The sequence below is a fragment of the Mangrovicoccus algicola genome, assembly GCF_014903745.1.
Taxonomy (GTDB): domain Bacteria; phylum Pseudomonadota; class Alphaproteobacteria; order Rhodobacterales; family Rhodobacteraceae; genus Mangrovicoccus; species Mangrovicoccus algicola.
In genome coordinates this window covers 1-56722 of the sequence record NZ_JACVXA010000014.1, presented here as the reverse complement: position 1 = coordinate 56722, position 56722 = coordinate 1, and the positions used below count along the sequence as shown (strand labels likewise).

Annotated in this window: 49 protein-coding genes (1 of these 49 cut by a window edge); 29 read left to right on the top strand and 20 right to left on the bottom strand. The window is 68.4% G+C overall.

What is annotated here, in order from left to right:
- The 5 genes from ICN82_RS07200 to ICN82_RS07180 form a co-directional block, all read left to right on the top strand.
- Positions 1 to 834: the 3' portion of a LacI family DNA-binding transcriptional regulator gene (locus ICN82_RS07200; RefSeq protein ID WP_193181225.1), read on the top strand. The gene continues 210 nt to the left of window position 1, outside the view; the window shows 834 of its 1044 coding nt (coding positions 211-1044); its start codon lies off the left edge, out of view; the stop codon is at positions 832 to 834.
- 189 nt (positions 835 to 1023) lie between these two features.
- Complete coding sequence (gene katG, locus ICN82_RS07195) at positions 1024 to 3201, top strand: catalase/peroxidase HPI (protein ID WP_193181222.1); 2178 nt, start codon at positions 1024 to 1026, stop codon at positions 3199 to 3201.
- 91 nt (positions 3202 to 3292) lie between these two features.
- The gene (locus tag ICN82_RS07190) at positions 3293 to 4018 is read left to right on the top strand and encodes an energy-coupling factor ABC transporter ATP-binding protein (RefSeq protein WP_193181211.1); all 726 of its coding nucleotides are present in this window, start codon (positions 3293 to 3295) and stop codon (positions 4016 to 4018) included.
- Positions 3999 to 4604, top strand: a complete 606-nt coding sequence (locus ICN82_RS07185; protein WP_193181209.1) for an energy-coupling factor transporter transmembrane component T family protein — start codon at positions 3999 to 4001, stop codon at positions 4602 to 4604. Before ICN82_RS07190 ends, ICN82_RS07185 begins: the two co-directional genes overlap by 20 nt.
- Before the next feature lie 18 nt (positions 4605 to 4622).
- Positions 4623 to 5168: a biotin transporter BioY gene (locus ICN82_RS07180; RefSeq protein ID WP_193181207.1), complete on the top strand. Its 546-nt coding sequence runs from the start codon at positions 4623 to 4625 to the stop codon at positions 5166 to 5168.
- A 38-nt stretch (positions 5169 to 5206) separates the two neighbouring features.
- On the opposite strand, the gene ICN82_RS07175 is transcribed toward ICN82_RS07180, so the two are convergent.
- Positions 5207 to 6466: a replication initiation protein gene (locus tag ICN82_RS07175; protein ID WP_193181197.1), complete on the bottom strand. Its 1260-nt coding sequence runs from the start codon at positions 6464 to 6466 to the stop codon at positions 5207 to 5209.
- A 599-nt stretch (positions 6467 to 7065) separates the two neighbouring features.
- On the opposite strand from ICN82_RS07175, the gene ICN82_RS07170 reads away from it, so the two are divergent.
- The 4 genes from ICN82_RS07170 (at position 7066) to ICN82_RS07155 (ending at position 13115) form a co-directional block, all read left to right on the top strand.
- Positions 7066 to 8436: an AAA family ATPase gene (locus tag ICN82_RS07170; RefSeq protein ID WP_193181195.1), complete on the top strand. Its 1371-nt coding sequence runs from the start codon at positions 7066 to 7068 to the stop codon at positions 8434 to 8436.
- Positions 8433 to 9512 carry a ParB/RepB/Spo0J family partition protein gene (locus tag ICN82_RS07165; protein WP_193181194.1) on the top strand — a complete coding sequence of 360 codons (1080 nt, stop codon included), beginning with the start codon at positions 8433 to 8435 and terminating at the stop codon, positions 9510 to 9512. Before ICN82_RS07170 ends, ICN82_RS07165 begins: the two co-directional genes overlap by 4 nt.
- 167 nt (positions 9513 to 9679) lie before the next feature.
- Positions 9680 to 12256 (top strand): phosphoenolpyruvate carboxylase, encoded by a 2577-nt coding sequence (locus ICN82_RS07160; protein WP_193181193.1) that lies wholly within the window; start codon positions 9680 to 9682, stop codon positions 12254 to 12256.
- Between the two features lie 79 nt (positions 12257 to 12335).
- Positions 12336 to 13115, top strand: a complete 780-nt coding sequence (locus ICN82_RS07155) for a DeoR/GlpR family DNA-binding transcription regulator (RefSeq protein ID WP_193181192.1) — start codon at positions 12336 to 12338, stop codon at positions 13113 to 13115.
- Positions 13116 to 13131: 16 nt separating this feature from the next.
- Here ICN82_RS07155 and ICN82_RS07150 read toward each other — a convergent pair whose 3' ends face one another.
- Complete coding sequence (locus ICN82_RS07150; protein ID WP_193181191.1) at positions 13132 to 14457, bottom strand: aspartate aminotransferase family protein; 1326 nt, start codon at positions 14455 to 14457, stop codon at positions 13132 to 13134.
- Positions 14454 to 15494 carry a phosphotransferase enzyme family protein gene (locus tag ICN82_RS07145; protein ID WP_193181190.1) on the bottom strand — a complete coding sequence of 347 codons (1041 nt, stop codon included), beginning with the start codon at positions 15492 to 15494 and terminating at the stop codon, positions 14454 to 14456. Before ICN82_RS07145 ends, ICN82_RS07150 begins: the two co-directional genes overlap by 4 nt.
- A gap of 158 nt (positions 15495 to 15652) precedes the next feature.
- On the opposite strand from ICN82_RS07145, the gene ICN82_RS07140 reads away from it, so the two are divergent.
- The 6 genes from ICN82_RS07140 to ICN82_RS07115 are packed head-to-tail and all read left to right on the top strand — an operon-like array spanning position 15653 to position 21009.
- Positions 15653 to 16786: an ABC transporter substrate-binding protein gene (locus ICN82_RS07140; RefSeq protein WP_193181187.1), complete on the top strand. Its 1134-nt coding sequence runs from the start codon at positions 15653 to 15655 to the stop codon at positions 16784 to 16786.
- A 47-nt stretch (positions 16787 to 16833) separates the two neighbouring features.
- A complete protein-coding gene (locus ICN82_RS21490; RefSeq protein WP_193181186.1) occupies positions 16834 to 17895 on the top strand; it encodes an ABC transporter ATP-binding protein in 1062 nt (353 codons plus the stop codon).
- A complete protein-coding gene (locus ICN82_RS07130; RefSeq protein ID WP_193181185.1) occupies positions 17882 to 18736 on the top strand; it encodes an ABC transporter permease in 855 nt (284 codons plus the stop codon). The genes ICN82_RS21490 and ICN82_RS07130 overlap by 14 nt, the downstream gene beginning before the upstream one ends.
- Positions 18733 to 19533, top strand: coding sequence for an ABC transporter permease (locus ICN82_RS07125; protein ID WP_193181183.1), 801 nt, complete (start codon positions 18733 to 18735; stop codon positions 19531 to 19533). Before ICN82_RS07130 ends, ICN82_RS07125 begins: the two co-directional genes overlap by 4 nt.
- A 19-nt stretch (positions 19534 to 19552) precedes the next feature.
- Positions 19553 to 20332 carry a 3-oxoacyl-ACP reductase FabG gene (gene fabG, locus ICN82_RS07120; protein WP_193181181.1) on the top strand — a complete coding sequence of 260 codons (780 nt, stop codon included), beginning with the start codon at positions 19553 to 19555 and terminating at the stop codon, positions 20330 to 20332.
- On the top strand, positions 20332 to 21009 hold the full coding sequence (locus ICN82_RS07115; protein ID WP_193181179.1) for a cysteine hydrolase family protein: 678 nt from the start codon (positions 20332 to 20334) through the stop codon (positions 21007 to 21009). The genes fabG and ICN82_RS07115 overlap by 1 nt, the downstream gene beginning before the upstream one ends.
- Before the next feature lie 8 nt (positions 21010 to 21017).
- On the opposite strand, the gene ICN82_RS07110 is transcribed toward ICN82_RS07115, so the two are convergent.
- A complete protein-coding gene (locus ICN82_RS07110) occupies positions 21018 to 22043 on the bottom strand; it encodes a YeiH family protein (RefSeq protein ID WP_193181177.1) in 1026 nt (341 codons plus the stop codon).
- A gap of 104 nt (positions 22044 to 22147) precedes the next feature.
- Here ICN82_RS07110 and ICN82_RS07105 point away from each other — a divergent pair, with 104 nt between their 5' ends.
- From ICN82_RS07105 to ICN82_RS07095, 3 genes are all read left to right on the top strand, one after another.
- On the top strand, positions 22148 to 23041 hold the full coding sequence (locus tag ICN82_RS07105) for a LysR substrate-binding domain-containing protein (protein WP_193181175.1): 894 nt from the start codon (positions 22148 to 22150) through the stop codon (positions 23039 to 23041).
- Positions 23042 to 23216: 175 nt separating this feature from the next.
- Positions 23217 to 24269: a quinolinate synthase NadA gene (gene nadA, locus ICN82_RS07100; RefSeq protein ID WP_193181173.1), complete on the top strand. Its 1053-nt coding sequence runs from the start codon at positions 23217 to 23219 to the stop codon at positions 24267 to 24269.
- Between the two features lie 7 nt (positions 24270 to 24276).
- Entirely contained in the window at positions 24277 to 25875 is a 1599-nt protein-coding gene (locus tag ICN82_RS07095) for an L-aspartate oxidase (protein ID WP_193181171.1), read from the top strand.
- Here the strand turns inward: ICN82_RS07095 and ICN82_RS07090 are convergent.
- From ICN82_RS07090 to ICN82_RS07065, 6 genes are all read right to left on the bottom strand, one after another.
- Entirely contained in the window at positions 25839 to 26579 is a 741-nt protein-coding gene (locus ICN82_RS07090; protein ID WP_193181169.1) for a sulfite exporter TauE/SafE family protein, read from the bottom strand. The genes ICN82_RS07095 and ICN82_RS07090 overlap by 37 nt on opposite strands.
- A gap of 82 nt (positions 26580 to 26661) precedes the next feature.
- Entirely contained in the window at positions 26662 to 27357 is a 696-nt protein-coding gene (locus tag ICN82_RS07085; RefSeq protein WP_193181167.1) for an ABC transporter ATP-binding protein, read from the bottom strand.
- A complete protein-coding gene (locus ICN82_RS07080) occupies positions 27351 to 28097 on the bottom strand; it encodes an ABC transporter ATP-binding protein (RefSeq protein ID WP_193181165.1) in 747 nt (248 codons plus the stop codon). Before ICN82_RS07080 ends, ICN82_RS07085 begins: the two co-directional genes overlap by 7 nt.
- Positions 28094 to 29038, bottom strand: coding sequence for a branched-chain amino acid ABC transporter permease (locus ICN82_RS07075; protein ID WP_193181163.1), 945 nt, complete (start codon positions 29036 to 29038; stop codon positions 28094 to 28096). The genes ICN82_RS07080 and ICN82_RS07075 overlap by 4 nt, the downstream gene beginning before the upstream one ends.
- Positions 29035 to 29952: a branched-chain amino acid ABC transporter permease gene (locus tag ICN82_RS07070; RefSeq protein WP_193181162.1), complete on the bottom strand. Its 918-nt coding sequence runs from the start codon at positions 29950 to 29952 to the stop codon at positions 29035 to 29037. The genes ICN82_RS07075 and ICN82_RS07070 overlap by 4 nt, the downstream gene beginning before the upstream one ends.
- Positions 29953 to 29989: 37 nt before the next feature.
- Positions 29990 to 31147 (bottom strand): ABC transporter substrate-binding protein, encoded by a 1158-nt coding sequence (locus ICN82_RS07065; RefSeq protein ID WP_193181160.1) that lies wholly within the window; start codon positions 31145 to 31147, stop codon positions 29990 to 29992.
- 142 nt (positions 31148 to 31289) lie between these two features.
- Here ICN82_RS07065 and ICN82_RS07060 point away from each other — a divergent pair, with 142 nt between their 5' ends.
- Positions 31290 to 32069 carry a carbon-nitrogen hydrolase family protein gene (locus ICN82_RS07060; RefSeq protein ID WP_193181158.1) on the top strand — a complete coding sequence of 260 codons (780 nt, stop codon included), beginning with the start codon at positions 31290 to 31292 and terminating at the stop codon, positions 32067 to 32069.
- Positions 32070 to 32071: 2 nt separating this feature from the next.
- On the opposite strand, the gene ICN82_RS07055 is transcribed toward ICN82_RS07060, so the two are convergent.
- The 7 genes from ICN82_RS07055 to ICN82_RS07025 all read right to left on the bottom strand — a co-directional run bounded on the left by ICN82_RS07055 (position 32072) and on the right by ICN82_RS07025 (position 40976).
- Positions 32072 to 33208 (bottom strand): M20/M25/M40 family metallo-hydrolase, encoded by a 1137-nt coding sequence (locus ICN82_RS07055; RefSeq protein ID WP_193181156.1) that lies wholly within the window; start codon positions 33206 to 33208, stop codon positions 32072 to 32074.
- Positions 33205 to 34365, bottom strand: a complete 1161-nt coding sequence (locus tag ICN82_RS07050) for a M20 aminoacylase family protein (RefSeq protein ID WP_193181154.1) — start codon at positions 34363 to 34365, stop codon at positions 33205 to 33207. The genes ICN82_RS07055 and ICN82_RS07050 overlap by 4 nt, the downstream gene beginning before the upstream one ends.
- Positions 34352 to 35872 carry a M81 family metallopeptidase gene (locus tag ICN82_RS21605; RefSeq protein ID WP_193181152.1) on the bottom strand — a complete coding sequence of 507 codons (1521 nt, stop codon included), beginning with the start codon at positions 35870 to 35872 and terminating at the stop codon, positions 34352 to 34354. Before ICN82_RS21605 ends, ICN82_RS07050 begins: the two co-directional genes overlap by 14 nt.
- Before the next feature lie 18 nt (positions 35873 to 35890).
- A complete protein-coding gene (locus tag ICN82_RS07040) occupies positions 35891 to 37513 on the bottom strand; it encodes an ABC transporter ATP-binding protein (RefSeq protein ID WP_193181150.1) in 1623 nt (540 codons plus the stop codon).
- 1 nt (position 37514) lies between these two features.
- Complete coding sequence (locus tag ICN82_RS07035) at positions 37515 to 38384, bottom strand: ABC transporter permease (RefSeq protein ID WP_193181148.1); 870 nt, start codon at positions 38382 to 38384, stop codon at positions 37515 to 37517.
- Complete coding sequence (locus tag ICN82_RS07030; protein ID WP_193181146.1) at positions 38384 to 39325, bottom strand: ABC transporter permease; 942 nt, start codon at positions 39323 to 39325, stop codon at positions 38384 to 38386. The genes ICN82_RS07035 and ICN82_RS07030 overlap by 1 nt, the downstream gene beginning before the upstream one ends.
- A 64-nt stretch (positions 39326 to 39389) precedes the next feature.
- Positions 39390 to 40976: an ABC transporter substrate-binding protein gene (locus ICN82_RS07025; RefSeq protein ID WP_193181144.1), complete on the bottom strand. Its 1587-nt coding sequence runs from the start codon at positions 40974 to 40976 to the stop codon at positions 39390 to 39392.
- A gap of 302 nt (positions 40977 to 41278) precedes the next feature.
- On the opposite strand from ICN82_RS07025, the gene ICN82_RS07020 reads away from it, so the two are divergent.
- On the top strand, positions 41279 to 42592 hold the full coding sequence (locus tag ICN82_RS07020) for an ArgE/DapE family deacylase (protein WP_193181142.1): 1314 nt from the start codon (positions 41279 to 41281) through the stop codon (positions 42590 to 42592).
- Here the strand turns inward: ICN82_RS07020 and ICN82_RS07015 are convergent.
- Positions 42579 to 43379 (bottom strand): IclR family transcriptional regulator, encoded by an 801-nt coding sequence (locus ICN82_RS07015; protein ID WP_193181140.1) that lies wholly within the window; start codon positions 43377 to 43379, stop codon positions 42579 to 42581. The genes ICN82_RS07020 and ICN82_RS07015 overlap by 14 nt on opposite strands.
- 232 nt (positions 43380 to 43611) lie before the next feature.
- Between ICN82_RS07015 and ICN82_RS07010 the strand changes: the two genes are divergently transcribed.
- From ICN82_RS07010 to ICN82_RS06995, 4 genes are all read left to right on the top strand, one after another.
- A complete protein-coding gene (locus ICN82_RS07010) occupies positions 43612 to 45036 on the top strand; it encodes an amidase (RefSeq protein WP_193181138.1) in 1425 nt (474 codons plus the stop codon).
- 4 nt (positions 45037 to 45040) lie between these two features.
- Positions 45041 to 46621 (top strand): gamma-glutamyltransferase, encoded by a 1581-nt coding sequence (locus ICN82_RS07005; RefSeq protein WP_193181137.1) that lies wholly within the window; start codon positions 45041 to 45043, stop codon positions 46619 to 46621.
- On the top strand, positions 46618 to 48132 hold the full coding sequence (locus tag ICN82_RS07000) for an amidase (RefSeq protein WP_193181136.1): 1515 nt from the start codon (positions 46618 to 46620) through the stop codon (positions 48130 to 48132). Before ICN82_RS07005 ends, ICN82_RS07000 begins: the two co-directional genes overlap by 4 nt.
- A gap of 137 nt (positions 48133 to 48269) precedes the next feature.
- A complete protein-coding gene (locus tag ICN82_RS06995; protein ID WP_193181135.1) occupies positions 48270 to 49682 on the top strand; it encodes a hypothetical protein in 1413 nt (470 codons plus the stop codon).
- Positions 49683 to 49712: 30 nt separating this feature from the next.
- Here the strand turns inward: ICN82_RS06995 and ICN82_RS06990 are convergent, their stop codons facing one another.
- Together ICN82_RS06990 and ICN82_RS06985 are read right to left on the bottom strand one after the other, a co-directional pair.
- Positions 49713 to 51041: an oligogalacturonate lyase family protein gene (locus ICN82_RS06990; RefSeq protein WP_193181134.1), complete on the bottom strand. Its 1329-nt coding sequence runs from the start codon at positions 51039 to 51041 to the stop codon at positions 49713 to 49715.
- Between the two features lie 89 nt (positions 51042 to 51130).
- Positions 51131 to 51940 (bottom strand): IclR family transcriptional regulator domain-containing protein, encoded by an 810-nt coding sequence (locus ICN82_RS06985; RefSeq protein WP_193181133.1) that lies wholly within the window; start codon positions 51938 to 51940, stop codon positions 51131 to 51133.
- Positions 51941 to 52145: 205 nt separating this feature from the next.
- Here ICN82_RS06985 and bglB point away from each other — a divergent pair, with 205 nt between their 5' ends.
- The 5 genes from bglB to ICN82_RS06960 all read left to right on the top strand — a co-directional run bounded on the left by bglB (position 52146) and on the right by ICN82_RS06960 (position 56598).
- Positions 52146 to 53270, top strand: a complete 1125-nt coding sequence (bglB, locus tag ICN82_RS06980; protein WP_226898337.1) for a beta-galactosidase BglB — start codon at positions 52146 to 52148, stop codon at positions 53268 to 53270.
- Positions 53271 to 53306: 36 nt separating this feature from the next.
- Positions 53307 to 54275: a TRAP transporter substrate-binding protein gene (locus tag ICN82_RS06975; RefSeq protein WP_193181132.1), complete on the top strand. Its 969-nt coding sequence runs from the start codon at positions 53307 to 53309 to the stop codon at positions 54273 to 54275.
- Complete coding sequence (locus ICN82_RS06970; RefSeq protein ID WP_193181131.1) at positions 54275 to 54787, top strand: TRAP transporter small permease; 513 nt, start codon at positions 54275 to 54277, stop codon at positions 54785 to 54787. The genes ICN82_RS06975 and ICN82_RS06970 overlap by 1 nt, the downstream gene beginning before the upstream one ends.
- 3 nt (positions 54788 to 54790) lie before the next feature.
- Complete coding sequence (locus tag ICN82_RS06965) at positions 54791 to 56089, top strand: TRAP transporter large permease (protein WP_193181129.1); 1299 nt, start codon at positions 54791 to 54793, stop codon at positions 56087 to 56089.
- 188 nt (positions 56090 to 56277) lie between these two features.
- On the top strand, positions 56278 to 56598 hold the full coding sequence (locus ICN82_RS06960) for a DMT family transporter (protein WP_193181127.1): 321 nt from the start codon (positions 56278 to 56280) through the stop codon (positions 56596 to 56598).
- The last annotated feature ends 124 nt before the right edge of the window (positions 56599 to 56722 follow it).

The window sequence follows — 56722 nt, the reverse complement described above, 5'->3', positions numbered from 1 at the left end:
GTGCCCGATCTGGGCAACCCGTTCTTCTCGCAGGTTCTGGCCGGGATCAGCGCCGGCTTCGCCGAAAGCGACCACGCCGTGCTGATCGCCGATACCGCCGGGCAGGATGCCGGGGCCATCGTGGACCATTATTTCCGCGACGGGCGGATCGACGGGCTGATCTGCCTTGATGCCGGGATCCGCGCGGAGGATCTCGCCCGGCTGGCGGCGCAGGGGATCGGCGACCGCATCGTCTTTGCCTGCGAATGGATCGAGGGCACGGGCTTCGCCTCGGTGCGCTGCGACAATGAAGGCGGCGCGAGGCTGGCCATGGAGTACCTTCACGGACTGGGCCATCGCGCCATCGCCCATCTGACCGGACCCGCGGGCAATGTCCTGACCCATGTGCGGCGCGCGGCGATGCAGGCCGAACGCCGCCGGCTGGACCTGCCCGCCCGGCCGGAATGGATTATCCGCGGCGATTTCTCCCTGGCCTCGGGCGAGGCGGCCGCACGGCAGATCCTGGCGATGGACCATCGCCCCACGGCGGTGTTCTGCGCCTCGGACATGGGCGCCTTCGGGCTGATCGCCGGGCTGATCGAGGGCGGGCTGCGCGTGCCGCAGGACATTTCCGTCATCGGCTTCGACGATATCGAGCTGGCCGGACATTTCCTGCCCTCGCTGACCACGATCCGCCAGGACCGCCGCCGCATCGGCGAGACCGCGGCGGAATTGCTGCGCGCCCGGCTGGACCGCGCCGACAGCCGCCCGCTGCCCGAGAACCGGCTGCGCCGCATCGGAGTGGAGTTGATGCTGCGCGGCAGCACCGGTCCCGCGCCCCGGTCTATATCATGATTTCCTGATGACAGTTTCATGTCGTGATCAGTCAAGCTGATCGATGACCCAAGAAATTACGATGTGATTCCGCGGCCGGGCTTGGCTAGGGTGATCTCAACGGGAGGCAAGGGCGCCGCCGCAGCGTGACGCCACGCCGCGCGGCAGCCTCCGCGTGACGAGATACCAGCATACCGCCAGGAGGACACCATGGACGGAAACGACATCAAGATGACCGGGAAATGCCCGGTCATGCATGGCTCCAACACGGCCAGCGGCACATCGGTCATGGACTGGTGGCCGAATGCGCTGAACCTGGACATCCTGCATCAGCATGACACCAAGACCAACCCGATGGGCGAGGCCTTCGACTATCGCGAGGCGCTGAAGGATCTGGATGTCGAGGCGCTGAAGGCCGATCTGCGCGCGCTGATCACCACCAGCCAGGACTGGTGGCCCGCCGACTGGGGCAGCTATGTCGGCATGTTCGCCCGCGTTGCCTGGCACGCGGCCGGGTCCTACCGCCTGGCCGATGGCCGCGGCGGCGGCGGCACCGGCAACCAGCGCTTCGCGCCGCTCAACAGCTGGCCGGACAACGTCAATACCGACAAGGGCCGCCGCCTGCTGTGGCCGATCAAGAAGAAATACGGCAACAAGATCAGCTGGGCCGACCTGATGATCCTGTCGGGCACCATCGCCTACGAGGTCGCCGGGCTGAAGACCTTCGGCTTCGCCTTCGGCCGCGAGGATATCTGGCACCCCGAGAAGGACATCTACTGGGGCGCGGAAAAGGAATGGCTGGCCCCGTCGGATGGGCGCTATGACGATGTCTCGAAGCCCGAGACGATGGAAAACCCGCTGGCTGCCGTCCAGATGGGCCTGATCTACGTCAATCCCGAGGGCGTGAACGGCAAGTCCGATCCGCTGGCCACCGCCGCGCAGATGCGCGAGACCTTCGCGCGGATGGCGATGAATGACGAGGAAACCGTCGCGCTGACCGCCGGCGGGCACACGATCGGCAAGTGCCACGGCAATGGCGACCCCGCCGACCTGAGCCCCGATCCCGAGGCCGCGGGCCCCGAATACCAGGGCATCGGCTGGATGAACACCAAGGGCCGCGGCATCGGCCGGGACACGGTCGTCTCGGGGATCGAGGGCGCCTGGACCAGCAACCCGACCCAGTGGGACATGGGCTATTTCGACATGCTCTTCGGGCATGAATGGGAGCTGCGCAAATCGCCCGCCGGTGCCACCCAGTGGATGCCCGTGGAGATCGACGAGGCCGACATGCCCGCCGATGTCGAAGACCCGGCCATCCGGACGCTGCCGATCATGACCGATGCGGACATGGCGCTGCGCCTGGACCCGACCTATAACGCGATCTGCCAGAAATTCATCGCCGATCCGGCCTATTTCTCGGAAACCTTCGCCCGCGCCTGGTTCAAGCTGACCCATCGCGACATGGGACCGAAGGCGCGCTATGTCGGACCCGACGTGCCGCAGGAAGACCTCATCTGGCAGGATCCCATTCCGGCAGGCCCCACCGGATACGACGTCGCGGCCCTGAAGGCGGCGATTGCCGGGTCCGGCCTGACCATGCAGGACATGGTCGCCACGGCCTGGGACAGCGCGCGGACCTATCGCGGCTCGGACATGCGCGGCGGCGCCAATGGCGCGCGCATCCGGCTGGCGCCCCAGAAGGACTGGGCGGCCAACGAGCCCGAGCGCCTGGCCCGCGTCCTGTCGGTTCTGGAACCTCTGGCCGCCACGCATGGCGCCTCCGTCGCGGACACGATCGTCCTGGCGGGGAACCTCGCGGTGGAACAGGCGGCAGAAGCGGCCGGCGTTCCGCTGGAGCTGCCCTTCGCACCGGGGCGCGGCGATGCAACGGACGAGATGACCGATGCGCCGAGCTTCGACGCGCTGGAGCCGCTGGCCGACGGGTTCCGCAACTTCCTTAAGACCGACTACGTGGTCAGCCCCGAGGAGATGATGCTGGACCGGGCGCAGCTGATGGGCCTGACCGCCCGCGACATGGTCGTGCTGACCGGCGGGCTGCGGATGATGGGGGCCAATCACGGCGGCACGGCGCATGGCGTCTTCACCGACCGGCCCGGCGCGCTGAGCCAAGACTTCTTCGTCACCCTCACCGACATGGCCTATTCCTGGGTCCCGGTCGGGGACGGGCTGTATGAAATCCGCGACCGGGCGACCGGGGCGGCGAAGTTCACCGCCACCCGCGCCGACCTGGTCTTCGGCTCGAACTCGATCCTGCGCGGCTATGCCGAGCTTTATGCCCAGGATGACACCGGCGCGAAATTCGTCGCCGATTTCGCCGATGCCTGGACGCGGGTCATGATGGCCGACCGCTTCGACCTGAAGGCCTGAGCCCCTGCCCTCCCCGCGCGGATGCCGCGCGGGGAGGATCCCCCAAGCGCAAGCTTGACATTCACGCGGTTTTGCGGCCCTTCCGGCTGCCGTGAGGACAAGCGGACCATCATCCATCGCGATCGACGCGCTGCGCTGCCGGCTGGGCGAGCGGGAGGTCATCTGCGGCATCGACCTGCTGCTGCAGGACCGCCGGATCGGCATCCTGGGCCGCAACGGTTCGGGCAAGTCCACCCTGGCCCGCGCGATGGCCGGGCTGATCGATCCGGCCTCGGGCAGGGTTACGATCGATGGCGCGGACATCGCCCGCGACCGGCGCGCCGCCCTGGCGAAGGTCGGCATCCTGTTCCAGAATCCCGAACATCAGATCATCTTTCCCACCGTGCTGGAGGAAGTCCGCTTCGGCCTGGAGCAGATGGGCCATCCGAAACCCGAAGCCGCGCGCCGCGCCCGGGCGGCGCTGAAACGGTTCGGGCGCGGCGACTGGGGCGGGCGCAGCACCGCCGCGCTGAGCCAGGGACAGAAACACCTTCTGTGCCTGATCAGCCTCCTGGCGATGGAACCTGCCGTTCTGATCCTCGACGAACCCTTTTCCGGGCTCGACATTCCGACGGAACGCGCATTGCGCCGGGTGCTGGCGTCCTATCCCGGCACACTGGTGCAGATCACCCACGATCCGCAGGTCGTCGCCGGCTATGAACGCGTCCTTTGGATCGAGGCGGGCGGGCTGCGGGCCGACGGGCCCCCCGGGCAGGTCATCCCGGACTACCTGGCCGAGATGACGGCGGAGGGTGCCGATGCTTTCGCTGACCTCTGAGATCCGCACGCCCTTCCACGCGGTTCCCGCCGGGGCGAAGCTGGCGGCGCTGGCCGTCCTGTCGGTCGCGACCTTCTCCATTTCCGCGCCCGCGCTGATGCTGCTGCCGCTGACCGGGACGGCGCTGCTCTACCTGTGCGGCGGACTGCGCTTTGCCCGCGCCGGGCTGAGGGCGCTGCGCCCGCTCTGGCCGTTCCTGGCCCTCCTGGCGATCTGGCACGGCCTCAGCCGGGACCTGGGCAACGGGGCGCTGCTTGGGGGGCGGCTCCTGTCGACGGTCGCGCTGGCGAATCTCGTCACCATGACCACCCGGCTGGAAGACATGATCGCAATGATGAGCCGGATCCTGGCGCCCCTCGCCTGGCTGGGGGTCCGGCCCGGGCGCATCGCCTTCGCCATCGGCCTGGTGCTGCGGCTGACCCCCGTTCTGCTGGACCGGGGGCGACAGCTGTCGATGTCCTGGCGGGCGCGGGCCCGGCGGCGGCGCCCCGGATGGCAGATCGTCCTGCCGCTCTGCCTGAGCGCGCTGGACGATGCCGACCACATCGCCGAGGCCGTGCGGGCCCGCGGCGGCATTCCCGACTGACCTGACACGAGGATCACAATGGATCGCGACCTGATCATGACCGCCCTTTTCGCCGCGCTGATCGCGGCGCTCGGGCTCATCCCTTCCGTTACCCTGATCTCGGGGGTGCCGATTTCCGCCCAGAGCCTCGGCGTCATGCTGGCCGGTGTCGTGCTTGGTGCGCGGCGCGGCGCGATGGCGGCGGCACTGGTGGTGCTGATGGTGGCGCTCGGCCTGCCCCTCCTGGCGGGCGGTCGCGGCGGGATCGGCGTCTTTGCCGGGCCGACCGTCGGGTTCCTGCTGGGGTGGATCCCGGCCGCCTTCGTCGCAGGATGGGTGATGGAACGTGCCCGCCGCCTGCCGGTGCTTGCCGCGGGCACGTTCGCCGCCGTGCTGGGCGGAGTGGTCGTGCTCTATGTGCCCGGCATCCTGGGCATGGCGCTGGTGCTGAGGAAATCGCTGCCCGAGGCCGCCGGGTTCGCCCTGCCCTTCATTCCCGGCGACCTGCTGAAAGCCGTGGTCGCAGGCGCGCTTGCCTCGGCGCTGAACAAGGCACGGGCCGGGGCGCTTCTGTCGCGCGCGTGACGGCCTGCCGGGGCGTCACGCGCGCGAGACGCCCGGGATCAGAATGCATCCCGGTCGGGAAGTCCCTCGGGGATGAGCCCGGACCAGAACCCGTGAATCCGAGCGAAGATGCCCCGCGCCTGCCAGCCGTAGCGGCGGAACTGACCGCGTTCGAATTCATCCTCAAGTCCCGTCTCGAACCTGTCCCGGATGGCCTTGCGGCTGACGCTGCTGCGCTTTTCCAGGTTGGCCTCGATCGCCTCCAGGCAGGCCCGCCGCCATCGCGCCTCGGCCGCCTGGTCCCGGTCGCGCTGCGACTCCTCCATCTCGGGAGCCCCTGACAGGCGGGGCCCCGGCTCTGCGGCCGGGGCGGGACCGGGCCCGGGATCCGAACGGCGGTAATCGCCGTTGATCGCGGCGGTCAGGTAGCCGGCCGGGGTCTTGCGCACCCTGCCCCGGCGCCGTTCCTCCTCGACGAAATCGAGTTTCCCGGCGACATAGGCTTCGCCATGTTCCGCGATCCAGCGTTGCGCCAGCCGTCCGGAAATGCCGTTCTCGATCAGCCGGCCATAGGCCCCGGACTTGCGCAGCGCATCGTCATCGCCGAGATCGAACAAGGTCTCCTGCCCGTTGCGCGAGATCAGGAAGCGGATGAACTTCACCTTGCGGCTTTCCCGCCGCGTCTCGGCGACAAGAGAAATGTCCGAGACGGCATTGACCTCCTTCACGGCGGGCTTGACGATCTTGGCATTCAGCTTGGAGAAATCCTCGTAATAGGCGCTGTCATCCACCCCCATGAGCCGCCGGAAGACGTCGATTTCCCACCAGCCGGTGGAGCCCGTGCGCACGAAGCGGAAGCAATTCTCGTAGAGCGCCAGCGCATGGCCGGAGGTGAAATTCCTCTGGATGCGCATGTTGATCATCGAGAAGACGGACGGGTCGTAGAGTTTGGCCGCCAGCGGCGCGGCATAGGCATATTCGCAGACTCCGCCCGCAAGCTTGGCATAGGAAATCAGCGAGGAGACCCCCCATTCCTCCTGCCCGTCATCGCCCAGCATGTTCCATTCGGCCGTGGTTTCGGCCAGGGCCCGCAACGCCGCCTTCAGCGTGTCCCGGTCGCGCGAAGCATAGCCCGACATGGCGCAGAGGGTCTCCGCGTCGATGCGATGGGAGGATTTGGTCGTCAGGTCATCATAGGCATGCAGCAGCAGGCAATTGGACAACTTGCGCTGGAGCAGGGTCAGCTTGCCGCCGATATGAATGGCGGCGACATGCTTGCGCAGGCTTTCGCGTTCGGTGATCTGGCGGAATTCGGTCATCAGGCGACTCGGCAGGATGGCGGTGACAGGACGGATGCCCTTCACTGGTCCGAAACCGACCCGCCTGTCAAGGAAGACGGGTTTGTCTGGAGTCGACACCCGGCACGCAGACGGGTTGTTTACGTCGATTCCCTTCACGCAAACGGGTCGGTTTGGCGGAAAAGAAGCAGTCATGCGGACAGGAAGCACGCCGTATATCGGGCAAAAGCGCCCGATGCGAGTCGAAAATGCCCGGTTTGGGAAGATAATCCGCGCTGCACGTGAAGGGGTGGGTTTCATCACGGAGACGGGTAGGTTCAGTCACGCAAACGGGTTGGTATAAGACCGAAGATGGGTAGGGTTCGACATGCATCCGGGTTCCGGATTGCCGCCATCCCTCTGATATTAATAGATTTACGCGATCACAAAGTTCCTAAATAACTGAAAGGGATTCATAGTTTGGTGACTGCTTTTTCCTTTCTCGGGTTTCATGAAATCCACCACCGACCGTCTCGCACGCGTGACAGGGTCGAAATTTCGGGGTATGACTCGCTGCAGGCAGGGTGTTCGCGGAAGATGCGGATAGTTGCCTGAAACAGGAACATCGAGACGGATCGAAAATGAGCAGTCAAGCGCCGTCCACCAGTCTGCAGCCCATCGATCCGGCGCAGGCCCTGGCTGACCTTCCTCCCCGCGTGACCACAGACCGCTTCACCGTTGCAGCGGAAATCTGCATGCGGGCCCGCGATGACCTGGCCCGCCGCGGCTACAAGCCGGATGGCGAAAAGCAGCTGCGGCTGTTCGGGATCTGGGAGATCACGACCTACATGATCCCCGTCTCTGCGCAACATTTCCGCCGTGTCCTCAAGGCCCATCCCGACCTGCCGCAGGGCGTCTCCGAAAAACCGGGCGGAACGAAGATGTTCACGCTTGAAGAGGTCAACACGATCCGGGATTTCCTGGAGCAGGAAGGTCAGCAGGGCAAGGGATATCGTCCCTATCGCCCCGGCAACAGCCCGGCCAAGATCGTTTCCGTATGCAATTTCAAGGGCGGCGTCGCCAAGACGACCACGGGCGCCCATCTGGCCATGGCGGCGGCGCTGGACGGGTATCGCGTGCTGGTGATCGACCTGGACAGCCAGGCCAGCATGTCGACCATGTTCGGCACCCTGGCCCGCGACGAAGCCCAGACAGCCTATGCAGTCATGGCCCGCCATCGGGCCCGTCACGTCGCTGCCGCCATGGGAATCGACGACTATGACAGCCCGGAGCTTGACGAGGATATCCGCGACGCCGCGAAGGTGACGGCAGATGACGTGATCTTCGGCACGCATTGGCCGACCATCGATATCCTGCCTGCGCAGCTGAACCTCTACTGGGCGGAATTCCAGGTGCCGGTCTGGATGCAGACCCATCGCAGCTGGCAGTTCTGGGACGCGCTCGAAGGGTTCCTGCGCGACGAGGGGCTGCTGTCGGATTACGACATCATCCTCATCGACACCCCGCCGGCGCTTGGCTACCTGACGATCAACGCGCTGTCGGCGGCGGATATCCTGCTGATTCCGGTCGGGGCGAGCTTCATCGAATTCGATTCGACGGGGCGGTTCTTCGACATGCTGTACACCACCTTCGCGTCGATCGAGGACAGCATGGCGCGGGTATCGGACTCTGCGCCGAAATTCTCCTGGGATGCGGTGCAGGTGCTGCTGACCCGCTATGACGAGGCGCAGCAGGCCGAGCTGGCCAATGTGATCCAGGTCTATCTGGACGATTTCGTCGCCCAGCACCGGCAGGAATTCACGGCACTCGTGGGGCAGGCCGGCGAGCGCGTCTCGGGCATCTACGAGGCCAGCCACGGGGATTTCAACCGCGACACCTACCGGCGCGGGCGCGAGACCTTCGATCGCTGTTACCATGAGGTCAAGAAGCTGCTGATCGGCTGCTGGGAACGCGACCGCATCGAGGCCGAGGCACGGGAGGCCGCAGAATGAGCCGCAAGCGTCTGGGATCCATTGATCGCGACACCATCCGCGAGATGCGCGAGGGGGCCGAGAAATCCGCCGCCGAGCGGCGCGACATGGCGGCGGGCATGGCGCCGCCCATCGGCAAGGTGGCCGGCTCTGCCGCCGCGCAGGTGGAAGAGGAAATCCGCAAGCTGCGGCGCGAGAATTCGGGGCTGCGTGCCGATAGCGAAACCCTGGCCGGCGCGCGCGATGACGGCCGGGTGGTGGAGCTGGTGCCGCTGGAACGGATCGACCTGCATGCCCTGGCACGGGACAGGCGGATGCTGGATCGCGACGGAGAGGCCTGGGCCGAACTGAAGGGCTCCATCGCTGCGCGCGGACAGCAGGTGCCGGTGGAACTGGGGCCGGAGGCCGACGGGTCCTGGCGGCTGATCAGCGGCTATCGCCGGGTCAGCGTGCTGCGCGAGCTCTACGAGGAAACCGGCGATCCGAAATTCTCGCAGGTGCGGGCGCTGATCCGCAGCCGCCGCGAGACCCTGGGCGACATGCTGGCGATGATCGAGGAGAACGAGATCCGCCAGGATGTCAGCTTCTATGAACGGGGGCGGATCTGCTGCCTGGCGGCAGAACAGGGGATCTGCGACGGCATCGAGGAGGCGATCCAGGCGCTGTTCCCGAATTCCAGCCGCAACCGGCGCTACAAGATCCGCAACTTCACCGTGATCCACGCGGTGTTCGGGCCCTACCTGGATTACCCCGAGGCGATCGGCGAGAGGCTGGGCGCAAGGCTGGCCCAGGCGGTGAAGGACGGACGGGAGGCCGAGCTGATCGCTGTCCTGTCGGACCGGGACGCGAAGTTCCCCGGGCCGGCGGAAGAGCTGGCGGTGCTGGAGGCCTTCGTGGCGGGCAGGGGGGCCTTCGGCGCGGCCCGTCCCGACAGGCCCGCGCCGCTTGTGGCCGACTGGCAGGGGCAGGGCGTGTCGATCCGGGCCAGCGCGCGGGATGGCAAGCTGGTCCTGACGCTGGAAGGCTGCGCTGATCTGGATGAGGCTGGTCTGCGCGCCATGCTGGAGCGGGTCGGCAGCAGCCTGCAGGAAAGCTGAGCGTCCCTGCGTCACGCATGCGAGACGCCGCGGAATGCGACGGAACCGTGAACATGCCGCATTGCAGAACGCGGTTTGGGCGCTAACATCTCGAAATCACGAGGCTTGGCCTCGTCAGGAGCCCTGCGGGCGAGGCGCGGGGAGGTCACGGGTAACGAGGGTCCGACATGGAAAACGTCGCTGCGGCGCAGTCGCTGAACACGCTGGTCTCCGATCTGGGAGATCTGCTCGGGGAAATCATCCGCGAACAGGAAGGCGACCGGACCTTCTCGCTGGTGGAGACCCTCAGGCGCCGGTCGATCAGCCACTACCGTTCGGGCCTGGTCGAGCTGCGCGCCGAGCTTCGCAACCTGATCGGCGAGAACGATGCAGAGGAAATCGGCAAGGTCCTGCGCGCCTTCACCCTGTTCCTGCATCTGGCCAATATCGCGCAGGGCGTGGTCAATGGCGACTCCTCCGCCGCGCGGGGCGATCTCGGAAAGGCGCTGGCACGTCTCGACCCGAAGACCCGCGAGAACCTGTCCGTGGGGATCGTGCTGACCGCGCATCCGACGGAGATCCGCCGCCAGAGCGTCATCGATATCGAGGGACGCATCGCCGGGCTGATGGGCCGCGACGGCACGATCCGCGACCGCCGCGCGCTCAAGCGCGAAGTGTTGACCGTCTGGCTGACCGAACTTGCGCGGCGCGAGAAGCTGCGCGTGCAGAACGAGATCGACAATGGCGTTTCGGTCGCCTCGCGCTCCATCCTGCCCGCGATGATGGCGGTGCAGACCGAGGTGGAGCGGTTCTTCGGCGGCGATCCCGCGCTGCCCAAGCCGATGTTCTCGCTGGGCACCTGGATCGGCGGCGACCGCGACGGCAACCCCTTCGTGACGCGGGAGGTCTTCGATTACGCCGTCGCCCAGCAGCAAAGCGCGCTGTTCGGATATTACCAGCGCGAGCTTGATCTGCTGGCGCGGGAATTGCCGGTCTCGGACCGGTTCGTCCAGCTGTCGCCGGCGCTGCAGGAGCTGCTGTCGCGCGAACCCAAGCTGGCCGATCCCTATCGCGAAGGCGAACCCTTCCGCCGGGCGATCCACCATATCCGGACCCGATTGGAGGAAACGGAGACCGGCGGGCCGCAGGCCTATCCGGGGGCCGGGGATTTCACGGCCGACCTGGAAACCCTGACCGAGGCGCTGGAGACGGCGCAGGCCGCCGTCATCGCCGAGGGCCGGCTGGCCGAATTGCGCGCCACGGTGGCCATGGTGGGGTTCCACTTCTTCACCATCGACCTGCGGCAGAACTCGCGCATCCATGAACGCACCGTCGCCGAGATCCTGACGGCGACCGGCATCACAGACGGCTACGCGGAAATGGACGAGGCGGCGCGCGCCGCCTTCCTGTCGGACCTGCTGCTGAAGCCGGTGCCGGAATTCGACCCCGCCGCCCTGTCGGAGGAGGCGCAGCGCGAACTGGGCATCTTCGCCACCGTGGCAGCCGCGCGCAGCCGGTTGGGCGCGGGACTGGTGCGCTATTCGATCGTGTCGAATACCGAGAGCGTCGCCGACATCCTGGAAATCTCCTGGCTGCTGCGGCTGCATGGCTGTTTCGGCGAGGACGTGGCCGAGCCGATCCTGCCGGTGCCGCTGTTCGAGACGATCGAGGATCTGCGCGTCTCGGTGCCGATCATGCAGGCGCTCTACGCGGTGCCGGCCTATGCGGCGGCGATGAAGGCGACCCGCGCCGAGATCATGCTGGGCTATTCCGACAGCAACAAGGATGGCGGCATCGTCACCGCGCGCTGGGAGGTGTGGAAGGCCGAGGCGGCGCTGACGGAACTGTTCGAGGGGTTCGGGCAGGGCGTGGCCTTCTTCCACGGGCGCGGCGGTTCCGTGGGGCGCGGCGGCGGTGCGACCCGCGACGCGATCCTGGCGCAGCCGCGCGGCAAGCTGGCCCGCGGCTTCCGGCTGACCGAACAGGGCGAGGTCATCTCCAAGCGCTACGAGACCACCGACCAGGCGATCATGCGGTTCTGCGAACTGGGCCAGGGCCTGGCCGAGGCCGAGGCGGCCGGCGAATTCGCGCGGCCCGCGACCCATTTCGTCAATGTCATGGAGGCCATGTCCGAGGCGGCGTTCCAGCGCTACCGCTCGCTGACCACGGCTGACCGGTTCCTGACCTATTTCCGCGAGGCGACGGTGATCGACCACATCGCCTCGCTGAACATGGGATCGCGCCCGGTGTCGCGTTCGACGCTGGACAAGCTGTCGGATCTGCGGGCGATCCCCTGGGTCTTCTCCTGGGCGCAGACGCGGCACAACCTGCCCGGCTGGTTCGGCTTCGGCACGGCGATCCGTCAGGCCGGGGGCTCCATGGCGCAGCTGGAGGAGATGTATCGCAGCTGGACCACCTTCCGCAGCCTCGTGGACAGCGTGGTGATGGTTCTGGCCAAGGCGGATATCGAGATCGCCGGCGCCTATGCCGACCTGGTGGAGGACAAGGCGCTCAAGGCGTCGATCTTCGGGCTGATCCGCGAGGAATGGCAGATCACCATGGAAATGGCCGAGGCGATCACCGGCCGCCGCCCGCCCGAGACCGATCCCGACTTCCTGCTGCGCAAGGCCTATCTGGACCCGCTGCATTTCGGCCAGATCGACCTTCTGGCGCGGATCCGGAAGGAGCCGCAGAATGCCGATCTGCAGGATGCGCTGAAGATCTCGATCAACGGCATCGCCTCGGGACTGCAAAGCACCGGCTGATGCCGCCCTTTGCGCATCGTCCGCGGGCAGGGCATAAGGTTCCGGCGCATGATGCGCCGGAGCGAAGGATGGCTGCGCCTTGAAACCGACGAAACGCGATCTCCGCCAGAGCCGGATCCTCGCGACGCTGGCGGATGCCCCGATGCTGCGGGTCAAGGCGCTGGCCTCGGCGCTGGAGGTCACGACCGAGACGATCCGCCGGGACCTGGAGGAACTGGCCGAGCGCGGGCTGATCGCGCGGACCTATGGCGGGGCGATGCTGCGCGCGCCGTCCGAGCCGGTCCTGTCCAAGCGCGAAAGGCAGCTGGTCCCCGAACGCGAGGCCATCGCCCGCGCCGCGCAGCCGCGGCTGAAGCGGGCGCGCACGCTGATGATCGGCTCGGGGGCGACGACGGCGATCCTCGCGCGGCGCATCGCCTTCGAGATGACCGGCCTGACGGTCATCGCCCATAGTTTCGCGGTGGCCACCGCCCTGGCGCAGAACCCCACGATCCGCGTGCTGATGGTGCCCGGCGAATACCACCCGGAAGAGGGCGCGATGCATGGCGGCGCGGCGGTCCGGTTCCTGCAGGGCTATAGCGCCGACTGGACCATCCTGGGGGCCTCGGCGCTGTCCCCGGACGGGCCCAGCGATGCGCTGATCGAGGCGGGCGATGTCTATGCCACGATGCTGCGCCAGGGCGCGCGCAACATGATCGTGGCCGATCACACGAAATTCGACCGCATGGCCTCGGCCCGCTATGCCGGGTGGAGCGAGATCGACCTTCTGGTCAGCGACCACGCCCCCGAGGGACCGCTGGCGCGCGCGCTCGACCGCGGCGAGGTGGAGATGCTGGTGGCCCCGCCGCGGCAGGTCTGACGGCGGGGCAGGGGGCTCAGCCGCGCGCCTCGCGCAGCGCGGCCTCCAGCGCCCCGGCGAAGATCCCGGCCTCGTCCGCGCCCAGGCACAGGGGCGGGCGGATCTTGAGCGTGGCGCCATGGCGCCCCGCCGCCCCGATCAGGACCCCGCGCGCCCGCATTCCGTCGATCACCCGGACAGTCAGGTCGGGATCGGGGCGGCCGCCGCCGGGGGCGGCCAGGTCCAGGCCGATGAACAGCCCGGCACCGCGCAGCCCGGCGATGCGGTCGTCGCGCGCCGCGACCGACTGCAGCTGCTCCATCAGCCCGGCGCCGACCCGCAACGCATTTCCCTGCAGGTCTTCCTCCTCGATCACCTCCAGAACCGCGCGCCCGGCGGCGGCGGCCACGGGATTGCCTCCGAACGTGTTGAAATACCCCGTGCCCTCGCAGAAGGCGGCCAGGTCTGCGGGCCGCGCCGCCAGGGCCGCCATCGGAAAGCCGTTGCCCATGGGCTTGCCCATCGTGACCATGTCGGGCGCCAGGCCATGGCGTCCGAACCCCCAGAAGGCATCGCCGGTGCGGGCAAACCCGGGCTGGACCTCGTCGGCGATGATCCGGCCCCCGGCGGCGCGCACGGCCGCGGCCGCGGGGCGCAGGAACCCGGCCGGATCGGCGAAGATGCCGTCGGAGGAGAATATCGTGTCGACCAGCAGCGCGGCGGGCCGGATGCCGCGGCGGGCGAATTCCGCCAAGGCCGCCTCGATGCTGGCCAGGAAGCCCCCCGCGATGTCCGTGCCGTGATGCGCGCAGGAGGGCGGGGGAACGGCGATCACCCAGTCGGGCAGAGACCCGCGCCGCCGCGCCGAGGGCGAGGCTTCCGTCACCAGCGCCGTATTGCCGTGATAGGCCGTCTCGGTGACGATGATGCCGGTCCCGCCGGTGGCGGCCCGCGCCACGCGGATCGCCAGGTCGTTCGCCTCGCTGCCCGAGCAGGTCATGACGACATTTTCCAGCTCGGGCGGCAGGGTCGCCTTCAGCCGTTCCAGGTAGTCATCGACCACGTCCACGACATAGCGCGTGTGGATGTTCAGGCGCGCGATCTGTTCCGAGACGGCAGCGACCACGCGGGGATGGCAATGACCGACCGAGGGAACGTTGTTGTAGAAATCCAGGTAGCGCGTGCCGTCCTTCGCCACCATCCAGGCCCCCGCAGCCTCGGCCATCTCTATCGGCTGGCGGTAGAACAGCACGGAGGCCGCGCCGAGATTGGCCAGCCGCCGCTCGACGCTGTCGGTGCGGCTGTCGCCCGGGCGATAGGCGTTCATGTCGAGGATCGGGCGCATGGCGCCGCCGCCGGTCATGCCGAAGCTCCCAGATAGGCGCGGGCCATCTCCAGCGTGCCCTCGGTATAGGTGCCGTGACCCGCCTCGGCGGCGGTGGCCGTCTCGGCATGGCTGGCGATCCAGGCCGTCAGCAGAAGCCGGCGGAACATGATGAAATCGGGGATCATCGCCGCGTGTTCCTCCGCCAGCGGGCGGAGCTCGCGATACCCGTCCAGCCAGGCGGCCTGCAGCTCGGGCACGATCGGGTTGAGTTCATGGAAGGAAATCGCCGCGGCGAAGTCATAGACGAACCAGGAAAACCCGCAATCGTCGAAATCGATCACCCCCAGCGCCTCCTCGCGGGCCAGAAGGTTGGCAAGCCGCAGATCGGCATGGACCAGGCCGAACCGGTCCGGACCCTTGCCGTAGGCGTCCAGCCGCGTCTTCAGCCGGGCGCAGGCGCGCTCCAGCAGGTCCTGCCCCCCGGGGCCGAGCCCGATCGCTGCCCGCCAGTCCCCCCAGAGCGGCCGGGATCCGAAGGCGCTGTCGAAATCCCAGGTCTTGCGGGTGAAGGCCGGCGGCCGGGGCCAGGTTTCGGCATGGGCGTGCAGCCGCGCCGAGATCGCGCCCAGCAGGCGGAATCCCGGGACCAGCCCGGCATCGGCATCGGGTTCGGCCCCTTCCATGAATTCGAATGCCGCGACATGGCGCAGGTCGGCGCCGTCGCGGAACCGCCCCAGAAGCGCGCCGGAACGGGTCGGGACGGGGGCCGGCGTCTCCACTGCATCTGCCGCGCGCAATGCCTCGATCCAGGCCAGTTCCGACAGGATCTCGGCTTCCTGATGATAGTCCGGTCTGTGGACTCGAAGAATCAGAGGCCGGTCCCGCCGAGGATCCCGGGCGATGAATGTTGCGTTCTCGGAGACGGTCAACAGCGAAATCGTGGTCTCCGGACTCAGGTTCCATTCAGGAATCAGGGCGGAAAGCCCGTTGGTTAGGCGGTTTATGAACGCATCCTGGTAAAGCAAGGGCGGAAATCCTTCCGGTGGCGGAGCCGTAACGGTGCTTCGGGTCATTTAATCTGGAAGTTGCAACATTTTCCCTTGCGAGATCAAGAAACCTTTGGGAGCCTGACCCCAAGGCGCAGCCAGAGGCGCCATCGCGGACGGTGTGCCCGTCCGGTCCAAGATCAGCCGCAGCCCCGACTGCGCGTCCGACAGAGATGGAGACCCAGATGACGATTTCCCGACGGTCCTTCACCGCGGGGCTGGCCGCCCTCGGCGCCGCGCCCCTGATGCGTCCCGCCACCGCCCGCGCCGCGCGCGGCGACGAGCTGAACATCCTGTGCTGGGAAGGCTACAACACCGATGACGTCCTGGGCCCGTTCCGCGACCTGAACCCCGGCGCCACGGTGCGCGCGGAATCCGGGACCTCCGATCCGGACATGATCAACAAGCTGCGCGCCGGCGAGGTGAATGTCTGGGACCTGATCAACCTCAACCAGCCCTGGGCGCGCGGACAGCTCTATCCCTCGGGCCTGATCAAGCCGCTCGACAAGGAGCGGTTCATGCCGTTCTTCGAGAAGATGACGCCCGAATACGGCACGCCGCCCTATCCGCTGGCCTTTGCCGAGGATGGCGAGCTGATCGGCATGCCCCAGCGCTACGGCCCGTTCTCCTTCGTGGTGAACACCGACAAGATCAGCCGCGCCACGGCGGAGGAGCAGGGCTGGAAGCTGTTCCTCGACCCGGACATGGCCGGGCGCTACGGCATCCTGACCTATGACAACTGGAACCTGATCCACATGTGCCTGACGGCGGACCTGAACCCGTTCAAGCCGCTGGATGATGCCGGGTTCGAGACCTTCACCGATGTCGCGGCCAAGATCTTCGCGGGGTCCAAGATGATGAGCGACGATCTGGTCGCGATGAACACCGCGCTGATCAATGGCGAGATCGACGCCTATTTCACCGGTGGCACCTACACGGCCTCGCCCGCGCGGCTCGACGGGATGACCCAGATCCGGGCGATCACCCCGGCCTCGGGGCCGATCGACGGCAAGGGCGGCGTCGTCTGGGCCGAGCTGACCTCGCTGGTCAACAATCCCGACGCCTCGCCCCTGGCCTCCGATTTCCTGGAATTCGTCCAGAAGCCCGAGATCTGCAAGGCGGTGGGCTTTGCCGAGGGCACCTACAACCCGGTTGCGCAGATGGGCGATCCGGAGGTTTTCGCCCAATGGGACACGGACGAGCTGGACGCGATCCAGTGGGACAGCCTGGAGGAGGAATCCGCCAATTCGGTCGAGTACGATTCCGTCGCCGATTACGACCGGCTGATGGAAATCTACACCGCCGCGCGCCGCGGCTGACCTGTTCCGGGCCGCCTTGGCGGGCGGCCCCCTTGCAAAGTGCCGCCATGTCCGACGCATCCCCGATCCTGCGCATCAATGCGCTGACCAAGACCTTCGACGATTTCACCGCGCTGCACGGCATCGACCTCGATGTCGCCGAGGGCGAGTTCCTGGCGATTGTCGGCCCGTCCGGCTCCGGCAAGACGACGCTGATCCGGCTGCTGGTCGGCATGGACGACCCCACGGATGGCGCGATCTGGCTGCGCGACCAGCGCATCGACGTGATCCCGGCCAACAGGCGGCCGACCTGCATGGTGTTCCAGTCGCTCGCGCTCTTCCCGCATCGCACGGTCGGGCAGAATATCGAATTCCCGCTGAAGCTGCGCGGCGTCGCGGCGAAGGCGCGCAAGGATCGGGCGCTGGAGCTCTTGGACCTGCTGCGCCTGCCGCGCGACTACTACGCCAAGCGCATCCAGCAATGCTCCGGCGGCGAGAAGCAGCGCGTGGCCCTGGCCCGCGCGCTGGCCTTCGATCCCGAGATCCTGTTCTTCGACGAACCGCTCTCGGCGCTGGACTACCGGCTTCGCAAGACGCTGGAGAAGGAGCTGAAGGACCTGCACCGCCGCACCGGCAAGACCTTCATCTACATCACCCACAGCCTCGAAGAGGCGATGGTCATGTCCGACCGCATCGCCATCATGCGCGCGGGCCGGTTCGAGCAGATCGCCCCGGCCGAGGAAATCTATGCCCGCCCGGTCTCGCCCTTCGTGGCGGAGTTCATGGGCGAGGTGAATTTCCTTCCGCTTCGCGCGGGCATGGTCGCCGGCGCGGCGCTGTCGTCCGCGGCGCAGGCGGCGCTGGCGGGGCAGGGCGGCACGCTGGTCCTGCGCCCCGAAAGCCTGCGGCTGAACCCGCAGGCGGCCGACCTGACCCTGACCGGCACGGTCGCCGCGGCCTACCTTCTGGGGTCGCGGATGCAGTACCGCATCGACAGCCCGGCGGGCGAGCTGACCGTCGAGGTCCTGCGCGAGGATGCGGTGGCCGGGGGCATCGGCGCGCCGGTCACGCTGGGCTGCGACCTAGCCGCGCTGCACCTGATCGCGGAGGCGCGCGATGCGGCGGCGTGAGCGGCAGCTCGGCGCGCTCTACGCGCTGCCCCTCTCGGTCTTTCTCGGCCTCACCTTCCTGGCCCCGATCCTTCTGGTCGCGGGCTTCTCGATGATGCCCGAAAAGGTGTTCGACCTGGCGCATATGCCGGATTTCTCCGCCTACCGGACGGTTCTGGCGCAGGGCTACTGGAAATCCGTCGCCTGGTCTCTGGTCCTCGCGGCGCTGGCGACGCTGATCCTGCTGGCGGTCTGCTGGCCGCTGGCCTACGCGATGGCGAAGGTCTTCCGCCGCTTCACCCTGGTCCTGACCATCGGGGTCGTCATGACGCTGTTCGTCAGCGAGAACATCCGACTCTTCGGCTGGGTTCTGACGCTGATGAAGGGCGGGCTGATCGAGGGGTATGTCCGTCACTGGACCGGCATCGGCTTCGACGCGCCCCTCTACAACGTGCCGGTGATCGTCTTCGGGCTGGTCTATGTCTACCTGCCCTTCATGCTGTTTCCGCTGGCGCAGGGCATTTCCATGGTGCCCGACGACGCGCGGCAGGCGGCCTTCGATCTGGGCGCCACCCGCTGGCAGATCCTGCGCGAGATCGAGCTGCCGCTGGCCATGCCCGGCATCATGGTCGGCTCCCTGCTGAGCTTCGTGCTGGCCGCCGGTGCCATGGCGGAGTCCAAGCTTCTGGGCGGGCGCGCGGTCATCACCATCGCCGACGAGGTGCAGACCGCCTTCACCTACGGGCAGAACTGGCCGCTGGGATCGGCGCTGGCCATGGTGCTGATCGCGATCATCGGCACGCTGGCCATCTGGGCGATATCGAAGGCCGATCTGGATGCGATGATGGGGCGGAAATCATGAAGACCTCCCGCCTCGCCTCCGCCCTGCTCGTCGCCTATGGCATCGCCGTCCTCGCCTTCCTCTACCTGCCGCTGGTCTCGGTCGGGCTCGCCTCGGTGTCGAAGGCGCGCTACCTGAGCTTCCCGATCCGCCGCTACAACACCGAATGGTACGGCGAGGCGCTGGCCTCGGACACGGTGCAGGGGCTGCTGTGGATCTCGCTCAAGGTGGCGGGGATCGTCACGGTCTCCTCCATGGTCATCGGCTTCCTCGGTGCCCTGGCCTTCGCGCGCTACTCCTGGCGCTTCCGCAAGCCGTTCCAGAAGCTGATCCTGCTGCCGATCTTCTTTCCGCAGACCGTTCTGGGGCTGGCGCTGCTGATGTGGTTCAACGCGCTGGGGATCGTGCCCAGCTGGAAGACCGCGATCGTCGCGCATCTGGTGTGGATCGCGCCGATCGCCACGCTGATCGTGTCCATCCGGGCCTTCGGCTTCGATCCCGCGCTGGAGGAGGCCGCGCGCGACATGGGCGCGACCCAGTGGCAGGTGCTGCGCGAGGTGACCATTCCGCTGCTGATGCCGGGCGTGGTTTCGGCCGGACTCTTCGCCTTCCTGCTCAGCTGGGGCAATTTCCCGCTGTCGCTTTTCACCACCGGGGCGGACAGCACTCTGCCCGAATGGCTCTTCGCCAAGATGATCTCGGGCTATTCGCCGCTGGTGCCGACCGTGGGGATGCTGACCGTTGCGGGCTCTGCCGGAATGGTGGCGGCGGGACTGATCCTCGCCTGGGCACTGAGGCGCCTGAGGCCAACGACATGACACGACAGGGAATACCGCAATGCTGACTTCCATCGCAGGCAAATCGGTCATCGTGACCGGCGGATCGAAAGGCATCGGCAAGGGCATCGCCAAGGTCTTTGCCGCGCAGGGCGCCAAGGTGATGATCGCCGCCCGCGGCGCCGAGGCCGCCGAACTGGCCGCCGCCGAGATCCGCGACGCGGGGGGCACGGCCGAATGGCTGCCCTGCGATGTCGCCGACTGGGAAAGCGTCCAGGCCATGGTCGAGCGCACCGTCGAGCTTTTCGGCGGGGTCGACATCCTCTGCGCCAATGCCGGGATCTTTCCGCAGGTGAAGATGCTCGACATGTCGCCCGAGGACTGGGACGGCGTCATGGCGACCAATCTGAAATCCACATTCCTCTGCGTGAAGGCCTGCATCCCGGTCTTCGAGAAGGCCGGGAAGGGACGGGTCATCGTCACCTCGTCGATCACCGGCCCGGTCACCGGTTTCCCCGGCTGGGCGCATTACGGCGCGTCCAAGGCCGGACAGCTCGGTTTCCTGAAGACCGCCGCGATGGAGCTTTCCCGCTACAACACCACGATCAACGCGGTGATGCCCGGCAACATCTATACCGAGGGGCTACAGGATCTGGGGGAGGACTACCTGAAGACCATGGCCGCCTCGATCCCGCTGAAGCGGCTGGGCGCGGTCGAGGATATCGGCAATGCGGCGCTGTTCTTCGCCTCCGACGAGGCGGCCTATGTCACCGGCCAGCAGATCGTCGTCGATGGCGGCCAGATCCTGCCCGAGAGCCTGGAGGCGATCGAGGAAATCTGATGGGCTGGAAGACGGATTGGCGCAGCTTCTACTACGAGACCGCCGAGGAGCCCGCGGATATCGCGCTGGATCCCGGCAAGACCGCGCTTCTGTGCATCGACCTGCAGAACACCTACCTGGAGGTGCCGGATGATCCGGCCGAGGCCGCCCGCTGGGCGCCTTTCCATGACCGGATGCGGGACACCGTGCTTCCGAACACCCGCGGGCTTCAGGACTGGGCGCGGGCGCAGGGGATCGAGGTGATCCATGCCCGCATCGCCTGCCTGAAGAAGGACGGGCGGGACCGGTCGCTGTCCCAGAAGAAGCCCGGCTTCAACTATCTGCTGCTGCCGAAGGACCGCGCGGACAGCCGGATCGCGGATGCCGTGGGCCCGATGGCGGACGAGATCGTCGTGACCAAGACCACGGATTCGGCGCTGACCGGCACCAACCTGCGGATGGTCCTGTCCAACATGGGCATCGGGCGGGTGATCTGCGCCGGCATCTTCACCGACCAATGCGTCTCCTCGACCGTGCGCAGCCTGGCCGATGAAAGCTTCGAGGTGCTGGTGGTCGAGGATTGCTGCGCGGCTGCCACGACGGAACTGCATGAACACGAGCTTCGCGTCATCAACATGATCTATTGCCATGTGCTGTCGATGGCCGAGGTGATGGCCCTGCCGCGGGGCAGGGGCTGAGACGGTCCTCACAGGAGCAGCACAAGCCCCAGACCGGCGAGGGAGATGAAGATCCAGGCCAGCGCCCCCAGCAGCAGCGGGCGCAGCCCCTCGCGGCGCAGCTTGGCTATGTCGGTTTCCAGCCCCATCGCCGCCAGCGCCATCGCCAGAAGGAAGGTGGTCAGCGACGCGACCGGGGCCTGCAGCCCGGCGGGAAGGGGGATCAGCGAATTTGCCGCCACCACCGCGGCGAAGCCCAGGACGAACCACGGGACCGGCACTGTCGCGCCCGGCTCCGCCCCGGCGCGGCGCCGCGCCATCATGCCCAGCGACAGGATCACCGGGGCCAGCAGGATCACCCGCGACAGCTTGGCAATGGTGCCCGCATGGCCCGCCGCCTCGCCGCCGGAGAAGGCCGCCCCCACCACCTGCGCCACTTCGTGGATCGTGGCGCCGGCCCACAGCCCGTAATCCTGCGGCGACAGGCCCAGCGGCCCGGCCAGCAGCGGGAAGAGCATCATCGACAGCGACCCGAAGACCGTCACGCAGGCGATCGCATAGGCGACATCCTCGTCGCGGCCGCGGGTGACGGTATTGCAGGCGATCACCGCCGAGGCGCCGCAGATCGAGCTGCCCGCCGCGATCAGCTCGGCCAGGCGCGGCTCGACGCCCAGCACGCGGCCCATCGCCTTGGTGAAGACCAGCGTCGCGCCCAGGCTCAGCACCACCACTGCCGCGCCCCTGAGCCCGATCTCGCCGATCTGTGCCAGGGTCAGCTGGAACCCCAGCAGCACGATCGCCAGCCGCAGCAGGCGTTTCAGCGCAAAACCGATGCCCGGCGCCATGGTCCGGGGGATGCCGGTGGAGTTGCGCAGCCCCATGCCGATCACCATCGCCGCCATGAGCGGGCTGAGCGCGGCGATGCCGCTGAGGCGCTGCACCGCGATCGCGGTCAGCGCAATGGCCGCGGCAAGGCCCAGCCCGGGCAGCAGCGGCCGCAGCGCGGGGCGGGGCAGGGGGCGGGTATCGGCACGGGGAAGAGGGAGATCGGACATGCGGGCGTCGCCTTTTCGGAACATGGCGCACAGATAGGTTGCCGGAACCGTTCCGTATAACGGATTATCTTTGTTGTTTCGTTCGATTCTGGTTATGAATTGGCATGACGCTCGACCAGTTGCGCATCTTCCTGGCCGTCGCCCGCGAGGCGCATGTCACCCGCGCCGCCGGGCAGCTTCACCTGACGCAATCGGCCGTCTCCTCCGCCATTGCCGCGCTGGAGGCCCAGCACGGCCTCCGCCTGTTCGACCGGATCGGCCGCGGGATCCGCCTGACCGAGGCGGGCGCCCGCTTCGTCTCCGCGGCGGAGGCGGTGCTGGCCCAGGCGGAATCGGCCGAGCAGATGCTGAACGACCTGTCGCGCAAGACGCTGGGACGGCTGCGGATCCATGCCAGCCAGACGGTCGCCAGCTACTGGCTGCCGCCGCGCCTGGTGGCCTATCACGCCGCGCATCCGCTGGTGGAGCTGAGCCTGGAAACCGGAAATACCGCGCAGGTCGCCGAGGCGGTGATGGCCGGCCATGCCGATCTGGGACTGGTCGAGGGCGAGGTCGCGCAGCAGAGCCTGACCCGGCAGGTGGTGGCGCGCGACGAGCTGGTCCTTGTCATGGCGGCGGGCCATCCGCTGGCCGGACGCGCGATCGCCGCCAGCAGCTATCTGTCCTTTCCCTGGCTGCTGCGCGAACCCGGGTCGGGCACGCGCTCGGAATTCGAGCATCACCTCGACGAACTGGGACTGTCGGTCGGCGATCTGGGCGTGGCGCTGGAACTGCCCTCGAACGAGGCGATCCTGTCGGCGGTCGCCGCCGGGGATTGCCTGGCGATGCTGTCGCGCCGGGCGACCGGGCTGGATGGCGGGGCCGGGGGCGGCGTGACGCTGCGCGAGGTCACCTGGGCGCGCCGTCCCGAACGGGCCTTCGCCCTGCTGACCCATCCGGGCCGCTACCGCACCCGTGCGGCGGCTGCGCTGATCGCGGATCTTTCCGCCGCAGGATAACCATCAAAACGCATCTTATACGTATCTATACCAACAAAATAGGCAGGATTTTCGCAAGAAAATGTCGCGGAACGCATTTTTCCGGGGTCCCGGTGCTTGTTCCCTTCCGTCCTGCGCGTATAGGAGGCGCCGCATCCGCGGCTGCCGCCGCCGGGGCACGGGAGGAAGGACCGCCATGCAGCAGATGACCGTCGACCGCGAGGAACTGGCCCGGCATTACGACCTGGCGCCGTCGCTGGACAAGGCCGAGGCCATGGCCGATATCCATGCCCGCATGGCCCGGGTGGTCACGCCTTTCGACTGGGCGATGCACGCCCCCTATGTCGCCGCGATCAACCGCCTGAAGGCGGAACGCGGCGCCGTCATCCTGGCCCATAACTACATGACGCCGCAGATCTATCACGGCATCGCCGATGTCGTCGGCGACAGCCTGCAGCTGGCGGTCGAGGCGGCCCGGACCGAAGCCTCGGTGATCGTGCAATGCGGCGTGCATTTCATGGCCGAGACCTCGAAGATCCTCAGCCCGGACAAGACCGTGCTGATCCCCGACCCGGAGGCAGGCTGTTCGCTGGCCGAAAGCATCACCCCCGAGGGTATCGCCGAGATGCGGCGGCTCTATCCGGGCGCGCCGGTCGTCACTTATGTGAATACCAGCGCCGCGGTGAAGGCCGCCTCCGACATCTGCTGCACCTCCTCGAATGCGGCGCAGATCGTCGCCGGGCTGGACAGCGACACGGTCATCATGACCCCCGACAAGTACTTGGCGCAGAATGTCGCCCGGCAGGTGCCGCGGAAACGCGTCGTCTGGTGGGACGGATCCTGCATGGTGCATGAGCAGTACACCGCGCAGGACCTGCGCGCGTTCCGCGACTGGAACCCGGGCACGCGGATCATCGCCCATCCCGAATGCCCGCCCGATGTCGTGGCCGAGGCGGATTTCTCGGGCTCCACCGCCGGGATCATCGATTACGTGGCGCGCGAAACGCCGCAGAAGGCGATGCTGGTCACCGAATGCTCGATGGCCTCCAACATCTCGGATGCGCATCCCGGGGTGGAGTTCGTCGGCCCCTGCAACATGTGTCCGCACATGAAGAAGATCACGCTGGAAAAGGTGCTGTGGTCGCTGCACGCGATGCAGGGCGTGGTCGAAGTCGACCCCGGTATCGCCGCCGGGGCCCGTGTCGCGGTCCAGCGGATGATCGATCTTGGCCGTCGCGCGGCCGCCTGAGCCGGCGATGCGCAGGCTTGCCACCGGGCGGGTGGTCATTCTGGGTGCCGGCATCGGCGGGCTGTCCGCCGCGCTGGCCCTCGCGCCGCGGCCCGTGCTGGTGGTCTCGCCGCAGGTCCTGGGAGAGGGGGCCAGTTCCGCCTGGGCCCAGGGCGGGATCGCCGCCGCCATGGGGCCCTCCGACAGCGCCGCGGACCATGCGCGGGACACGGTCGGCGCGGGGGCCGGGCTGGTCGATGCGGCGGTGGCCGCGGCGGTGGCGGGCGAAGCTCCGCAGCGCATCCGCGACCTGACCCTTCTGGGGGCGCCCTTCGACCGCGATCCGGCCGGCGGCTACGTGCTGTCGCGCGAGGCGGCGCATTCGCGGCCGCGGGTCGTGCGCATCGGAGGCGACCGGGCCGGGGCGGGCATCATGCGGGCCCTGATCGCGGCGATCCGCGCCACGCCCTCGGTGCAGGTGCTGGAAGGCGTCGCGGCCTGCGGGCTGCATCTGCGCCACGGACGGGTCGCGGGGGCGGAGCTGATGCGCATCGGCGCGGACGGGGCGGCGGCGTCGCGGCCGGTATGCGTGACGGCGCCCGCCATCCTCCTGGCCGGGGGCGGGGCGGGCGGATTGTTCGCCGTCACCACCAATCCGCCGGGCATTGCGGGGCAGGCGGTGGGGCTTGCCGCGCGCGCGGGCGCGCTGATCGCCGATGCCGAATTCGTCCAGTTCCATCCCACCGCGCTGGATCTGGGCCGCGATCCGGCGCCCCTGGCGACCGAGGCGCTGCGCGGGGCGGGGGCGGTGCTGCGCGATGCCTCCGGCGCGCCGATCATGGCGGGGCTGCATCCGGATGCCGACCTGGCGCCGCGCGACGTGGTCGCCCGCGCGGTCTTTGCCGCGGCCCGGGCGGGGCGGCGCCCCGTGCTGGATGCGACGCAGGCGCCCGGCGCGGCCATCCTGCAGGAATTCCCCGAGGTCTCGCGCGCCTGCCTCGCGGCGGGGATCGACCCGGCGCGGCAGCCCATGCCGGTGGCGGCGGCGGCGCATTACCATATCGGCGGGGTGCAGAGCGACGCGCGCGGCCGCAGCAGCCTGCCCGGTCTGTGGGTCTGCGGCGAGGCGGCCTGCACCGGGCTGCACGGCGCCAACCGGCTGGCCTCCAACGGGTTGCTGGAGGCGCTGGTCTTCGCCCGCCGCGCCGCCGCCGACATGGCGACCTGCCTGCCTTCCGCGGCGCCCAGCCCCGAGGTCGTCCTGCCGCCCCTGCGCCCGCTGCCGCCGCCCGATGCGGCGCTGGTGCTGCGGCTGCGGCAGGCGATGACCGCGGGGGCGGGGGTGATCCGCGACGCGGCCGGGCTGTCGCGATGCCTGGCCGAGATCGCGGAGATCGAGGCGGCGGCGCGCGCCTGCCCGGTTCTGGTCAACATGACGGCCACCGCCACGCTGATCGCCGCCGCCGCGCTGCTGCGCCGGGAAAGCCGCGGCGCGCATTTCCGGTCCGATTTCCCCCGCCCGGCCGGGGGGGCCGGCTGCCGCAGCCGGCTGACCCTGCAGGCCGCGCTGGAGATCCGCGCCGCCGCGCGTCACAGCAGCGCGATGGTCGCGGTCACGCAGAGATAGGCCGAGACCAGGGCCAGCATCGCCCGGATCACCGCCGAGTAGACCCGCTGCGGCAGCCGCCCGACCAGCCAGCGCCCGGCAAAGGCCCCGGCGACGGCAACGGCGATCAGCGGCGCCAGCACCGGAAGGTCGAGCCCCCCGGTCAGGCCGATCTCGTGATAGGCCGGCAGTTTCGACAGGTTGATGATCGCGAAGGTGATGGTGGCCGTTCCCGCGAAGGCCAGGTTGGGCAGCTTCTGCGGCAGCAGGTAGGCGGTGAAGGGCGGTGCCCCGTTATGCGAGATGAAGCTGGTCACGCCGGTCACAAGCCCCCAGGCGATGCCAGGCCCCACCCGCGCATGGCGCGGCGCCGTGGCCGGGGGCAGCAGCAGCGTCTGCACCACGAAGGTCAGCCCGATCACCCCGGTCAGCAGCGTCACCGCCGCCATCGGCACATGCGGGGCCGCCAGCGTCGCCAGCGCGACGCCCGCCAGGGAGGCGGGAACGAGGATGCGCAGATTGGGCCAGGAGGGCTGTTTGCGGTAGATCGCCACCGCGACCATGTCGGAGGCGATGTAGATGGGCAGCAGCGCCGCCGCCGCCTGCAGCGGATCCATCCAGATCGACAGCATCGGCACGGCCAGCGCCCCGGCCGCGGAGAGTCCGCCCTTCGACAGGCCGACCACGAAGGCGGCGATGGTCAGAAGGATCATCTCGGGTGTCATGGCTCGCTCCTCGGGCAGCGCCTCTGCCGCGGTCTAGACCCGCCGGTCGCACGGGGGCAATCCGCGCCGCGGTCGCAGCGGATCAGGCATGAAGGTAGCGCTGCGCGATCTCCGGCGCGCGGGCCAGCGCGGCGGGGCTGCCGGTCCAGACGGTGCGGCCCTTCTCGATCACGACGTGCCGGTCGGCAAAGCGCGACAGCTGGGCAAGGCTCTTGTCGATCACCAGGATCGCCTCGCCCTCGGCCTTCAGCCGGATCAGGCAGGACCAGATTTCCTCGCGGATCAGCGGCGCCAGACCCTCGGTCGCCTCGTCCAGCACCAGAAGGCGCGGATTGGTCATCAGCGCGCGCCCCACGGCCAGCATCTGCTGTTCGCCGCCCGACAGCTGGTCGCCCATGTTCCGCCGCCGTTTCGCCAGCCGCGGGAACAGCTCCCAGATGCGCGGCAGGCTCCAGCGCGGGCGCCCGTCGCTGCGGGCGGTGGCGACCAGGTTCTCCTCCACCGTCAGCGTCGGGAAGATCTGCCGCCCTTCGGGCACCAGGCCGAGGCCGGCCCGGGCGATGCGGTGCGGGGCGGCGCCGGTCAGGTCGCGCCCGGCAACCGCGATGCGTCCGGCCCTGGCCGGGATCAGTCCGAACAGCGCGCGCACGGTCGTGGTCTTGCCCATGCCGTTGCGCCCCAGCAGCGCCACCGCCTCGCCTTCGGCCACGGCCAGGTCGATGCCGAACAGCACCTGCGCGGTGCCATAGCCCGCCTCCAGCCCCTCGATGCTCAGCACGCCTCTTCCCCCAGATAGGCGGCGCGCACGGCCGGATCCTGCCGGATCTCCTCCGGGCCGCCCGAGGCGACGATCTGCCCGTAGACCAGCACCGAGATGCGGTCGGCCAGCGCGAAGACCGCCGCCATGTCGTGTTCGATCAGCACCATCGTCACCTGCCCCTTCAGCGCCTCCAGCAAGGCGACCAGCCGCTCCGCCTCCTGCGGTCCGGTCCCGGCCAGCGGCTCGTCCAGCAGCAGCAGGCGGGGGCGGCAGGCCAGCGCGACGGCCAGTTCCAGCTGCCGCTTCTCGCCATGGCTCATCGCGGCGGCGGGGCGGTCGGCGCGGTCGGCCAGCCCGACCTGTGCGAGGCAGGTCATGGCCTGGTCGTTCAGCGCCGCTTCCGCCGCGACCGGGCGCCAGAAGCGGAAGGAGCTGCCCGAGCGGCCCTGCACCGCCAGTGCCACGTTTTCCAGCGCGGTCATGGCGGGCATCAGCGTGGTGATCTGGAAACTGCGCGCCAGCCCGGCACGCACCCGCGATGCCATGTCCGTCCGGGTGATGTCGGTGCCGTCGAAGGTCACGCTGCCGCTGTCGGGGGCCAGCTGGCCCGAGAGCTGGGCGATCAGAGTGGTCTTGCCCGCGCCGTTCGGCCCGATGATGGCGTGCAGCTCCCCCTCTGCCACATCCAGCGACAGCCCGTCGGTGACGGCAAGCGCGCCGTAGGATTTGCGCAGGTCCCGCACGGCCAGAAGCGTCATCTCCGCCCTCCTGCCAGAAGGCGGCGCAGCAGCCCCGTGAGCCCGGCGGGCGACCACAGCACGACCGCCAGAAGGATCAGCCCGAAGCACAGCCGCCAGTGTTCGGACCAGCCGGCCAGCAGCTCCTCCAGCCCGACCGTGACCAGCGCCCCGGCCATCGCCCCCGCCAGCGTGCCGACCCCGCCGAGGAGCAGCATCACGATCAATTCGCCCGAGCGCGTCCAGGCCATGTAGGCGGGCGAGACATATTCCGTCTGGTTCGCCAGAAGCACCCCCGCCACCGCGCAGATCATCCCCGAGAGCACATAGGCGGCCAGCCGGTAGCGGAAGGGGCGATAGCCGATGGCGCGCATCCGCAGCTCGCTTTCGCGCGTGCCGGTCAGCACCCGGCCGAACCGGGCATGGACCAGCCGGTCGAGCCCGCCATAGGCAAGGGCGAGGCATGCCAGGACCATGTAGAAGAAGGCGGTGTCATTCTCCAGCCAGGCGCGCCCGAACAGGGTGGAGCGCGCCGCCAGCGCCGTGCCGTCGTCGCCGCCATAGGCGGAGAGCGAGACGAAGAAGAAATAGGCCATCTGTCCGAAGGCCAGGGTGATCATGATGAAGTAGATGCCGCGGGTGCGCAGCGATACCGCCCCCGAAACGGCGGCGAAGAGCGCGGCGGCAAGGGCCGCGGCCCCCATCTGGAGGAAGAGGTCGGTGATGCCGTGGCGCGCGCAGACCGCCACCGCATAGGCGCCGAGCCCCAGATACGCGGCATGGCCGAAGCTGACCAGCGCGCCATAGCCCAGGATCAGGTCCAAGGACAGCGCGGCGATGGCGAAGACCGCCATGCGCGTGGCGATCACCGTCAGGAAGGGATCGCCGATGGCGGCGGCCGCCGGCGGGACCAGCGCCAGCAGGATCAGCAGCGCGATCGCGGCCTTGGGCGCGGCGCTCATGACGGCCGCCCGAACAGGCCGTTGGGCCGCCAGGACAGGACCGCCGCCATCAGCAGGTAGACCAGCATCGGGGCCAGCACCCGCCCGGCCTGGGTCGCGGCGGCGGGGTCCATCACCAGTTTCAGCCAGATCGGCCCGAAGATGCGGCCCACCGTGTCGACGATGCCCACCAGAAGCGCGCCGGCGAAGGCGCCCTTCACCGAGCCCACGCCGCCGATGACGATGACCACGAAGGTCAGGATCAGGATGGAATCGCCCATGCCGGGATCGACGGACAGGACCGGCGAGACCAGCGCCCCGGCAAATCCCGCCAGCATCGCGCCGAGCGCGAAGACCAGCAGGAAAAGCCGCGAGATGTCGGTGCCCAGGGCCGCCACCATGGGCCGGTTCGACGCCCCCGCCCGCAACAGCATCCCCGCCCGGGTGCGTGCGATCAGCCACCAGAGCCCGGCCGCGGTGGCAAGCCCCGCGACGATGATCGCGATGCGGTAGACCGGATAGCGCAGCGGCCCGGCCAGCGGGATCGAGCCCGAAAGCAGCTCCGGCATGGCGACGTTCAGCGGCGCGGAACCCCAGAGGATCTTCACCCCTTCCGACAGGATCAGCATCAGCGCGAAGGTGGCCAGCACCTGGTCCAGGTGCGGCCGGTCGTAAAGCCTTCGGAAGACCAGCCATTCCAGCACCAGCCCGACCACCAGCGTGGTGGCCAGCGCCAGCAGGAGCCCCAGCCAGAAGCTGCCGGTTTCCAGCGCGAACATCGCCATCAGATAGGCGCCCAGCATGTAGAGGACGCCATGGGCGAGGTTGATGAAATCCATGATCCCGAAGACCAGCGTCAGCCCGGCGGCGACGAGGAACAAGAGGATGCCGAATTGCGCTCCGTTCAGGAGCTGGAGCAGGAAGAGATTGGCCATGGGTCAGGCGGTGGCGGGCCGGTGCCCGCCCCGGGGATCACTCTGCGGTGCAGGCATCGGCATAGGCATCGACATAGTCGGCCGTGACCAGTTCCTTCGCGGAGGTCGCATAGGCGCCGTCCGCGCGCTGCACCACCTCGGTCAGGTAGAAATCCTGCACCGGGAACTGGTTGGCGCCGAAGGAAAACTTGCCGCGCAGGCTGGGGAAGTCGACGGTCCTCAGCGCCTCGCGCAGGGCATCGCGGTCCTCTGTGCCCGCCGCGGCGATGGCGGTGTCGAGCAGCATCACCGCGTCATAGGCATAGGCGGCATAGCTGGCCGGGACGCGCCCGTATTCGGCGATGAAATCATCGACGAACTCGGCATTGCCGGGCACGTCCAGGTCCGGGCTCCAGGATCCCGAGGACAGCATTCCCAGCGCGGCGTCCTGCATGGCGGGCAGGGTCGTCTCGTCGGTGGTGAAGCTCGACATCATGGGAATGCCCGACAGCCCGGCCTGCTGGTACTGCTTGACGAAATTGACGCCCATGCCGCCGGGCAGGAAGGCATAGACCGCATCCGGCTGATAGGCGGCGATCTGGGCCAGTTCCGCGGAATAGTCCAGCTGTCCCAGCTGGGTCATCAGCTCGGCCGTGATGTCGCCGTCATAGGTCCGCTTGAACCCGCCCAGATGGTCCATCCCCGCCTGGTAATTCGGCGCGATCAGCACGACGCTGCCATAGCCCGCGCCCGAGGCGTATTCGCCCATCACCTGGTCGGGCTGGTCGTTCTGGTAGGAGACGACGAAGATGTCGGGGTTGCAGCCCTCGCCCGCGAAGACCGAGGGTCCGGCATTGGGCGAAAGCAGGAAGGCGCCGCCTTCGGTCACCGGTCCCGCGATCGCCGCCATGATGTTGGAGAAGATCGGCCCGATCACCACATCCGCCCCGTCGCTTTCGACCAGCCGGCGGGCCTTCTGCGCGGCGATGTCGGGCTTGCCCTCGGCATCGGTGACGAGGAATTCGGCCGCTTCGCCGCCCAGCTTTCCATCCAGTTTCTTCAGCGCCAGAAGCGCGCCGTCGCGGGCATGTTCGCCCAGCACCGCGGGCGGGCCCGACAGCGTCAGCAGCAGCCCGACCTTGACGGGGTCTGCCGCGGCGAGACCGGGCAGCGCGGCGGCACAGAGGGCGAAGACGGAAAGAGTGGAGCGCATCATCTGGAAATCCCTGTCGTCATGTGGTGCGGGCTCTGATGGCCCCTCGCGCCCAGTTGTCGCGTGAAGCGCGGCATTTGGCGACGTGCCACCGGGCCGCAGGCGCGGGCTTCCCCGCAGGCGCGGCGGCCGCTAGAATGGCGCGATGAGGATCGCCCTGCTGCAGATGCCCGCCCGTTCCGCAACCGCCCGCGACCGCATGACGGCGCTGGAGGAGGCCCTGGCCGCGGCCGCCGCGGCGGGGGCCGCGCTGCTGGTCGCGCCGGAGCTGGTGCTGCCCGGTTACAACTGCCCGCAACGCCATGGGGCCGAGGCCCAGCCGCGCGGCGGGCCCTGGATGCAGGCGGCCGCCGGGATGGCCCGCCGCCACGGCATCGGGCTGGTGCTGGGCTGGGCCGAGCGCGCGGGCGGGGATGTGTTCAATGCCGCCACAGCCTTCGGCCCCGATGGCGCGGAGCTGGCGCATTACCGCAAGATCCAGCTTTTCGGCGGGATGGAACGCACGGGGTTCCGCGCCGGAGAGGCGCCGCCGCCGGTCTTCGATCTGGGCGGGCGGCGTTTCGGTCTGCTGATCTGCTATGACATCGAGTTTCCCGAGCATGCGCGCGACCTTGCGCGGCGCGGGGCGCAGGCGATCCTGGTGCCGACAGCCAATCCGGCGGGATACGAGCATGTGCAGCGCCTGCTGGTGCCGGCGCGGGCCTGCGAGAACGCGATCGCGGTGGCCTATGCCAATTACTGCGGCGCCGAGGACGGGCTGGATTTCGGCGGCGGCTCGGTGATCGCCGGTCCCGACGGGGCGGCGATCGAAAGCGCGGGCCATGCCCCCGCGCTGCTGGTGGCGGATCTGCCGGAGGCGGCGGATTATCCCGCGGATATGCTCTCCGCCCAGCTGGCCGATCTGCGGCGGCCGGGCGGAGACTGAGCTCAGTCCAGCGTGGCCAGCAGCCCGGCCAGCATCCGGGTGCGCGGGACGATGAAATCCTCGTCGATATGCTCGCCCAGCGTGTGCAGACCCTCGCCTTTCACGCCCAGCGAACACAGCGAGGGAATGCCGAGCGCGCCGGTGAAATTCGCGTCCGATCCGCCGCCCTGGCTGCGATGCGGCATCTCGAAGCCGAGATCCTCGGAAATCGCGCGCGCCTTTTCGTAAAGCGCCATCGTGCCTGCCTGGCCCGGTTCCCAGACCGGGCGGGTGACGCCGCGGGTGACGGTGAAGCGCACGCCGTTCCTTTCGCCGCTCATGGCCAGCATCCGCTCGATCCCGGCATCCAGATCGGCCTGTTCCTTGGCCATCGACAGGCATTCCGCCGAGGCGAAGGAGGGCACGCAGTTCACCCATTGGCCGCTATGGACGTTGTTGCACGAGAAGGTGCAGGCCTCGGTCGTCATCTCCTCGATCTCGATGATCCGCCTGGCCATCTCGCGCACCGCCGAGATGCCGCCCTTGACATCGGCCCCCGCATGGGACGGCTTGCCCTCGGCCGCCAGGTTGAACCGCGCGATGGCATAGCGCCCGGTGCAGACGCCGTTATCGGGATGGGCCGGTTCGGGACACAGCACGTATTTCGCGCGCTTGGCCTCGGTCTCGATCAGGGTGCGCGTGGCGGGGGTGCCGATCTCCTCGTCGGGGGTGAACAGCATGGTGACGGGCAGGGGCGTCTCGATCCCCGCCTCGATGATCCGGGCCATGGCCTCCAGCGTGATGTAGTTGCCGCCCTTCATGTCCTGGATGCCGGGCCCGTAGACCTTGCCACCCTCGCGGCGGAACGGGTTCTTGGCCAGGGTGCCGACGGGATGGACGGTGTCGAAATGGCCCGAGATCATGATCCCCGGCTCGCCCGCGCGGGGATGGGGGAACCGCGCGCGGACCGATCCGCCCAGCCCCATCGTGCCGGGGATGCGTTCGACCGTGGCGCCCAGTTCGGCGCATTTCACCGCCACCAGGTCCATCATCCGGTCGACGGCGGCGCCGTCCCAGGTGGGGCTTTCGCATTCGATCCAGGGGCGCATGCCCTCGATGATCGTGTCGGTGTCGAAGGCAAGGTCTTTCCAGGTCGTCATGCTGCGGCGCCCCTCTGGGTCACGAGATTTGCATAGATCGACGCGCCCACGGGCAGGATCGCGTCATCGAGGGTGAAGCCCGGATTGTGCACCGGGATGCCGCCGGAATGGCCGATGGTGCAATAGGCGCCGGGAATGACGCGCAGCATGTCGGCGAAATCCTCCGAGCCCATCACCAGTTCCTCGGTCAGCCCGGTCATCGCCTGGCCCACGACCGGACCGGAGGCGGCAAGGACGGCCTCGGCCAGGGTATCGTCATTGACCAGCACGTCGAAGGTGTTGCGGATGTCGACCGCGATCTCGACCTCGTAGGCGGCGGCGATCCCGGCGCAGAGGGCGCGCAGCCGCTCGGAGATCAGCACCCCCGTCGCGGTGTCGAAGAAGCGGATCGTGCCGCCGAGTTCCGCGGTGTTGGGCACCACGTTATAGGCGTCGCCCGCGTGGATCTTGGTGACGGAAACGACGGCCGGGCTGGTGGGCGGCACGTTGCGCGCGACGATCGTCTGGATCTGCTGGACCAGCGCGGTGGCGATGACGACCGGGTCCTTCGAATCCTCCGGGCGCGCGCCGTGGCTGCCGCGGCCGGTGATGCGGATGTCGAAGAAATCCGAACCGGCCATGGCCGGGCCCTTCTTCACCTGCACCAGGTCGGGCTGGTGATGGGGGGCGTTGTGCATGCCGTAGATCTCGTCGCAGGGGAACTGCTCGAACAGCCCGTCGGCCAGCATCGCGCGCGCGCCGCCCAGGCCTTCCTCGGCGGGCTGGAAGATGAAAACGGCGGTGCCGGCGAAATCGGGGTTCTCCGACAGGTAGCGCGCCGCGCCGAGAAGCATGGTGGTGTGCCCGTCATGGCCGCATGCATGCATGACGCCCGGGGTCTTGGAGGCGAAGGGCAGGTTGGTCTCCTCGTGGATCGGCAGCGCGTCCATGTCGGCGCGCAGCCCGATGGTGCGGCCCGGGCGGCTGCCCTTCAGCACGCCGACCACGCCGGTCTTGCCCAGCCCGGTCGTCACCTCGATGCCCCAGCTCTTCAGCTTCTCCGCCACGATGGCGGAGGTGCGGACCTCCTGGAATCCCAGTTCGGGATGTTCGTGGATGTCGCGGCGGATCGCGGTCAGATCATCGGCGAATGCCGCGATGCCCTCAATGACCGGCATGTGCGGTCTCCTTCCTGTCGGTGTCGTCTGGTTCGAAGGCCGGGCCCATCGCGCCCAGCCGGATCCCCGGGCGCAGCCGCGTCCAGGGCAGGTCCTTGGGGTCCACGGCCATCGGGCCCGGCGCGGCGCAGGTCAGCAGCGCCGCGGCGATCGGCTCGAAATCGGCGCGGAAATGGACGGAACTTTTCACGATCAGGATCGGCTCCGCCTCGGGGGCGATGCCGACCTGGCGGAACATGGCGCGGTCGGCCATCTGCGCCTTGGAGGACACCACCGCGATGCGCAGATCCCCCAGCCGCAGGCAGGCGGAGGGGCCCATGCTCATCTTCTTGCCGCGGTAATAGGGGCCATGGGCGGTGAATTCCCCGTCCGACAGCGCCTCGACGGTGAACTCCGCCTCGAAGGGCGCATCGCCCGGCACGCCCGACTGCCCGCCAAGCGCCAGCCGGATCACCGCGCCGGTTCCGGCCTCATGCGCGGCGGAGGCGGCTGCGGGGTCGTAGAGGTTGCCGATGGCACCGCGTGCCCCGGCTGCCGCCATGGCGCGGATCATGCCGGTGGTGTTGCTGTCGGCGCCCGCGCCGGGATTGTCCTGCGTGTCGGCGATCACCACCGGCGCGGCGGCGGTTTCGGCAAGCCGCATGGCCTCCGCCACGCCCTCCGCGGGGCTGTAGACCCGGCCGCGGAACGCGGGCTCGGCCGCCTCCACCGCGCGGGCCATCGCGTCGGCGGCTGCCTCGGCGCCTGCGCCATAGGCCAGGACCGTCATCTGGCATTCGGGGAAATCCGCCGCCGGGAAACCCATGTTGAAGCTCATCTCGCGGCTGCCGCCCGCCAGAGCCTCCATCTGCGCATAGAGCCCCCTGGCCGGTTCGGCAGAGGTGCATTGCCAGGCGATGGCGGACAGGTAGGGCAGGGTGCGCATCGCCTTTTCCGGGCGGCTGCCATCCAGCATCCGCTCCAGCGCGGCCGCGCCGCGCAGCCCGGTCTCGGCCATGTCGACATGCGGATAGGTGCGGTAGCTTTCCAGAAGGTCGGCATGGCCGAACATCTTGGCGGTGACATTGGCGTGCAGGTCGAGGCAGACCACCACCGGCACGTCCGGGCCGATCCGGTCGCGCAGCCGCGCCAGCAATTCGCCCTCGCCGTCATCCAGATGGGTGGTGACCATCGCGCCATGCAGGTCGAGGAACACCCCGTCCAGCGGCATGGCGGCGGCGATGCGGTCGATCATGTCGCCCGCGATCCTCTCGAAGGCATCGCAGGTGACATGGGCCGAGGGCGAGGTGGCCGCGAAGATCGTCGGCACCAGGTCCCAGCCCGCGGCGCGGCCGTGGCGGATCGCGCCGGAGATGGCGGCATTGACGTCCGCCAGCTCCTCGAGGATCTCCGCCCCGTGCAGCATCCGGCCTGCGCCGCCGCCATGGACGAAATCCTGATAGTTTGCCTGGGATGGCGCGAAGGTATTGGTTTCGTGCAGGAAACCGCCGATGGCGATACGGGGCACGGGAGACTCCTTGAGAGGTCAGGCAGCCACGGGGCGGAAATTGGGGAAATCCCAGTCCCGGCCCGGCGCGGCGGCCAGAAGCGATTTCGTATAGTCGTGGCGCGGCGCGCCCAGCACGGCGGCGGTCGGGCCGTATTCGACCACCTCGCCGCGTTTCATCACCGCCACCTCGTCGCAGATCTGGGCCGCGACGCGCAGGTCATGGGTGATGAAGAGGATGGCGATGCGGGTGCGTTCCTGGATCTCGGTCAGAAGGTCCAGCACCTGCGCCTGCACGGACACGTCCAGGGCCGAGACGGCTTCGTCCGCGACCAGCAGCTCGGGCTCCATCGCCAGGGCGCGGGCGATGGCGATGCGCTGGCGCTGCCCGCCCGAGAACATGTGCGGATAGCGTTTCGCCGATCCCGCGGGCATGCCGACGAGGTCCAGCAGCTCCGCCGCCTTGGCCACGGCCTCGGCGCGGGGCATGCCGTAATTCATCGGCCCCTCGATGATCGACTCCTCGATCGACAGCCGCGGGTTCAGCGACCGGTAGGGGTCCTGGAACACCATCTGCAGGCGCTTGCGGAACGGGTGCAGCCCGCGCGGGGTCAGGTCCGCGATCTCCTGCCCGCCAACGCGGATCCCGCCCGCGGAGGGATCGATCAGCCGCATGACGCAGCGCGCCACGGTGGACTTGCCCGAGCCCGATTCACCGACGATGCCCAGCGTGCGGCCGGCCTTCAGTTCCAGCGACACGGCCTTGGCCGCATGGGTGGTCGCCGCCTTCGACAGGAATCCGCCGCCGCCGTAGATCTTGTCCAGTTCGCTGACCTGAAGCGCCAGCCTCTCGCTGGCCACCGGCCGCGGAGGGCGCGGCACCAGCGAGGGCACCGAGGAGAGCAGGCGGCGGGTATAGTCCATCTTCGGCGCGGCGAGGATGTCCATCACCTTGCCGGTTTCCACCATGTCGCCGCGATTCATGACATAGACCCGGTCGGCGATCTCGGCGACGACGCCCATGTCATGGGTGATGAACAGAACCGCCGTGCCGTGCTTCTGCTGCAGATCCTTGATCAGCCGCAGGATCTGCAGCTGCGTGGTGACGTCGAGCGCGGTCGTGGGTTCGTCCGCGATCAGCAGGCGCGGTTCCAGGATCAGCGCCATGGCGATCATGATCCTCTGCCGCTGGCCGCCCGACAGCTGGTGGGGATAGCTGCGCGCGACCCTTTCGATATCGGGCAGGCCGACCTGGTCGAGGATACCCATGACGCGGGCATGGCTTTCCGCGTTGGACAGTTTCGTATGCGCCTCCAGCACCTCGGCGATCTGGTCGCCGACCTTGATGACCGGGTTCAGCGCGGTCATCGGTTCCTGGAAGATCATCGACATGCGCGTGGCGCGGCGGTCGCGCAGCTCGGCGGGCGACAGTTTCAGCATGTCTTCGCCATCGAGCAGGATTTCCCCGCCCGTGACCTTCAGCGCGCCCTTGGGCAGAAGCCCCATCGTCGCCAGCGACGAGACGGATTTCCCCGAGCCGGATTCGCCCACCAGGCAGACGGTTTCGCCCGGCTCGATCGAGATGGAGATGTCGCGGACCACGGAGGCGCCGTCCTTGGCATCGATGGCGACGGTGAGGTTGCGGATATCGAGAACCGGCATGTCAGGACTCCCTCTTGCCCATGCGGGGATCGAGGACGTCGCGCGCCCAGTCGCCCAGCAGGTTGATCGACAGGATGCACATGGACAGCGCCAGGCCCGGCCAGAAGATCAGTTCGGGCTTCAGCCGGAAATAGATCCGCGCCTCGGCCATGATGTTGCCCCAGGTCGGGGTCTCGGTGGAGACGCCCGCGCCGAGGAAGGACAGGATCGCCTCGGTCAGGATGGCGGAGGCGCAGACATAGGTCGCCTGCACGGTCAGCGGCGCGAAGGTGTTGGGCATCAGGTGGCGCCACAGCACCCGCGGCAGCGACGTGCCCATCGAGATGGCCGCCTCGACATAGGGTTCCTCGCGCGCGGACAGCACGATGGAGCGCACCAGCCGGACGACGCGGGGGATCTCGGGGATGGTGATCGCGGCCATGACGGTCCAGATCGAGGCGCCCATCAGCGACACGATGGCGATGGCCAGAAGGACCGAGGGCATGGCCATCAGACCGTCCATGATCCGCATGATGACCGCGTCGGCCAGGCGGAAGAAGCCCGAGACCAGCCCGATGGCCAGGCCGATGACCACCGCCATGACGGTGACGCCCAGCCCGATCAGCAGCGAGACGCGGGCGCCCCAGATCACCCGGCTCAGCAGGTCGCGGCCGTAATTGTCGGTGCCCAGGAGATACTCGGCAGATGGCGGTTTCAGCCGCTGGATCGGGTTCTGGTAGATCGGGTCATGCGGCGCCACGAGGGGGGCGCAGACCGCGGCGAGGATGATGAGGATCAGGACCAGGCCCGCCAGCAAGGGCGCGATGCCGATGCGGGAGAAGAGGGCGCGGGTCGAAAGGGGAAAAGCTGCGCGCATGGTGTTCTCGGCCATCAGTAGCGGATCCGCGGATCGAGGAAGGAATAGGACAGGTCGATTGCCAGGTTGACCAGCACGTAGATGCCCGATGTCAGCAGGATCAGCGCCTGGATGACCGGGTAGTCGCGGGCGAAGATGCTGTCGACGGTCAGCCGGCCCAGGCCGGGGATGTTGTAGACGCTCTCGGTCACGACCACGCCCGAGATCAGGAGGGCGAAGCCGGTGCCGATCACCGTCATCACCGGCACGGCGGCATTGCGCAGCGCATGGCGGAACAGCACCCGGCGCTCGGCCAGTCCCTTGGCGCGGGCGGTGCGGACATAGTCCTCGCCCAGCACGTCCAGAAGGCTGGCCCGCGTCATCCGGGCGATCAGCGCGATGTAGATGGAGGCCAGCGTCAGCGCGGGCAGGACGGCGCGGGCGGCAAAGCCCGGCAGATCCTCGGAGGGGGCGACATAGCCCTGCACCGGCAGCAGGCCCAGATCCAGCGCGAAGAGCTTGATCAGCAGGTAGCCGATGACGAAGACCGGGATCGAGAAGCCCAGCACCGAGAAGGTCATCACCAGGTGGTCGATCCAGGAGCGGTGTTTCCACGCGGCGACGACGCCCATGGGCACGGCGACGATCACCGACAGGGTGATGGTGATCAGCGCGATCCAGATGGTCGGCCACATCCGGTCGGCGACCAGGTCCAGAACCGGCTGGTTGGAGATCAGCGAGGTGCCGAAATCGCCGCGCAGCAGGTCGCCCATCCAGCGCAGGAACTGGACATAGAGCGGATCGTTCAGCCCCAGCGAGGCGCGGATCTGTTCCAGCTGTTCGGGGGTCGCCATGTCCCCGGCCAGAACGGCGGCCGGGTCGCCGGGCGTCAGCCGCAGCAGAAGGAAGACGAAGACGGCCACGACCAGCATCACCGGGATGGCGGCAAGAACGCGGCGGAGGAAATAGACGGGCATCCGGGGCTCCCTTCTGTCGTGATCCCCGGCCGCGTCTGCGGCCGGGGCTTGGTTCGGTTCGGGCTCAGCCCTCTTTCTCGACGCCCCAGAAGACCGGGAAGGGCGCTTCGGTGATGCCGGTCAGGCTGTCGCTCCAGGCGGAGGGATTGAAGTACTGGCCGAGATGGATGTAGTTGACGTTCTCCATCACCCGCGCCTGGATCTGCTGCGCGGCGGCCTTCTGGTCCTCCAGCTCGGCGGCGGAGGCGAAGTCGTCCAGCAGCCCGTTCATCGTCTCGTCGGTCGGCCAGCCGAACCAGGCATCGTCGCCGCGGCCCGGCAGCATGATATTGGCCAGCGGGTTCGAGACTTCCGGCACGATCCAGTTGGTGAAGAACAGGTTCCAGCCGCCATCGGCCGGGTCGGCCTGGCTGGCGCGGCGGGTGACGAGGGTCTGCCAGTCCATCGGCTGCATGTCGACGGTGAAGCCTGCCTCGCGCAGCGCCTGGGCCGCGACGATCGGCTGGGCGGTCAGCGTGACCACGTCGGTGGGCTGCATCAGCACGACCGGCGTGCCGTCATAGCCCGCCTCTTCCAGCAGCGCCTTGGCCGCCTCGATATCGCCGCCGGAGGTCAGGCTTTCGGACCCGTCGGAGAATTCGAAGGGGGTGTCGCAGCCGAAGATGGCGCCGCAGACCTTGAAGTAGTCGGGATTGCCGATCAGCGCGGTCAGAACGTCCTCCTGGCTCAGCGCCAGCTTGGCGGCCTGGCGGATCTTGGGATCGTCGAAGGGAGGGTGGAGGAAGTTCATCCGTCCGATCGTGACATAGCCCAGCGGCGCCAGGACCTGGTTCTGCAGGCCCGGCATCCCTTCCAGCAGCGGCAGCAGATCGACCGGAACCTGTTCGAGGAAGTCGATCTCGCCGTTCATCAGCGCGTTCAGCGAGGTCTGCGCATCGGGCATCGTCACCCATTCGACGCGGTCGACCTTGACGTCCTTGGCGCCGGCGAACCAGCTTTGCGGACCTTCCGCGGGGACGTAATCCTCGTTCTTCTCGTAGACGACCTTCACGCCGGGCTGGAATTCGTCCTGCACGAACTTGAAGGGACCCGAGCCGATCATCTCGGGGATGGGTTCGTTGGCCGGGGTGCTGGCCAGCCGCTCGGGCATCATGAACAGCGCCAGGCCCGAGGGCTTGGCCATGGCTTCCAGCGTGTAGGGGAAGGGCTCGGTCAGGGTCAGCTCGAAGCTGTTGTCGCCGGTGGCCTCCAGGCTTTCCATGCGGGCCTCGATCATCTGGCCGCCGCCGTCGCGCTGCATCCAGCGTTTCATCGAGGCGATGCAGTCGGCCGGGGTGACCTCGCCGCCATCATGCCATTTCAGCCCGTCGCGCAGGGTGAAGGTATAGCTCAGCCCGTCCTCGGAGACCTCGAAGGAGGCCATCTGCGGCTGCACGACGAAATCCTCGTCCAGCGCGACCAGCGTGTCGAAGATCATGAAGGCGTTGTCGCGGGTGATATGCGCGGTCGTGATCACCGGGTCCAGCACGCGCAGGCCCGAATGCATCACCGCGGTGATGGTCGTCTCGGCGAAGGCGGGAAGGACGGTGGTCATCGTCAGGGCGGTTGCCGCGGCAAGCCCGCTGCGCAGGCCACTCCAAATGGCGGTCATGATCGTACCTCTCTGTTGGCGTCTCGCGGACGCTTCGATGCGCTCCCCGCTGGCCGGGGAAGGTGGCGCCAGAACGGCACGTCGCGGGCCCGGACCCAAGTGAAACCCAGCTTCGAGGTGAAATTTTCTCAAAATGTCTAAAATTTGTGCAGATACCGGCGCGGTCTCGGCCCGGCCATGGCGGCAACGGACGGGCGGGGCCGCATCACGCCCCGCGGCCACCGCGCAAGGGCAGGGCAATTGACCATGGCGGGGCCATCGCCCCAGTGTCACGGCAGCATTCCAGCCGAGGAAGATCCCGCATGACGCTCCATCAGACCCTGCCCGATGACCTGCGCGCCGCCCTGTCTGCCGGGGTGGAGGCGGGATTCGACCGCCAGATCGCCCTGACCCGCGAGATGGTCGGCCACGCGTCGCAGCGCGGGCAGGAAGCGGGGGTGCAGGCCCTGCTTTTCGCCGAACTGGAGGGCCGCGGGCTGGACATGGCCCGGGTCCCCCCGAACCGGCAGGCCCTTGCCGCGCATCCGGGCGCGGGAAAATGGAGCGATGCGCATTCGACGGTGCCGGTGGTGATCGGCACCCATCAGCCGCGCGAGGAAACCGGCAGGTCGCTGATCCTGCAGGGGCATGTCGACGTGGTGCCGACCGGACCCGAGGCGCTGTGGAGCAGCCCGCCCTATGCCGCCGAGATCCGCGACGGGCGCATCTACGGGCGCGGGGCAGGGGACATGAAATCCGGGCTGGCCTGCGCCATCGCCGCGCTGGATGCGCTGCGCGCCTGCGGCTGGCAGCCGGCTGCGCGGGTGCACCTGGCCTCGGTCGTGGAGGAGGAGAGCACCGGCAACGGCGCCATGATGATGCATCTCGCGGGCTATCGCGCCGATGCGGCACTGATCCCCGAACCGACCGGGGAAAGCCTGGTGCGGGCCAATACCGGCGTTATCTGGTTCCGGGTCGAATTTTCCGGAATTCCCTGTCATGTCAGCCGTATGGGCGAAGGCGAGAACGCCATAGACGCGGCCATCCGCACGATCGAGGCCATGCGCGGGCTGGAACGGATCTGGAATGACCGGCGCCACGAGCATCCCTTGTTTGCCGGTCTGGCGAAGCCCGTGAACCTCAATGTCGGGCGGATCGAGGGCGGCGAATGGGCGTCCTCGGTGCCGGCCACGGCGGCGGTGGATTTCCGCATCTCGCTGCTGCCGGGCTGGTCCGCCGCGCAATGCGCTGCCGAGATCGAGCGCCACCTGCGCGATTTCGCCGAGGCCGATCCCTACCTGTCGCAGAACCCGCCCCGCCTGGTCTGGAACGGCTTCATGGCCGAGGGATACGCGCTGGAAGAGGGCAGCGCGGCCGAGACGGTCCTGTCCCGCGCGCATGCGGCGACGACGGGGCAAAGCCTGCCCAGCCATGTCATGCCCGCCTATCTGGATGCCCGGGTGAACGTTCTCTACGAACAGATCCCGGCGCTGAATTACGGTCCCGTCGCGGGCGTCCTGCACGGCATCGACGAATGGGTGGAGATCGCCTCGCTGCGGCGCGTGACGCTGGCCATCGCGCTGTTCATCGCCGAATGGTGCGGCCTGGAACCTGCGGAGGCGCTCAGAACCGGCTGAGCGCCCGCACCGTCTGCATCAGCGCCGGTGCCATGGCGCGCTCGAATTCCTCGGGGGTCCAGTCCGACAGAAGCGCGGTGATCGTGACCCCGCCGACGGGTCGGCCGGATGCATCGGTGACCGCCGCGGCGATGCCGATTTCGCCTGTCAGAAGTTGCTCCATCGCAATGGCATAGCCGCGTTCCCGGGCGATATCGACCTGTTCCATGACCGCAGCGGGATCCGTCAGGGTGCGCGGCGTGTGGCTTTGCGGTTCCGACCGGGCCAGGATTTCCCGCGCCTCTTCCTCGGGCAGGCGCGCCAGCAGCGCCCAGCCGCCCGAGGTGGAACAGACCGGCACGGAAAGGCCGACCATCAGGTCGTGCAGCACCTTGCGCTTGGGCTGAAGCCGCGACACGTAGATCAGCCGCGTGTCGTCCAGCAGCGACATGTCCACGCGTTCGTTCACCGTCGAGCGCAGTTCCAGAAGATAGGGCACGGCGCGCTGGATCAGGCTGTCCAGCCGCATCGCGTCGAAGATGTGGTCATAGATCCGCCGCCCCGGCACGAAGCCGCGGTCATGGCGGTCGCGGGTGATATAGCCCAGCTTGCGCAGCGTGTGCACCAGCCGTTGCGCGGTGGATCGGTCCAGATCGGCGGCGCGGGCGATCTCGGTCAGGCTCAGCGGATGCTCGGCCTGGTGAAAGGCCGACAGCACCGCCGCCGCGCGGCCGACCGCGCGCACGAAGAGCGGGTCGCCCTCTTCGGGGATTTCGGGCGGGCGGCCGCGGGGGACATAGCCGGTCATGCGCCTTGCCCGCGTTTGCGTTTCTTTTCTGCCTTGAATTTCATCACGGGGCCTCCTGGGGGCGCAATCTCGATATTGTATCTGCTTACGCCCTGAGCAAATCGTTTACCGGGCAACGATAATCACTGTACGATGAAAGTGTATCAACAATCAATACAGCGTGCCTGAGTCTCCGCATTCCGGCCCGCTTCGCGGCGCCCCGCGCCGGTTCCGACAGTGACGAGGATCTGCCATGAGCACCACCCCCCAAGCCCTGCATGAGATGTCGGCGACCGACCTGGTCGCCTCCTACCGCGCCGGGACGCTGTCGCCGGTCGAGGTGACCGAGGCGGTCATCGCCCAGGTCGAGCATTGCGAACCGCATATCCACGCCTTCTACCGGTTCGACCCGGAGGGCGCGCGCGAGGCGGCGCGCGCCTCGGAGGCGCGCTGGCGCGCGGGCAGCCCGCTGGAGCGGGACGGGATCAGCATCGACGGCGTGCCCGCCACGCTGAAGGAGAACATCGCCACCAGGGGCACGCCCAGCCCGATCGGCACCGCGGCCACCGACCCGGTGCCTGCCGCCGCCGATGCGCCCCCCGCGGCGCGGATGCGCGAGGCGGGGGCGGTGATCCTGGGCAAGACGACGATGCCGGAATTCGGCGCCATGTCCTCGGGCCTGTCCAGCCTGCATGATCTGACGCGCAACCCCTGGAACCTGGCGATGAACCCGGGCGGCTCCTCCGCCGGGGCGGGGGCCGGGGGCGCGGCGGGCTACGGGCCGCTGCATCTGGGCACGGATATCGGCGGCTCGGTGCGGTTCCCGGCTGCCTGGTGCGGGCTGATGGGGCTGAAGCCCAGCCTCGGCCGGGTCAATATCGATCCGCCCTATATGGGCCGCTGCGCCGGGCCGATGACCCGCACGGTGGAGGATGCCGCGCTGATGATGGCGGTGCTGTCGCGTCCCGATCCCGAAGGGCGCGACTACCGCAACCTGCCGCCCGCCGCGATCGACTGGATGGATCTCGACATGGACCTGACGGGCGTGCGGATCGGGCTTCAGCTTCAGCCCGGCTGCGGCATGGCGGTGGACCCGCAGGTGATCCCCCCGGTCGAGGCGGCGGCGAAGCTGTTCGAGGCGGCGGGCGCCATCGTCGAGCCGCTGGATCCCTGGATGACGCAGGATCTGCTGGCCGGGCTGGACACGTTCTGGCTGGCGCGCGCGGCGAAGGATGTCGCGGCGCTGTCTGAGGCGCAGCGCGCGAAGGTGCTGCCGCTGTTCCTGGAATATGCCGCGCCCGGCGCCTCCCTGACCGGGGCGCAGGTCTTCGACGCCTATTCCGCCACCGTCGAGATCCGCCGCCGCACCATCGCCGCGACGAAGCCCTTCGACTTCGTGCTGGCGCCCCTGTCGCCGCATATCAGCTTCCCGGCGGAATGGGGCTATCCGACCAATGACCCGGCGCGGGGGATGGAGCATATCAGCTATTCCGTCCCCTTCAACATGAGCGAGCAGCCGGTTTCCTCGCTGCCCTGCGGCTATGACACGAACGGCGTGCCGCTGGGGCTGCAGATCGCGGCGCAGCGGTTCGACGACATGGGTGCGCTGAGGATGGCAAGGGCCTATGAGGGGATGCGGGGCGCGATGCGGCCCTTCCCGACGAGCTTCGGAGGCTGAGACCATGGCAGGATCCTTTTCCCGCAGCCAGATCACGCTGAAACCCGGCGCGGTCGCGGTCGAGGGCGGCGTGGTCGCGGCCCAGCATGTGCTGGCTGCCGAGGCCGGGGCGGCCGTCCTGGCGGCCGGGGGCGACGCGGTGGATGCCGCGGTCGCCACCAGCTTCGTGCTCGGCGTGCTCGAACCCTGGATGTCCGGGCCGATGGGCGGCGGCGCGATGATGCTGTGGCGCGAGGACGAGGGCCGCGGCCATGCGCTCAGCTACGGCATGCGCGCGTCGCAGTCGCTCGATGTCGCGCATTATCCCCTGTCGGGGGCGGGCAAGGCCTCGGACCTCTTCCCCTGGGAGTCGGTGGTGGAGGACCGCAACATCGCGGGCGGCAGTTCCGTCGCGGTGCCGGGCACGGTCGCGGGGATCGCGGCCGCGCATGAGCGGTTCGGCCGGATGCCCTGGGCCGAGCTTCTGGCCCCGGCCATCGACCACGCGAAACGCGGCATGGAGATCGACTGGTACGCGGCGCTGGTCATCGCCTCCTCGGCGCAGGACCTGTCGCGCGACCCGGATGCGGCGGCGATGTTCCTCGATGACGGGCAATGGCCGAAAAGCTTCGGCTGGACCGCGCTGGCCGACCGGCGGATCGACCAGTCGGGCATGGCCGCCACGCTCGACCGGCTGGCCAGTGCCGGGGCGCGGGATTTCTACGAGGGCGACATCGCCGCGGCGCTGGTCGCGGATGTCACCGCCAAGGGCGGGTTCCTGACGGCGGCGGACATGGCCGGCTATGCCCCCGAATGGTCAGACCCGCTGGATTTCCCCTATCGCGACGGCCGCATCCTGGCAGTGCCCGGCCTGACCGCCGGGCCGACCCTGGCCGATGCGATGGGCGCCTGGCAGGCGGAATATGCCGCCGCCGATGCCGCCGCCCCGGCCGCCCATGTGGCGCGCACCGGCGCGATCCGTGCCGCCTATGCGCGGCGGCTGGCGGAGATGGGCGATCACGACTCCGCCCGGGCGCCGGGCTGCACAACGCATTTCTCGGTCGTCGACCGGGCGGGCAACATGGTGTCGATGACCCAGACGCTGCTGTCGGTCTTCGGCTCGCGCACGGTGTCGCCCGCCACGGGGCTGCTGCTGAATAACGGCATCATGTGGTTCGATCCGGAACAGGGAAAACCCAATTCTCTGGGCGCGGGCAAGCGCTGCCTGATGAATGTCTGCCCGGTGATCGGCGAGGGGGCGGGCCGCCGCTTTGCCCTCGGTGCGGCGGGCGGGCGCAAGATCATGCCCGCCGTGGCGCAGATCGCGGCGCAGCTCGTGGAGACCGGCGCGACGCTGCAGGAGGCGATGGAGGCGCCGCGGCTGGATGCCTCGGGCGGCGATCCGGTGGTCGCCGATGAGCGCCTGGCCGGGCCGGTGACCGGGGCGCTGTCGGCCCGCTGGCCGGTTGCCACGGCAAAACGCCTGCCCTTTCCCTTCGCTTTCGCCGCCCCGGCGGCGGTGCTGCGCGAGGCCGGGCGCAATTCCGGCACCACCGAAACCCTGTCGCCCTGGGGCGACGCGATCGCGGAAGGAGACACCGCATGACCGGACAGACACCGACCCCCGCCGATCCCGCCGACCTGTCGGCCCTGGAGGCACGGCGCCTGATCGCCCGGCGGCGCCTGTCGCCGGTGGAACTGGCGGAGGCCTGCATCGCCCGGGTCGAGACGCTGGACCATGCCGTCAATGCCATGCCCGCGCGGGATTTCGACCGGCTGCGCGACGGGGCGAAGGCGGCCGAGGCGGCGGTGGCCGCGGGCGGTCCGCTGGGCGCGCTGCATGGCCTGCCGCTGGCGGTGAAGGACATGGAGGACATGGCCGGGCTGCCCACCACCTTCGGATCGCCTGCCTATCGCGACAACCTGCCCGAAGCCGACGGCGCGCCGGTGGCGGAGCTGGCCGCGGCGGGCGCGCTGCCGATGGGCAAGACCAATGTCCCGGAATGGAGCGCGGGGGCCAATTCGCGCAACCTCGTCTATGGCACCACCGCCAATCCCCATGACGTGACGAAGACCTGCGCGGGGTCCTCGGGCGGCTCGGCGGTGGCGCTGGCCTGCGGCTATGCCCCGCTGGCGACCGGCTCGGACATGGGCGGGTCGCTGCGCAACCCGGCGGCGCATTGCGGCGTGGTGGGGTTCCGCCCCAGCCCCGGCGTGGTGCCGGGCGAGGCGCGGGCGACGGCGCTGCTGCCCCTGTCGACCTCCGGCCCGATGGCGCGCAGCGTGGCCGATGCCGGTCTGATGCTGTCGGTGATGTCGCGTCCGGGCCGCGACGATCCCTTCTCCGTCGAGGTCGAGGGCCGGACCGCCTGGGATCCGGCCGGTTTCGCGGCGCTGCCGCGGGTGGACCTGTCGGGGTTGCGGATCGCCGCGACCGAGGATTTCGGCTTTGCCCCCACCGAATCCACCGTCCGCGACCAGTTCCGCAACGCCATGGGCCAGCTGGGCCCGTTCCTGGGACGGGTGGAGGAAACCGCGCCCGACTGCCGCGATGCCGACCGGATCTTCGGCGTGCTGCGCGGCATCTCCTTCCTGGGCATCCATGCCGAGCTCCTGGACCGGGCGCCGCATCATGTCGGCCCGAACGTGCGCGACAACGTGCTGGAGGGGCGCAGCTATTCCGGTGAGGACGTGGCCCGCGCGCTGATCGCGCAGGGCGAGTATCACCGCCGCTGGCAGGCCTTCTTCGGCGACTGGGACATCCTCGTCTCGCCCGCGATCACCGTCAGCCCGCGGCCCTGGCGCGAACTGTATCCCGCGCAGATCGACGGGCAGCCGACCAAGACCTATTTCCACTGGCTGGCGCTGGCCTATGCGACCACCATCGCCGGGCATCCCTCCATCTCGATCCCCTGCGGGCGCGACGCGAAGGGCATGCCCTTCGGGCTGCAGCTCGTCGGTCGGCGCCATGACGACCGGCGGCTTCTGGCGGTGGCCGCCGAGATCGAGGCGGTGATCGCGGGGCTGCCCGACCTGGCGCCGCGCGGGCCGGACCTGGCGATGCTGGCGGCGGCGCCGCCGATCGCCGAGGCCGAGGGGTTCCTCAGCTTCGACTGAGGCGCAGGGCGGGCTCCCGCCCCGCGCATCCCCCCGAGGCTTTCCCCGGGGCGGCTTTTGCGCCATGCAGGGGCAACGCAACGGGGCAGGCGACGGATGACGGGCATGGCAGGGAATGAACCGGGGCAGGGTCCGGCATGGTGAAACCGCTTGCCGCCGGGCCCACGCGGACAGGGGGCGGCCTGCTGGCGCTGGCGCTGGTCTCGGGCATCCTGGGGGAATTCGCCTGCAGCCCGGTCTTCTCGCTGATCTCGGGCGGGGCCGCCCTGGCGGCGGGGGCGGTGTTCTGGCCGGGGATCAGCTGGACCAGCCGCGCCTTCATGGCGATCGCCCTGGCGCTGGTGCTGATCTCGGCGGCCTTCCAGGATGACTGGCGCCCGACGGTGATGACCGCCCTGACCAAGGCGGGGTTCATCGCCGCCTTCTTCACCGCGATCAACGCGATGCGCGCCGCCGCCACCGGGTCTGACCCGATCGTCGCCTGCGGCCGGTTCCTGGCCGGTCAGCCGCCGGGCCGGCGCTATCTGGCGCTGACGCTGGGGGGGCACCTGTTCGGGCTGATCCTGATCTATGGCGGCATCGCGCTCCTGGGGACGCTGGCGACCGAGGCGGCGAACAAGGAACCCGATCCCGAGATCCGCCGCCACCGCATCCGCCGGATGCTGGTCGCGATCCAGCGCGGCTTCGTCTCGACCCTGCCCTGGTCGCCCCTGTCCTTCGCCTCGGCGATCACGCTGAGCATCGTGCCGGGCGCCGACTGGGCGGCGGTGCTGCCCTATACGCTGGCGGGGGTGGCGGTGTTCACCGGCGTGGGCTGGGCGCTGGACACGATCTTCAAGCCTCGCCTCTCGGTGCCGCCGCCCGCGCGCGGCCCGGCCGAGGGCGACTGGCTGCGCCAGCTCAGGCCGCTTCTTCTGCTGCTGGGGCTGCTGGCGGGGCTGACCGCGGTGCTGCACCTGGCGACCGGGGTGCGGATCGTCGGCGTGGTCATGGCCATCGTGCCGGCCATCGCGCTGATCTGGACGGCCTTCCAGGCGCCCGGCGGGCGCGCCGATGCGCGCCATGCCTGGAGCCGCGCCCGGCATTTCGCGCTGTCGGACATGCCGGGGCTGCGCGATCAGACCGTCCTTCTGGTCATGGCGGCCTTCATCGGCACGATGGGCGGGCATCTGGCGGCGCCGGTGATGGCCGCCAGCGGCATCGATCTGGGCGCGATTTCGGCGCCGGTCCTGCTGGTGGCGCTGTTCTGGATCGTGCCGCTGACCGGGCAGATCGGCATGAACCCGATCCTGGCGGTGTCGATGATCGGCCCGATCCTGCCCGCGCCCGAGGCGATCGGCGTCACCCCGGCGGCGATGGTCGTGGCGATCACCAGCGGCTGGGCGCTGTCGGGGGCGACCTCGCCCTTCACCGCCTCGACGCTGCTGGTGGCGGATTTCGGCAAGGTCTCGGCGCGGCGCGTGGGGCTGGTCTGGAACGGGCCCTACACGCTGGTCTGCGGGGCGATCCTGTCGGTCTGGATCGCGGTGCTGGCGGCGACGGGCCTGTAGGGCCCGCCCCGGCGGGGCGGGCGGAGGCGCTCAGGCGCTGCGCCCGGTCTCCACGGCATAGACATGGATGTCGCCGTGCATGTTGGACTTGAAGCTGAGCCAGGCGCCGTCGGCCGAGAACTGGACATTCGGCTCCAGCCGGTAGTCATGGGCGGACATGTCGACGATCTTCTGCGGGATCAGCCGCGCGGGGCGCACCAGGTCCGCCGCATCGGGGGCCGAGACGCCCAGATCCTCGATGATCTCCTCGTCATACAGATAGAGCCACTTGCCGTCGGGGGCCTCGGCGACCATGTCCGGGCCGCCGCCATCGCCGCCCAGCCGGCCGTCGCGGTCGACCATGAAATGCACCGACCAGGCATTGCGGTCCATGTGCCGCCAGATGCGGCTGCCGCTGTCCAGATCGACCGAGGCCAGCCAGAAATCCTCGCCGCGCGGCGTCTGCAGGTCGTACCAGATGCGCTTGCCGTCATAGGAGAAGAATTCGTGCCCGGCGATTTCCATGTTCATGCGGCGCCGGTGGATGCGGCGGTTGTCGCTGCCATCGCTGCGCACCGTCCAGATGCGGTCGACCATGTGCCAGGGACCTTCGTGGCAATACATGATCTGGTCGGGATCGGTGGGCGAGAACTGGATATGGTTCAGCCAGTCCTTGTCCGAACGCACCACCGTGCGGCGTTCGCCGGTCTCCGGGTCGAGGGTGAAGATCTCCATCGGGATGCCCTGGGCGAGGCGCTCGGCCATGCGGACCTCCTTGGCGGCGGCAAAGCTCAGCGGCTTGCCGTCGGGGCCCACGGCATTGTAGCCGCCATCGGTGCCCGCCACCTTGGGCCCGGGCTGCAAATCGAAGGGGCGTTCCTGCCAGACGCCCAGCATCAGGCTGTCATCGGCATTGGACTGGAACAGCGATCCGTCCAGCCGTTCGGCGATCTGGGTGACTTTGCCGTCGGGGATCGAGACGGCGAAGTAATCCAGCCCGCTGACCCCCTTGCCGCCGCCCTCGTCATTCTTGCGATAGACATAGGCGATGTTCTTCTGCCGCGAGACCATCATGCATTCATAGGGCCCCTCGATCAGGGGCTGTGCCTCGAAGCTGGCCATGTCGACGACATCGACGCCGCCGGGGGCGTCATAGACCATGTAGCGCCCGTCGGCGGTGAAGGCATTGTCGTGGAAATAGAGCACATGCGATCCCGGCCGCCGCGACAGGCGGCGCACCAGATGGCCGGAAACCGGGTCGCGGAAACTTTCGGGCGCGGCGGTGTCATCGCCGGAGGCGGCCAGGAAGGGCGTGGGCAGACCGGCGGCGGCAAGCGTTCCGGCCGCACCGGCAAGGCCGAGCAGCATGCGTCTCTTCATCGTTTCCTCCTCTTGAACGATGCAGGGAGATTACGATTTCGGAACTGAGTCGCAATAAAAATGAAACTCTATTTCATAAATGGGCGGAGTCAGGTGACGCCTTCCGCCGAGGCCGGGTCCCAGCCAAGAGTTTCGGAGGCTTCGCGTGTGATTTCCAGCAGCAGCGCGACATAATCGGGCTTCTTCGACTCGTCGAAGCGGAACAGCGGAAAGCTGAGCGAGACCGCCGCGACGGAGCGGCCGCGGTGATCCAGGATCGGCGCCGCCAGGCAGCGCACCCCCGCCTCGGCCTCCTCGATTTCCTCGGCATAGCCCTGGGCGCGGATCTGCGGCAGCCGTGCCCGGAGCGTCGCGGGATCGGTGATGGTGTTCGGCGCGCGCGGGGCGAAATCCATCTGCGACAGGCGGTCCTCGATTTCCACGGGGTCGCGCCAGGCCAGCAGCGCCTTGCCCAGCGAGGTGCAGTACAGCGGATTGCGCATCCCCAGGGGCGTCTGCATCGACAGGGAGAAGGCGGATTCATAGGTGTGGATATAGGCGACGCGCTGGTCGCGGCTGTCCATCACCCCCAGATTGACCGACTCGCCGAAGGCCCGGCTGAGCCGGCCCATGCCGCGATCGGCAACCGACAAAAGCGCCTCCTGCCCCTTCAGCGTGCGCGCGCCCAGCCCGAACAGCTTCAGGGTCAGCCCGTATCGCTCGGTTTCGGGCTCCTGCTCCACATAGCCCAGATCGACCATGGTCTGCAGCAGCCGGTGCGCCGTCGATTTCGAGGTCATCGCGACCTGGGCGATGTCGGCCAGCCCGGCATGGCCGCGCTCTGCCAGCGTTTCCAGCACCGCGAAGACCTTCATCACGGCGGCGACATTTTCGGTTTTCGCAGGGCGTCCGGCGGTCATGGCTGTCCCGATTATTGTGGAATACAGTTTCGAATTTCTTGCAGAGATTTTCTCCCCTGTCCAGACTGACCTTGTAACTAATGGGTTTAGATGGGTTTTCGGCAAAGCAACGGGGCGAAGAATTCGGTTGCAACTTGTGACAGACTATGGTTCCTTGATTTTCGGAACGCCGTTTCATAATTAAAAGGCGTACGGAGGATACCAGATGACGATGCACCCGCTCCTGATGCAGAAGGCCCGCCGCCACAGTCGCGACGAGGTTTCCGGGCTGATCGGGCGGCTGACCGACAACCTGATCAATATCGAGGACACGACCGGGGAATTCCTGCTGCGCCTCGAAGATGGCCGGGTCATCGACACCAAGGGCTGGGCCGGCTGGGAATGGACTCATGGCGTCGGGCTCTACGGGCTCTACCGGTTCTGGGAGCAGACCGGCGACGCGAAGACCATGCAGATCATCCGCGACTGGTTCGATGCGCGGCTGGCCGAGGGCACGCCGACCAAGAACATCAACACCGTCGCGCCCTTCCTGACCCTGGCCAACCTCTATGACCGCGACCGCAACCCCGCCTGGGTGCCCTATCTGGAGACCTGGGCGGACTGGGTGATGTACGAGATGCCCCGCACCGAGGAGGGCGGGCTGCAGCACATCGTCTATAACGACGTGAACCACCAGGAAATGTGGGACGACACGCTGATGATGTCGGTCCTGCCGTTGGCGCGGATCGGCCAGGTGCTGAACCGTCCCGAGTATATCGAGGAAGCCAAGTACCAGTTCCTGGTCCATACCCAGTACCTGGCCGACCGCAAGACCGGCATGTGGTTCCATGGCTGGACCTTCGAGGAGCGGCACAATTTCGCCGGGGCGCTCTGGGCGCGGGGCAACAGCTGGGTGACGATCGCGATCCCCGAGATCATCGAGATGCTGGATCTCAAGGACGGCGATCCGATCCGCAAGCACCTGCTGTCGACGCTGGAGCGTCAGGCGCGGTTCCTCAAGCAGACGCAGGATGCATCCGGGCTGTGGCATACGCTGGTCGACGATCCGTCGAGCTACCTGGAGGCCTCGGCCACGGCCGGTTTCGCCTATGGCCTGATGAAGGCGGTGCGCAAACGCTATCTGCCGGGCGAGTACCTGGCCGTGGCCGAACGCGCCATGGAGGGCGTGATCGCCAATATCGACGCCGATGGCGAGCTGAAGCAGGTCAGCTTCGGCACCGCGATGGGCGAGGACCTGCAATTCTATCGCGACATCGCCCTGACCTCGATGCCCTATGGCCAGGCCATGGCGATCCTCGCGCTGTCGGAATACCTGCGCAGCTATATCTGAGGCGGCGCTCGCAACATCAAAGGGAGGAGATTTCACATGACCCGGACGATCCTGGGCCTGGCCGCCTTGCTGGCCTCGACCGCCATCGCGCAGGCGGACACGCTGCGCTTTGCCTATGCCTCGAACGCCACGCCGACCATCGAGGCGATGGATAAATTCGCCGAGCTGGTCGAGGAGAAGACCGGCGGCGACGTCACCGTGCAGTTCTTCCCCGACGGGCAGCTGGGCGGCGAGCGCGAGCTGGTGGAGATGGTCAAGGGCGGCCTTCTGGACATGACCAAGGTGTCGGGCGGCCTGATGGAAAGCTTCGCGCCGATCTACGGCGTCTTCTCCATGCCCTATCTCTTCGACGACGAGGCGCATTTCTACACCGCCATGGACAAGCCCGAGGTGATGGACCCGGTCTATCAGGCGACGGCCGACCAGGGCTTCGTCGGGCTGACCTACTACAATTCCGGCGCGCGCAGCTTCTATCTGAAGGACGGTCCGGTGAAGACCGTGGAGGACCTCAAGGGCAAGAAGATCCGCGTGATGCAGAGCCCGACCTCCATCGCCATGGTGGAAATGCTGGGCGCCGCGCCGATCGCCATGGGCCAGGCCGAGGTCTATACCTCGATCCAGCAGGACGTGCTGGACGGGGCGGAGAACAACGAATACGCGCTGACCGTCGCGCGCCATGGCGAAGTGGCCAAGTACTACACCTATGACCAGCACAGCCGCATTCCGGATGTCGTCCTGATCTCCACCGCCGCGCTGGACCGGCTGTCCGAGGAAAACCGCGCCGCCGTGGTGGCCGCGGCCGAGGAATCCACCGAATTCCACAAGCAGGTCTGGGGCGAGGCGATCGAGGCCGAGAAGGCCAAGGCCGAGGAAATGGGCGTCGAGTTCTTCGATACCGATGTCGCGCAGTTCCAGGAGGCCGTGGCGCCGATGTACGAGGCGCTGAAATCCGAGCCGGAGAAATACGCGCTGTTCGAGGCGATCCGCGCCGAGGCTGACGACTGATGCGCCAGCTCCGCCGCCTGACCGACGGGATCGTGGGGGCCGCCTGCTGCCTGCTTCTGGCGGCGATGGTGGCGGTACTGGCCTGGCAGGTCTTCAGCCGCTACGTGCTGAACGCGCCTTCCACCTTCTCCGAGGAGATCCTGCGCTTCGGCCTGGTCTGGCTGTCCCTTCTTGGGGCGGCCTATTCCACCGGCCGCGGCACGCATATGGCCGTGACCCTGCTTCGGGACCTGGTGCGCCCGGCGGTTCAGAGGGTCCTGGACCTGCTGGTGCCGCTGGCCTTCCTGGTCTTCGGCATCGGCGTTCTGGGGCTGGGCGGGCTGCGCGCCATGCAGATCGCCAGCGGCCAGACGACGGCGGTGCTGCAGCTGCCGATGGCAGCGGTCTATGCCGCCATCCCGGTCTCGGGACTGTTCATCTCGATCTACAGCCTCCTCAACCTTGCCGACCTCCTGCGCCAGCGGCGCGAGCGTCCGGACGAGGTGGAGGCCGCGCTCAACTGGGGAGACTGACCCTTGGCCGGTACTGCAAGCCTGATCCTCGTCGGCGTCTTCGCCGGTCTGACCGCGCTCGGCCTGCCGCTGGCGCTGGCGCTGACGGCGGCCGCTCTGGCGGCGGTCTCCATCGTGGCGCCGCTGGACATGGCGCTGTTCACCTCCGTGCAGAAGATGTTCGCCGCGCTGGACAGCTTCTCGCTGCTGGCGGTGCCCTTCTTCATCCTCTCGGGGGTGATGATGAATTCGGGCGGCATCGCGCTGCGGCTGGTGAATTTCGCCAAGCTGACGGCGGGGCGCATCCCGGGCTCCCTGGCCCAGACCAACATCGCGGGCAACATGCTGTTCGGCTGCATCTCGGGCTCGGCCATCGCCGCCTCCACCTCGATCGGCGGGGTGATGGTGCCGATGCAGCGCAAGGAAGGCTATGACGCCTCCTTCGCGGCGGCGGTCAACATCGCCTCGGCCCCGACCGGGATGCTGATCCCGCCGACCACGGCCTTCATCATCTATTCGCTGGTCTCGGGCGGCACCTCGGTGGCGGCGCTGTTCCTGGGCGGCGCGGTGGCGGGGATCCTCTGGGGGCTGGTCATCATGACCATCGCCGGGGTCTATGCCTGGCGGCGGGGCTATCCCACCACGCCTTGGGCGGGTGGCCGGGAGGCCATGCGCATCACGCTGGAGGCGATCCCCAGCCTCCTGATGATCGTCATCGTCATCGGCGGCATCATCTTCGGCATCTTCACCGCGGTCGAGGCCTCGGGCATCGCCGTGATCTACACGATGCTGCTGACCTTCGTGATCCACCGGACGCGGCCGGTCTCGGCCTTCCCGGAATTCCTGCTGGAGACGGCGCAGATCACCGGCACGATCATGCTCTTGCTGGCGGCCTCGGCGACGCTCAGCTTCGCCATGGCGCTGACCGGCATCCCGGCGGCGATCTCGGCGCTGATCCTCGGTGTCTCGGAAAACCCGATCGTGATCCTGCTGATCATCAACATCGCGCTCCTTGTGATCGGCTGTTTCATGGATATGGGCCCAGCGATCCTGATCTTCACGCCGATCCTGCTGCCCATTGCGCAGAAGGTGGGCATCGACCCGATCCAGTTCGGCATCGTGATGGTGTTCAACCTGGCCATCGGCACGATCACCCCGCCGGTGGGCACCGGGCTGTTCGTCGGGGCCAGCGTGGCAAAGGTGAAGGTCGAACAGGCCATTCGCGGGCTCGCCCCGTTCTATCTCGCGCTCTTCGCGCTGCTGCTGCTGGTCACCTATGTCCCTGCCCTGACCATGGCCCTGCCCCGCGCATTGGGGTTCTGACCGGCCGCCCTGCCCGCCCGGCCGACATGCCGGGCGGATGCCCGGGGCAAGGCCCTGCCGGGCATGCATGCCGGAATTGCAGGTCCGGCCCTTGTCCCGCGACCGGAACGCCGCCATCTGTCATCGCAGAGGACGACCTCCCCATCCGGGACAAGCTGTCGGGACGGCCCGGCCTGACGGAGAATGTCATGCCCTGGGTCTATCTTCTGCTCGCCGGTCTTCTGGAAATCTGCTGGGCCTTCGCAATGAAGGCATCATACGGGTTTTCCCGCCCCCTCCCCACTGTCGTCATGCTGGTCTGCATGGTCGCGAGCTTCGGCCTGCTATCGGTTGCGATGCGCACGCTTCCGCTGGGAACGGCCTATGCGATCTGGACCGGGATCGGGGCGGTCGGGGCCTTCCTGGTGGGGATCCTGCTGCTTGGCGAAAGCGCCAGCCCGCTGCGCCTCCTGGCGGCCGGGTTGATCGTGGCAGGCCTCGCGCTGATGAAAGTCTCTTCCGCCGCCTGAAGGGTTGGCGGGCAAGGGCCTGGCCGGGACTGGTTCCCGGCCTCTCCCCACGTCACCTGTCTTTTTTTGTGATTTTGGCGAGAATCGCGTTGCGGGGGTTTGGTTGTTTGTCTAGATAGCGCTT

What these genes read in the sequence shown, in the direction of transcription:
- katG (WP_193181222.1), top strand. Translation starts at nt 1,024, where the DNA reads ATGGACGGAAACGACATCAAGATGACCGGGAAATGCCCGGTCATGCAT.
- ICN82_RS07185 (WP_193181209.1), top strand. Translation starts at nt 3,999, where the DNA reads ATGCTTTCGCTGACCTCTGAGATCCGCACGCCCTTCCACGCGGTTCCC.
- ICN82_RS07180 (WP_193181207.1), top strand. Translation starts at nt 4,623, where the DNA reads ATGGATCGCGACCTGATCATGACCGCCCTTTTCGCCGCGCTGATCGCG.
- ICN82_RS07175 (WP_193181197.1), bottom strand. Translation starts at nt 6,466, where the DNA reads ATGACCGAATTCCGCCAGATCACCGAACGCGAAAGCCTGCGCAAGCAT.
- ICN82_RS07170 (WP_193181195.1), top strand. Translation starts at nt 7,066, where the DNA reads ATGAGCAGTCAAGCGCCGTCCACCAGTCTGCAGCCCATCGATCCGGCG.
- ICN82_RS07165 (WP_193181194.1), top strand. Translation starts at nt 8,433, where the DNA reads ATGAGCCGCAAGCGTCTGGGATCCATTGATCGCGACACCATCCGCGAG.
- ICN82_RS07160 (WP_193181193.1), top strand. Translation starts at nt 9,680, where the DNA reads ATGGAAAACGTCGCTGCGGCGCAGTCGCTGAACACGCTGGTCTCCGAT.
- ICN82_RS07150 (WP_193181191.1), bottom strand. Translation starts at nt 14,457, where the DNA reads ATGACCGGCGGCGGCGCCATGCGCCCGATCCTCGACATGAACGCCTAT.
- ICN82_RS07145 (WP_193181190.1), bottom strand. Translation starts at nt 15,494, where the DNA reads ATGACCCGAAGCACCGTTACGGCTCCGCCACCGGAAGGATTTCCGCCC.
- ICN82_RS07140 (WP_193181187.1), top strand. Translation starts at nt 15,653, where the DNA reads ATGACGATTTCCCGACGGTCCTTCACCGCGGGGCTGGCCGCCCTCGGC.
- ICN82_RS21490 (WP_193181186.1), top strand. Translation starts at nt 16,834, where the DNA reads ATGTCCGACGCATCCCCGATCCTGCGCATCAATGCGCTGACCAAGACC.
- ICN82_RS07130 (WP_193181185.1), top strand. Translation starts at nt 17,882, where the DNA reads ATGCGGCGGCGTGAGCGGCAGCTCGGCGCGCTCTACGCGCTGCCCCTC.
- ICN82_RS07125 (WP_193181183.1), top strand. Translation starts at nt 18,733, where the DNA reads ATGAAGACCTCCCGCCTCGCCTCCGCCCTGCTCGTCGCCTATGGCATC.
- fabG (WP_193181181.1), top strand. Translation starts at nt 19,553, where the DNA reads ATGCTGACTTCCATCGCAGGCAAATCGGTCATCGTGACCGGCGGATCG.
- ICN82_RS07115 (WP_193181179.1), top strand. Translation starts at nt 20,332, where the DNA reads ATGGGCTGGAAGACGGATTGGCGCAGCTTCTACTACGAGACCGCCGAG.
- ICN82_RS07110 (WP_193181177.1), bottom strand. Translation starts at nt 22,043, where the DNA reads ATGTCCGATCTCCCTCTTCCCCGTGCCGATACCCGCCCCCTGCCCCGC.
- ICN82_RS07105 (WP_193181175.1), top strand. Translation starts at nt 22,148, where the DNA reads ATGACGCTCGACCAGTTGCGCATCTTCCTGGCCGTCGCCCGCGAGGCG.
- nadA (WP_193181173.1), top strand. Translation starts at nt 23,217, where the DNA reads ATGCAGCAGATGACCGTCGACCGCGAGGAACTGGCCCGGCATTACGAC.
- ICN82_RS07095 (WP_193181171.1), top strand. Translation starts at nt 24,277, where the DNA reads ATGCGCAGGCTTGCCACCGGGCGGGTGGTCATTCTGGGTGCCGGCATC.
- ICN82_RS07090 (WP_193181169.1), bottom strand. Translation starts at nt 26,579, where the DNA reads ATGACACCCGAGATGATCCTTCTGACCATCGCCGCCTTCGTGGTCGGC.
- ICN82_RS07080 (WP_193181165.1), bottom strand. Translation starts at nt 28,097, where the DNA reads ATGACGCTTCTGGCCGTGCGGGACCTGCGCAAATCCTACGGCGCGCTT.
- ICN82_RS07075 (WP_193181163.1), bottom strand. Translation starts at nt 29,038, where the DNA reads ATGAGCGCCGCGCCCAAGGCCGCGATCGCGCTGCTGATCCTGCTGGCG.
- ICN82_RS07070 (WP_193181162.1), bottom strand. Translation starts at nt 29,952, where the DNA reads ATGGCCAATCTCTTCCTGCTCCAGCTCCTGAACGGAGCGCAATTCGGC.
- ICN82_RS07065 (WP_193181160.1), bottom strand. Translation starts at nt 31,147, where the DNA reads ATGATGCGCTCCACTCTTTCCGTCTTCGCCCTCTGTGCCGCCGCGCTG.
- ICN82_RS07060 (WP_193181158.1), top strand. Translation starts at nt 31,290, where the DNA reads ATGAGGATCGCCCTGCTGCAGATGCCCGCCCGTTCCGCAACCGCCCGC.
- ICN82_RS07055 (WP_193181156.1), bottom strand. Translation starts at nt 33,208, where the DNA reads ATGACGACCTGGAAAGACCTTGCCTTCGACACCGACACGATCATCGAG.
- ICN82_RS07050 (WP_193181154.1), bottom strand. Translation starts at nt 34,365, where the DNA reads ATGCCGGTCATTGAGGGCATCGCGGCATTCGCCGATGATCTGACCGCG.
- ICN82_RS07040 (WP_193181150.1), bottom strand. Translation starts at nt 37,513, where the DNA reads ATGCCGGTTCTCGATATCCGCAACCTCACCGTCGCCATCGATGCCAAG.
- ICN82_RS07035 (WP_193181148.1), bottom strand. Translation starts at nt 38,384, where the DNA reads ATGGCCGAGAACACCATGCGCGCAGCTTTTCCCCTTTCGACCCGCGCC.
- ICN82_RS07030 (WP_193181146.1), bottom strand. Translation starts at nt 39,325, where the DNA reads ATGCCCGTCTATTTCCTCCGCCGCGTTCTTGCCGCCATCCCGGTGATG.
- ICN82_RS07025 (WP_193181144.1), bottom strand. Translation starts at nt 40,976, where the DNA reads ATGACCGCCATTTGGAGTGGCCTGCGCAGCGGGCTTGCCGCGGCAACC.
- ICN82_RS07020 (WP_193181142.1), top strand. Translation starts at nt 41,279, where the DNA reads ATGACGCTCCATCAGACCCTGCCCGATGACCTGCGCGCCGCCCTGTCT.
- ICN82_RS07015 (WP_193181140.1), bottom strand. Translation starts at nt 43,379, where the DNA reads ATGACCGGCTATGTCCCCCGCGGCCGCCCGCCCGAAATCCCCGAAGAG.
- ICN82_RS07010 (WP_193181138.1), top strand. Translation starts at nt 43,612, where the DNA reads ATGAGCACCACCCCCCAAGCCCTGCATGAGATGTCGGCGACCGACCTG.
- ICN82_RS07005 (WP_193181137.1), top strand. Translation starts at nt 45,041, where the DNA reads ATGGCAGGATCCTTTTCCCGCAGCCAGATCACGCTGAAACCCGGCGCG.
- ICN82_RS07000 (WP_193181136.1), top strand. Translation starts at nt 46,618, where the DNA reads ATGACCGGACAGACACCGACCCCCGCCGATCCCGCCGACCTGTCGGCC.
- ICN82_RS06995 (WP_193181135.1), top strand. Translation starts at nt 48,270, where the DNA reads ATGGTGAAACCGCTTGCCGCCGGGCCCACGCGGACAGGGGGCGGCCTG.
- ICN82_RS06990 (WP_193181134.1), bottom strand. Translation starts at nt 51,041, where the DNA reads ATGAAGAGACGCATGCTGCTCGGCCTTGCCGGTGCGGCCGGAACGCTT.
- ICN82_RS06985 (WP_193181133.1), bottom strand. Translation starts at nt 51,940, where the DNA reads ATGACCGCCGGACGCCCTGCGAAAACCGAAAATGTCGCCGCCGTGATG.
- bglB (WP_226898337.1), top strand. Translation starts at nt 52,146, where the DNA reads ATGACGATGCACCCGCTCCTGATGCAGAAGGCCCGCCGCCACAGTCGC.
- ICN82_RS06975 (WP_193181132.1), top strand. Translation starts at nt 53,307, where the DNA reads ATGACCCGGACGATCCTGGGCCTGGCCGCCTTGCTGGCCTCGACCGCC.
- ICN82_RS06970 (WP_193181131.1), top strand. Translation starts at nt 54,275, where the DNA reads ATGCGCCAGCTCCGCCGCCTGACCGACGGGATCGTGGGGGCCGCCTGC.
- ICN82_RS06960 (WP_193181127.1), top strand. Translation starts at nt 56,278, where the DNA reads ATGCCCTGGGTCTATCTTCTGCTCGCCGGTCTTCTGGAAATCTGCTGG.